Source organism: Providencia sp. PROV156 (assembly GCF_028480905.1).
GTDB classification, from domain to species: Bacteria; Pseudomonadota; Gammaproteobacteria; order Enterobacterales; family Enterobacteriaceae; genus Providencia; species Providencia hangzhouensis.
Genome location: NZ_JAMPPE010000008.1, coordinates 115,343 through 159,745 on the forward strand (window position 1 = coordinate 115,343; position 44,403 = coordinate 159,745).

Below are 44,403 nucleotides of genomic sequence, written 5' to 3' on the forward strand. Positions count from 1 at the left end.
AGCAAAAAATTATTTAGTGGATGTGAATGTTAGCGGAAACTGGGCGGTGAATAAGTTGGCAATGTTGCCTGCTGAGATTAAGCAAAAGGTGTCAGGAACCACTAACTGGAAAAGCCAAGTTGCGATCACTATTCCGAATACAGCAAAAGAACCTGTTGGCTTACAAATAGACGTTAGCGCAGGGCTAAAACAACTGAAAAGCCAGCTACCCGCTATTGATAACGCTCTATTAGCCGAACTTGGGCAAATTAATGTTCAGGCTAAAGGAACAACAGAACAATTGGTGGTTGGTGGAGATATCGGTAAGCGCATTGGTTTTAATACTCAATGGGGACTGAGTAGTAAGCCTTTAAGCTTATTAAAAGCCCATATTGCCCAATGGCGTGATGGTATTCCTGAATTACCTAAAAATGCAACTTTTGTTGTTGATTTGCCACCGATTACCGATATGAACTGGGAGAAATTAGCCGGGTTGTTAGTGTCATCCCATAGCCGCGAAGGGGGGATGAATATTGGTTTACCTGACATGCTTGAGGTCAATATCCCATCAATCTACCTCGCTGGGCAGCAATGGAATGCAGTAAATTTTTCCTATGACTTACAACGGGCTGAGCAATTAGTCAGTATCAATAGTGAAAACTTAAAAGGTTCGTTACAAATCTTTGCTTCACAGCCTTGGCAGGTCGCCATTGATTATTTGTATTACAACCCTAGTGAATCCTCTAGTACTCAAATCAATGACCTTGCTACGACACAAATCGATTTTAGCCAATGGCCGCAGTTCCAGTTTCACTGTAAAGAGTGTTGGGTCGCTGGGCAGAAATTGGGGGAAATTAGCGCTAATATCCAACCTAAAGGCACTTTATTGCAGCTGACAGATGGCACGCTAGATAACAGCGTCACGAAATTAAAGTTAGATGCTATTTGGAACAGCGAAAAAGGCAATAAAACACAAATTGCAGGTTCATTAACCGGTGAAGCTTTTGACGAAACGGCGGCGTATTTTGGTATATTGGTTCCCATTATCCAATCACCTTATACTATTGAATTTGATTTAAATTGGGCTAATTTGCCTTGGTCACCAGATATCGCCTCTTTAAATGGTAAAATGTCTGCAAAATTGGGCAAAGGAGCGATTGCACAAATGGGCGGTGGTCGTGCCGGGCAAATATTGCGTCTAGTCAGTTTTGATGCCCTGTTGCGTAAACTACGATTTGATTTTAGCGATACATTTAGTGATGACTTTGATTTTGACTCCATTAAAGGGGATGCGACCATTAAAAATGGTGTACTGGTTTCGAAAAATACCTATGTTGATGGTTTAGTTGCCGATATCGCTTTTAATGGCCAAATTGACCTTGTTAAACGCCAAATTAATGTTGAAGCCGTCATTACACCGGAAATATCTGCTACAGTAGGAGTAGCAACCGCGTTTGTGGTAAACCCATTTGCAGGCGCTGCCGTATTTGCGGCAACGAAAGTGCTCGGTCCACTATGGAGTAAAGTTTCCGTTATTCGTTACCGAGTAACAGGTAGTTTGGACGAGCCGAAAATTGATGAAGTATTACGTCAACTGAAGGAGACTCAAGAGTAATGAAAAATGGCAACGTTGCACTTTTGCAGTTATGTAGCGGAAATAATACTAAACACAATTTGGCGCAAATCGAACAACAGATCAAACAGTTACCAGAGACTGTTGAATTAGTACTGACCCCTGAAAATGCATTGTTATTTGCGGATGCGGCGACTTATCGTAAACAAGCGGAAGAGCAAGGAAAAGGTCCTTTGCAAAGTGCGATCAGCGAAATGGCCAAACGTTATCATGTTTGGATTTTAATTGGCTCAATGCCAATGATTAGCCGTGAAGATCCTGAGCGTATTACAAGTAGTAGCTTATTATTTGATTCCGAAGGAAATATTAAAGCTCGCTACGATAAAATTCATATGTTTGATGTCAATATCGAAGACGAGCAAGGCACTTATAACGAGTCTGTGATTTATCAACGCGGTGAACATATCACTGTCGTTGATACACCCGTTGGTCGTCTTGGCATGACAATTTGCTATGATTTACGTTTTCCTGGTTTATTCCAAGCATTACGTGAACAAGGCGCAGAAATTATCTCTGTACCAGCGGCATTTACTCGTTACACCGGGCAAGCACATTGGGAGCCGTTATTACGTGCCCGTGCGATAGAAAACCAATGCTATATTTTAGCGCCTGCTCAAGTCGGTGTGCACGGTACACGTCGCACATGGGGGCACAGCCTTGCGGTTGATGGGTGGGGTAAAGTGATGAAAAAGAACGTGGATGCAGTCGCGTCTACGGTACTGAATATTAAAACAGACAGCTTGAGTGTCATGCGAGAGCAAATCAAAGTGGTGAAACATAACCGCTTTAGACCGCAATTGACATCCTTGATTAAAAAAGAAACCAAAGAGTAACGAATATGAGTTTAGTTTCTGTCAGCGAACATTTGCTGGCCGCCAACCGCCTTGGGCAAGAAAATCTGTATGACATTTTAGGTTTGTTATCTGAGCGCCATCTGGATTATGCGGATCTATTCTTTCAATCGAGCTTCCATGAGTCATGGGTGCTTGAAGATAGGATCATCAAAGATGGCTCTTACAATATCGACCAAGGTGTTGGTGTGAGAGCAGTCAGTGGTGAAAAAACCGGGTTTGCATACGCAGACCAAATTTCGCTACATGCGCTGACACAAAGTGCGACCGCAGCACGCAGTATTGTGAATGAGCAAGGTTCTGGTAAATCACAAATTCTAACTAACGTTGAATATAAGAAACTGTATTCAATGGCAGACCCACTGCAAAGCTTATCGCGGGAACAAAAAATTGATTTACTGCATCGTGTTGACCAAGTTGCACGTGCAGAAGACCCACGTGTTATCGAGGTCAATGCCAGTTTAACGGGTGTTTATGAGCAAGTGTTAGTCGCCGCAACAGATGGCACTTTGGCGGCAGATGTTCGTCCGTTAGTGCGTTTGTCAGTCAGCGTGCTGGTGGAACATGACGGTAAGCGCGAACGCGGTGCAAGTGGCGGTGGTGGCCGTTATGGTTACGAATATTTCTTGGAAATTCACCAAGGGCAAGTGGTTGCTGAACAATATGCACGCGAAGCGGTGCGTATGGCGCTGGTGAATTTGTCAGCGATCGCTGCGCCTGCTGGAATGATGCCGGTTGTGCTGGGTGCCGGTTGGCCAGGGGTTCTATTGCATGAAGCGGTAGGCCATGGTTTAGAAGGTGACTTTAACCGTCGCGGCACCTCTGTTTTTTCAGGTCAAATAGGCGAACAAGTGGCATCACCACTGTGCACTGTGGTGGATGATGGCACGATAGCGGGCCGTCGAGGCTCTCTCGCCATTGATGACGAAGGGGTACCTGGGCAGTATAACGTCCTAATAGAAAATGGTATTTTACGTAATTATATTCAAGATAAACTGAATGCACGCCTGATGGGAGTTGCTCCAACAGGTAATGCACGTCGTGAATCTTATGCGCACTTACCTATGCCGCGTATGACCAATACCTACATGTTAGCAGGTGCATCAACGCCAGAAGAAATTATTGCGAGTGTGGATAAAGGCATTTATGCACCAAACTTTGGTGGTGGTCAGGTAGATATCACCTCAGGTAAATTTGTATTTTCAACATCAGAAGCTTACCTGATTGAAAAAGGTAAGATTACTTCTCCTGTGAAGGGAGCGACGTTAATTGGCTCGGGTGTTGAAGCTATGCAGCAGATTTCAATGGTTGGTAATGACTTAGCGCTAGATAAAGGCGTTGGTGTTTGTGGCAAAGAAGGCCAAAGTGTCCCTGTTGGTGTAGGCCAACCTACATTAAAACTGGACAAACTGACCGTTGGCGGTACCGCATAATCGTTCATGGCGATATAAACTAGGCTCTGCTCGCCCTTGTAACAACTTCTTGTCGATGTTGTGACTGGGGCGATTGTGTGCCTGCAAAGCACAAAACAACTGAGGTGTTATGAATAAACGTTTTTTACCCGTCGTATTGATGGCTATTTTGATTGTGATTAGCCTTTATTTTAATGGTGGAGATAAAACACCATCTGAACCATCCGTTAATCAAAGCAATCCACCTTCTCGTGAAGCGATAACGCCAAAAGAAACACCACAACCGATTGATAAGCTAACTGCACAAGATAACGTGGTTAGTTTTATGGAAAAATATCAAAAACTTCCCGCTTTCTATATGACGAAAAAACAAGCCCGTGAAGCCGGATGGGATGCGAAAAAAGGTAATCTTTGCGATGTGTTACCTGGAAGAGCGATTGGCGGCGACCGTTTTTCTAACCGTGAGAAAAGTTTACCCATTGCACAAGGACGCCAATGGTTTGAAGCAGACATTAATTATCGCTGTGGTCATCGCGGGGCGGACCGTTTGCTATACTCATCAGATGGGATGATTTTTGTGACTCATGACCATTATAAGAGCTTTACACAAGTCAACTAAAGGAAATACCGTGATGAGCAAACAGGTGAGCTTTGATTTCAGGCAGATAAACTCATTGAATGATTTTTATGACCAATTTGCTCAACAATTTTCCCTTCCTGATTGGTTTGGTCATAATCTTGATGCTTTGTGGGACATGGTTTCCGCAGGCATTGAGTTACCTGTAACCATCACGTTTTCACATATGACCGCGGAACAACGTATAAAATTCGCAGATGTTATTGATGTGATGAATGACGCACAAGACATGTGGGAAGAAGAGTTTATTTTTGCTTTAGATATAACAAAAAGCTCTAACTAATATTCCTATCACTCATGGTAAAGTCTAAATAAGATAACTGAGCTGATAGGGGTCTTTAGGATGAATAACGTTACTTGCACTGCATTTCCACTAAAAGAAAAAAAATTTCTTATTGTTCATGGTTACACGGCATCCCCTGAAAAAAATTGGTTTCCATGGTTGAAATCAGAGCTTGAAGCCTTAGGCGCTTTTGTTAACGTCCCCACCATGCCTGACTCTTTAGCCCCCAACCCTGAAAGGTGGCAGCAGCGCTTACAGCATTTACCTTTTGATATTGATGAAAATACGGTTTTGATTGGCCATAGCTTAGGTTGCGTTACTGCATTGCGGTTTCTTCAACATGCAGGGCAATCGGTGGCAGGTTATGTATTGGTATCAGGGTTTGACGAAGAACAGCCTACATTGCCTGAATTACAGCCTCACACCGTTGAACCATTGAATTATGATGAACTCATAAAAGTGGCAAATAATCGAATATCGATTATATCAACCAATGATGAAATTGTGTCGCCGGGGTCTTCGAAAGCATTGGCAGAGGCCTTAAAAACACAGGTTATTATTGAGGAATCTGCTGGGCATTTCCTTGATAGAGAAGGCTATACTGAGTTCAAAACACTACTTGATACGATCAAAACGCATTTTAGCTAGTTATGGTTGGTAAGAATACTAGGCACACTGGTTTTGAGTATTTCAATCAACTCTGGGTCCATATATGGGTAATCATCAGGAATATCCAGAACATGAAGCGGTTTGTATTCCAAAAGGCGGGGGAAATCTGCTTTTAAGCGGTTTTTATGTTTTTGCTCCATCACAAAAATTACATCTGCCCAGCGGATTAAATCCGCATTAACAGGGCGCTTCGCATTGCGGCTCGTTCCCGCTGAACGGGTGACCCAACTTTCATGGTTGCGCCAGATCTGTTCAGCGGTTGGACTACGCCATTGGTTTTTACTGCAAATGAATAAAATATTCACGAGTTGTTGTGTATCTCTTCAAGGCTAATACGGGCAAGCTGTATATTACTTACTTGCGGGTATGCCATACCTAATTGGGCTGCACGGATCATTTTTTCGCTTCGACCGTACATCTGTTTCCAGTTTTTTTCAGGTGTATAGCAGTCAACTAGTCGTGAATTTAGTTGATCACGGGATTTATTGATTCGAGCTTTGGCTCTGCGCCATGCTCTATTTCGGGTATTATCCATATCTTCCTCATTATTTATCGGGGTTCAGCAGCCGCGATAATACGGGTCAGAGTATGTCTAACAATGGCATGATAGGTTGTTTCGGCAGCGCTATCAACACGCTTCTGGCTTTTTCAGATTATTGCTTAATTTACAAAGAAAAATCCCCTAGCCGTAGCATAGGGGATAATTCATTAAGCCATTTCAGAGAGATCTTTCAAATATTGAAAGATTTGGCGATAAGCTTTTGGCGGTTTGTTGCCTTCACGCTCTTTTTTTGCATTACGGACTAATGCACGCAGTTGTTGCCTGTCTGTTTGTGGGAACAGGGCAACCACGTCTTCAATGACTTCATCACCGCCATCTAATAAACGGGTACGTAAGTCTTCCAGTTTATGTAAAATTACCACTTGCTGGTTGTGGCGGTTTTTAAGCTTGTCCAGAGCCTCAGTAATGGGCTCAACCTCACGTGAACGTAATAACTTACCAATCAATTGCAATTGGCGGCGACGGCCTTCACGTTTGATTTTTTGGGCAAGTTCAATGGCTTCAAGTAATTGAGTATCTAACGGGATGCGTTCTAATTCACTTTTACTTAAATCAACGAGCTCAGCCCCTAACTTTTTGAGGATCTCAGCATCGCGTTTAATTTCGCTTTTACTGACCCAAATGATTTCCTCGTCTTCTTCGTCTTGCGGCGCTGGGATATCATCCAGCCAGTCATCAGGCTGTTTGGCCATATCGATTTTCCTTTTTACCGAACACAGTGGTTTAATTACGCGTAATTAATATGATTTACTGTGTTGTGAGTGTTAACATTCATCTATTATATATTGTAACTGGGAAAACCCCTCTATGACTACCTAGCATTTGCTTGTTAGGGCAGAAAATCACGTTTCCCCCACATTATTGATTGGACTAAAGCATGAGTGTAACTGAACAAGTCACCGAACAACGTAAAAAACTCGAAGAAGCCGTCGCGCACGCATTAGAATTTGCTAAAACACGTTGTGATGCTGCGGAAGTCGCAGTAAACAAAAGCACTGGGATTAGTGTGAGTACCCGCCAAGGGGAAGTCGAAAATGTTGAGTTTAACAGTGATGGAGCGCTAGGGATCACCGTTTACCATCAACAACGTAAAGGCAGTGCGTCTTCAACAGATTTAAGCCCTGAAGCTATTGAACGGACTGTTCAGGCGGCAATTGATATTGCTAACTACACCTCAGAAGACCCGTGTGCAGGGCCGGCAGACAAATCTTTGCTGGCTTTTGAAGCACCAGACCTCAATTTGTTTCAAGCGAGCGAACTTTCTCCTGAAGAAGCGATCCGCTTAGCGTCGATTGCGGAAATGTCAGCATTAAATGCAGACTCCCGCATTGTGAATACGGAAGGCGGTAGCTTTAATGGGCACTACGGGGTTCGTGTATTTGGTAACTCCCATGGCATGCTGCAAAGCTATTGTTCAAGCCGCTATTCGATGTCAAGTTGTGTGATTGCTGAGCAAAATGGTGAAATGGAGCGTGATTACGCTTATACGATTGGCCGTAGCTTAGGGGCATTACAGTCGCCTGAGTGGGTTGGGCAGGAGTGTGCTCGTCGTACTTTATCTCGTTTATCGCCACGTAAATTACCGACAATGAAAGCCCCTGTTATTTTTGCAGCAGAAGTAGCAACAGGTCTATTTGGTCACTTAGTGGGTGCCATTAGTGGCAGCAGTATTTACCGTAAATCTTCTTTCTTACTCGATAGCTTAGGAAAGCAAATTTTACCAAGCTGGCTAACTATCAATGAGCAACCCCATTTAATGGGTGGGTTGGCGTCATCACCTTTTGATAGCGAAGGCGTACGCACTTGTGAGCGCAATATTGTCGAAAATGGCGTTTTGCAAACGTGGTTAATGACCAGCTATTCTGCAAGAAAATTGGGTTTACAAAGTACTGGGCATGCTGGAGGCATCCATAACTGGCGTATTGCAGGGCAAGGGCTTTCATTCGAAGCATTGCTGAAACAAATGGGAACAGGGCTAGTCGTTACTGAATTAATGGGACAAGGGGTTAGTGGTATCACTGGTGATTACTCTCGTGGGGCTTCAGGTTTTTGGGTCGAAAACGGTGAAATTCAGTATCCTGTGAGTGAGATTACCATTGCTGGTAACCTAAAAGAGATGTGGGCGAATATGGTTACTATCGCTGATGATATTGAAACTCGCAGTAATATTCAGTGTGGTTCGGTACTGATCCCAGAAATGAGTATTGCCGGGGAGTAGGTTTCTACTCTGCCCATTTAAAGGCAACAAAAAAGGCACTCAATTGAGTGCCTGAATATGTCAGAGGACTTACCTGAGTTTTTTAAATAAAACTTTTTTCGCTAAGCCTTCCTTAATTCATCCGTTATCGTTATTAACGGTGGAACTCACCAGCCGCTTCTGGCTGATAAACGATTTCCAGTACGCGAACACGTGTTTGAACGCCGTTTGGCAGTTCCCAACTGATTTCATCGTTTACATGCAAGCCCAACAAGGCTGCCCCAATCGGTGCCATAACAGACAGCTGCTCTGCACTATCTTTCAGGGACGCAGGGTAAACTAAGGTGCGTGTGCGTTCTTCGTTGCTGATTAAATCCAAAAAGCGAACGGTACTGTTCATCGTGACCACATCCGCAGGGATCTCTTGTGGGCTTAAGATATCTGCACGGTCAAGTTCATCATTGAGCGCTTCGGCAACTGGTGTGCCCGCATAAGCCGGCTGTTCCATCAGTGCATCTAAACGTTCAGCATCTAAATCATTGATAATAATTGTTGGCTTTGTCATACCACACTCCAATAGAGACATACAAAGCAAACACCCCCCACCCATAAGGTAGGGGGTGTCGCTAGAAATAAGTTTGTTTAAAATATTAGGCGCTATACGCTTTAAAGGGAAGAGATCATGATCACGATCTCTAAGCCTGCCTAGATAAAAATCTACTGATTGATATTATCAGTAGCTAGCTTGAAACTCAGCTGCTTTTCATCAGCGATATCAGCTATTCTTCATCAAACCTGTTTTCGAATAGGTTGATAATTGCGGACAAGGCCTGGTTTTCATCTGGGCCGCTAACTTCGATATCAATCTTACTGCCTTGTTCTGAGTCTAACATCAACATCGCAATAACGCTATCGGCCTCAGCCTCAATTTGATTATTATTACGCAAAATAACTCTTGAGTTAAATTGTTTAACTAAATCATAGAGTAACATAGCAGGCCTTGCATGCATTCCAAGCCGATTTTTGAGCGTTATTGTGGCTTTTACTGTCATTGCTGTTATTTGCGCTTTTCCAATGTTCTGTGGCGTGACTGCACGTTTTTACCACGGGAACGGAAATAGTCGGCAAGTTGCTCTGCGACATACACGGAACGGTGTTTACCTCCCGTACAGCCAATTGCAACAGTTAAGTAGCTACGGTTATTGGTTTCTAACATCGGCAGCCATAATTCTAAATAGCTACGAGTTTGATAGATGAAGTTATGGACTTCAGTATGCCTATCCAAGAATGCAGCGACTGGCCGGTCAAGGCCTGTCATCGGGCGCAATTTCGGGTCCCAGTGTGGGTTGGGTAAAAACCGTACATCGAATACATAATCGGCATCAATAGGAATACCATGTTTGAAACCAAAGGATTCAAACACCATTGTCAGTTCACGCTCACGCTTGCCCATCAAACGTGTTCTTAGCATTTCAGCTAATTCATGAACGGACATTTCAGAAGTATCGATGACTAAATCAGCACGAGAGCGTAAAGGCTCAAGTAACTCATTTTCTTCATCTATTGCGCTCTCAAGTGAAAGATTTTTACTTGAAAGTGGGTGCAACCGACGAGTGTCACTGTAACGGCGAATAAGCGTGTTGCGGTCAGCATCTAGAAACAACAATTGAGGAGAGAAGGTTGAAGGCAATTTATCAATCGCTTCTTCGAAAATCTCTGGATTATCGGGCATATTACGCACGTCGATACTAACCGCTGCTGAAATGTTACGATCAGCCAGTGAATTCGCTAACTCCGGTAGTAATACAACCGGTAGGTTATCTACGCAATAGAAACCCATATCTTCCAGCGCACGTAAGGCAACGGATTTCCCCGAACCGGAACGGCCGCTGACTATCATCAGCACCATGAGCTTGCTCCCTTTTGTTTCCTAATAATGAGTTTCTTGAAAAGCAGTACTTGCCAATTAATATTATTTAGAAACCATAACAATATCATTTGCATATGGCAAGATACATAATTTATCACTTACTCTGTAATTATGCTGTATAGCTCTTCATCACTTTGTGCACTGCGTAGGCGTTTACAGAGCGTTTTATCGGCTAGTTTTTTGGCGATAAGCGACAACGTATGCAGGTGCGTTTTACATTGGTCAGATGGCACAAGTAAGGCGAAAAGCAAGTCAACAGGTTGATTATCAATTGCATCAAAAGCAATGGGTTCCTCTAGATGTAAAAAGACGCCGACAGCACGGCTACTTTCACCTTCATTCAGCTTTCCATGAGGAATGGCAATACCACCACCAATACCTGTTGTGCCAACTTTTTCTCTGGTTAATAACGCTTCAAATACCGTATTTTCAGGTAATTCCAATTCAACGGCAGCCAGCTCACTAATAATTTCTAAAGCTCTTTTTTTACTCGTGCACACAATATTATTACGTGTACAGGCTGATGATAAAACAACGTTTAACTGGATTTCTATATCACTATTCATTTTATTGTTCACTTAGGACTACAAAACCAGATGGTGTATCCCACCATCTGGTTTGAAACATTATTCGGCTAATTAATAAGCCGCATCAATGCATTAATGTTGTCTCAGTTTTTCTTTATGTTTGGTTAATTGGCGCGACAGCTTGTCTACGAGTATATCTATAGCAGCGTACATATCATTTTCCTCCGCTGATGCGTGGAGATCCGCTCCATTAACTTGCACGGTTGCTTCAGCAATTTGCTGAACTTTTTCAACTTTCAAGACAACTTGGATACCATTAATGCGATCAAATAATTGCTCCAATTTTTTGAGTTTTTTCTCAACAGTCTCGCGCAATGCAGGAGTAACTTCAATATTGTGTCCAGTAATCTGAAATTCCATACAATCTTCCTTATTTTATCAATTAAACCAGTTGTTTACGCTGGTTAGAGGGCGGAATGGATAACGATTCTCGATACTTAGCAACAGTTCTGCGAGCGACTTGAATGCCTTGTTCTGCAAGCATACTCGTCAATTTACTGTCACTCAATGGTTTTGCTGGGTTTTCAGCAGCAACCAGTTTTTTCACCAATGCTCGAATTGCGGTTGAGGAGGCTTCGCCACCTGTGTCCGTATTGACATGGCTGGAGAAAAAATATTTCAACTCAAAAATGCCTCGTGGGCTATGGAGAAACTTTTGAGTTGTCACTCGTGAGATAGTTGATTCATGCATGTCCACTTGATAGGCGATATCGGCCAGTATCATCGGTTTCATGTGTTCCTCACCCAGCTCAAAGAATTCTTGTTGCTGTTCTACAATACAAGTCGCGACTTTTAATAGTGTCTCGTGGCGGCTCTCAAGGCTTTTAATCAGCCATTTTGCATCTTGTAGATGACTACGAATATATTGAGATTCATCTTCATTTGCTGAATTGTTTAGCATCGAAGCATAATGGTTATTAATACTTAGTTTAGGGATGCTATCTGTATTTAATTCAACTTGCCAGTGCCCTGCGATTTTTTTCACTAAAACATCTGGAATAACGTATTCCGACTCCCCAGTATTGATGGATTGGCCTGGTTTTGGATTCAGCGTTAAAATTAAGTCTATCGCAGTTTTTAGGGCATCTTCTTTTAAACGAGTTAATTTCCCTAACTGACGAAAGTCACGGTTAGCCAATAAATCAATATGATTACTGATAATGAGCTTTGCATCTTGTAGCCCATCTGTTTCCTTAGGGTAGAGTGACAATTGGATTAATAAACACTCTTTTAAGTCTTGTGCTGCGACACCCAATGGGTCGAAATGCTGAATACGTTTTAGGACAGCAATGACTTCTTCAATACTAATCTCTGGGTTATCAATCCCTTCATGTATATCAGAAATGGCTGTTGTCAGGTAACCGGAATCATCTATTGAATCAATAATAGCTGTAGCTATTGCTCTGTCCGTGTCAGTAAAAGGGGTCAGTTCAGCTTGCCACGTCAGGTAATCTTGTAATGTTTGCGTAGTTTCACCTTGATAAACAGGGAGTTCATCAAAATTATAATCATTACTGGTGCCTGACGGCGTTCCTGCCGTATATATTTCATCCCAATTAGTATCTAAAGGGAGCTCATCCGGCATATCATGGTTTTCGAGCGCATCTTTGGTATCAAGCTCACTGGTATCCGCATTTTCATTCAGGGAGTCAATAGATTCAGTCTCGGGATTTAATTCTTCTTGCTCAAGCAGTGGGTTTGTTTCCAAGGCGAGTTGAATTTCTTGCTGAAGCTCAAGTGTAGACAGCTGCAACAAGCGGATAGCCTGCTGCAATTGAGGGGTCATTGCAAGTTGTTGACTGACTCTAAGCTGCAAACTTTGCTTCATGAATCTGCTTTAATCTCCCTAAAAAAATGACAACACGATAATTTATAACCGGAAACCTTCACCCAAGTATACACGTTTTACTTGCTCGTTCTCTAAGATCATGGTTGGTGACCCATGAGCAATTAAGTGCCCTTGGCTGACAATATAGGCTCTTTCACACACATCTAAGGTTTCACGCACGTTATGGTCGGTGATTAGCACACCGAGGCCGTAATCCCTTAAGTGCTGAATAATTTTTTTGATATCTAAGACGGAAATAGGGTCAACACCCGCAAAAGGTTCGTCTAATAAAATAAATTTTGGGTTAGCAGCAAGTGCACGAGCAATTTCCACACGGCGGCGCTCCCCACCGGATAGCGACTGCCCCATGCTGTCGCGAAGATGAGTAATACTAAATTCTTCCATCAGTTCTTCAGCACGTTCTTTACGTTGCTGGGAACTCAAATCTTCGCGAATTTCTAACACAGCCATTAAGTTATCATGAACACTGAGGCGGCGAAAAATTGAGGCTTCTTGAGGAAGATAACCAATTCCACGGCGCGCACGTTCATGCAGCGGTAGAAGGCTGATATCTTCACCATCAATCATAATTTTGCCAGCGTCCCGCTGAACAATACCCACCACCATATAAAAGGTCGTTGTTTTACCGGCACCATTTGGCCCCAATAAGCCAACGATTTCACCTGATTTAACTTCCAAGCTGACATCTTCAACGACTTTACGTTTTTTATAGGCTTTAGCTAGATTTTCAGCGGTTAGTGTCGCCATAACAGTTATTTACTCTTACTTGCTGATGAATTTTTATTTGCCGCAGGGCCTTTTTCTTGCAATTGTGCCGGCAGTATCACGGTGGTGACGCGTTTACCTTTATCACTAAACGCTTCCATTTGTTGCGTTGGAACTAAATAGGTAATTTTGTCACCCTGAATATTGCTGTCTAACTGCTCAAGATAGGCATTACCTGTTAATGTGACGAGTTGTTTATCAACCTCATAACGGGCTTTGCTGGCATGGCCTTTAATCGGTTTACCATCATCCTGTAATTGGTAAAAGGTAACCGGGGTCCCAAAGGCCTCAATCACAATTTTATCCGAGTCACTACTTGGACGTGTTACAACCACTTTATTGGCTCTGATATCAATAGAACCTTGTTTAATAACAACATCATCAGTAAAGGTGGTGACGTTTTTTTCTAAATCAAGAGATTGTTTGACCGAATTAATCGTCATTGGCTGCTGCGTATCACTTTTTAATGCCATCGCAGGTAGGCTAAGAGCCAAAATTGCACTGGCAACAGCTCCTTGAATAAAACGTTTCTTAGTTACTTGATTCATTTTAATGCTCTTCTGGTTGTAACACATAATGAGTTTTTACATCTTCGATTAATTCAGCCGTTTTTGTACGAAGGTTTCCCTTCATTTTCATACCGGTAGAATTGAGACCATGTCCAATAATGGTCACTTTATCATCAGATGAAACGTCTTGTGTTGTCAAATTGACAACTGCACTCTCAGTTGTAATTCGTTGGATCTGCGACTCTTTGGTTAAGCTATCAACCTGAACATCGCTATATAAATAGAGAATTCTATCGTTCGTTAACCGTGCTTTGAAAGCCTTAACCGTCCAGGTTGGCTCGCCAGCTTCGTTATAAGTGGTTAGAACTGGTTTCGAAAACCACGTGATTTTTCCTTCAGTATAATTATCTATTTTCTCTGAAACGAGTTTATACGCTAAATTACCCGTTGGATTATAGACAAAAGTCACTGAATCATCAGTTTGATAATTAGGTTGCCCATCATTAATTACTTTATCCTCTGCACTGTCGGAATCATTACCCGCTAAATTCCAGCCGATAAGGCCTAATACTACTAAGGATAAAATAACAATTAACCACTTCTTCGCATTGCTCATGAATTCAATCTATTCGTTATATTGATAAACCTTTTGCTTCTTCCAGTTTGTCTTGAGAAAGCAAAATAAGGTCACAAAGTTCGCGGACTGCACCTTTTCCCCCACCAATACGAGTCACGTAATCAGCTCTCGGTAATAACAAAGGATGGGCATCAGCGACGGCGACGGATAAGCCTACTTTGGCCATAACAGGCCAGTCAATCAGGTCGTCTCCAATATAAGCTATTTCTTCAGCTGATAATTGTAGTGTATCTAACAGTTCGTAATACGCCAAAAGCTTATCGCTTTGACCTTGGTAAAGATATGTAATGCCTAATGTTTGAGCCCTATCTTCAAGAAGTTTCGCTTTTCTTCCTGTTATGATGGCGACTTCAATACCGGAAGTTAATAAGCAGCGTATCCCATAGCCGTCACGGACATTAAAAGCTTTGAGTTCCTCGCCACTATTCCCCATATAGACCAAGCCATCTGACATGACACCATCAACATCACAGATCAGTAATTTGATTTTTTCTGCTTTATTTAAAACAGTATTGGCAACAGGGCCATAGCAGGTTTCCAAAAAGGTAGACGTCATGGTATTTCCTTATGTTATACAACACCGGCTTGTAGCAGATCATGCATATGTAGCACACCGACTAATTTATTATCATTTGCGACTAATAACGAAGTCACGTGCCGAGATTGCATTAAATTTAGTGCTTCAACCGCTAACATTGTTGGTGATACCCGAATTCCACCGGGGGTCATTAAATCAGCAATCTTAGCGTTATTTAGGTCGATTCCCATATCAAAGATACGGCGTAAATCCCCATCAGTGAAAATACCTTCAATATTCATGTCATCATCACAAATGACTGTCATCCCCAGTTTTTTACGGGTGATTTCCACTAAAGCCTCACGTAAAGACGCGCTTTTAGGAATATGGGGGATTTCATCACCCGTATTCATTAAATCACGAACGAGGAGTAAAAGTTTGCGCCCAAGTGCGCCACCTGGATGCGAAAGCGCAAAATCATTCGCCGTGAACCCGCGTGCAGTTAATAAGGCAATAGCTAATGCATCTCCCATTACAAGTGTCGCTGTTGTACTCGTGGTCGGTGCTAGCCCCAAAGGACAGGCTTCTTGAGGTACTTTGATACACAAGTGGACATCTGCATATTTTCCCATATTACTTTCAGGGTTGTTAGTCATACAGATTAAAGGCACTTTAATTCTTTTTAAAACAGGAAGTAAGGCTAAGATTTCCCCTGACTCGCCAGAATTTGAAATAGCTAACACAACATCTTTATGAGTAATCATCCCAAGGTCACCGTGGCTAGCTTCCCCTGGGTGAACAAAAAATGATGGCGTTCCTGTACTTGCTAGTGTAGCGGCAATTTTACGGCCAATATGCCCCGATTTCCCCATTCCCATTACGACGACTTTGCCTTCACAGTTAAAAATAAGCTGGCAAGCGTTGTCAAAGTCAGTATTGATATATTGTTCTAGGTTTTTTAAACCTTCGTGTTCGATATGGAGAACTTCTTTACCTACTTTCTGAAAATCGAAGTTTGACATTTCTAGTTCCATGCGTAGCTTTTAAGTTAATCGGATTAGCGAAATCAAATTGTATAACGAATACTTAGTATCAGTAAGTATTTTGTCAGTTAAGCACTTTTTAATGTTAGTTTTATACTTAATGAGTATTTTAGGGTGCTTCGATGTAGAATTTAATACGTACAAGATGGTTTTATTAGCATCTTGAACCAAAAATAGATATGCAAATTCGCGTATCCTCAAGTTAGGTAATCACAACATTCTAAGAGCTATCTGCTGTTAATAGTGATAGTTTTTGCTGACTATAAATAAATTATATCGTTTTTTCTCTGTTTCCTTTTGATAAAAACAGAGTTGTAATTCTAAAAGTCATATTTTCGACGCTATAATACTATAAATTCTATTTTGTTGTGATATTTGACGATTTTCAGTTTATCTTTCGGTAACATCTGAACGGATAAAAACATTTACGCGTGGTGTATAACGAGTTATTTAACATGCAAGCACAGACAGACAACTTAATTGAAGTACGGAACATGTCCTTTACTCGAGGAAATCGGAAAATATTTGAGAATATTAATCTGACCGTTCCCCGTGGAAAAATTACGGCAATTATGGGGCCGTCAGGGATTGGTAAAACCACATTACTGCGCTTGATTGGGGGCCAATTACGGCCAAACGAAGGTGAAATTTGGTTTGATGGTGACAATATTCCAACACTGTCACGCTCAAAGCTGTATCAGTCCCGTAAAAAGATGAGCATGCTGTTTCAATCAGGGGCGCTATTTACGGATATGAACGTATTCAATAATGTGGCTTTCCCTCTACGTGAGCACACGAATCTGCCAGAATCGCTGATTCACACTACGGTAATGATGAAATTAGAGGCGGTTGGTTTACGTGGCGCCGCAAAATTAATGCCATCCGAATTGTCAGGTGGTATGGCACGGCGTGCTGCATTAGCGCGTGCTATCGCACTTGACCCAGATTTAATCATGTTTGATGAACCTTTTGTCGGTCAAGACCCGATTACTATGGGGGTTTTGGTTAAATTGATTGATGAGCTTAATCAAGCACTGGGTGTGACCTGTGTCGTGGTTTCCCATGATGTTCCAGAAGTATTGAGCATCGCAGATAATGCTTATATTGTTGCACAGCAGCACGTCATTGCTCAGGGAACAGGCGAGGAATTACGTGAAAACCAAGACCCTCGTGTGCGACAATTTCTTGATGGTATTGCGGATGGGCCTGTTCCATTCCGTTTTCCCGCCAATGATTATCTAGCTGATTTATTAGGGTAAAATAAGATGATAATAAAGGCGATAGCAGCCTTCGGACGCCGATGGATTGATATATTTTCCGCGTTTGGTCGAGCAGGTTACATGCTGTTTCGCGCCTTACTCGGCAAACCAGAGTTTCGTAAACAATGGCCATTATTGATGAAGCAATTGTACGCCATTGGTGTGCAGTCATTGCTGATCATCGCTGTCTCAGGGTTATTTATTGGGATGGTTTTAGGGTTACAAGGTTATTTGGTTCTCACTACGTTTAGTGCTGAAGCTAGCTTAGGTATGATGGTGGCACTTTCACTATTACGTGAATTAGGCCCTGTTGTGACTGCCTTGTTGTTTGCTGGACGAGCGGGTTCTGCATTAACAGCTGAAATTGGCTTAATGAAAGCGACTGAACAAATTTCTAGCCTTGAAATGATGGCAGTTGACCCGCTTAGGCGTGTGATAGCCCCACGGTTTTGGGCTGGTTTTATTAGTATGCCGTTGTTATCTCTTATTTTTGTTGCTGTCGGTATTTTAGGTGGCGCACTAGTTGGGGTTGACTGGAAGGGGATTGATGAGGGCTTTTTCTGGGCTTCAATGCAATCTTCCGTCGATTGGCGGCTAGATTTAGTCAACTGTGTGATTAAAAGCTTAGTCTTTGCTATCACAGTGACTTGGATCGCATTATTTAATGGCTATGATGCCATCCCAACTTCGGAGGGGATAAGCCAAGCTACAACAAGAACAGTTGTGCATGCGTCATTGTCTGTTTTAGGACTGGATTTCGTACTTACCGCACTGATGTTTGGGAACTAAGTCATGCAAAGTAAAAAAAGTGAAATATGGGTTGGTTGTTTTATGTTGCTGGCGATTGCCGCAATTATCTTTTTATGTTTAAAAGTCGCTGATTTAAAATCGATAGGAAGCCAATCCACCTATCAAATCTCAGCCTCTTTTGAAAATATTGGTGGCTTAAAAGAAGGCTCACCAATTAAAGTTGGTGGTGTGGTGGTTGGCCGAGTTGCCAGTATCACACTAGATAAAAAGAATTATGTTCCTGAAGTTAAAATTGATTTATTGAGCGAATACGACAATATTCCTGATTCAAGCTCGCTGTCAATTCGCACGTCAGGTTTGTTGGGTGAACAGTATATTGCAATGAATATCGGCCCAGATGATGAAGAATTAGGTATAGCAATCTTAAAAAATGGCGGGCGTCTTGAAGATACTAAGCCAGCTATGGTATTAGAAGACTTAATTGGCCAGTTTTTATATAAAAGTGGTGATAGCCAAGGTGCAGAGCCAGAGTCAACTGCACAGTAATTTGATGCTCCCTTTGAAGAATAAAGGAATGAATTATGTTTAAACGTTTAATGATGGTTGCTATGTTGGCAATTGCGCCATTTGCCATGGCAGTAGACCAAACCAACCCTTATAAATTAATGGATGAAGCGGCGGCGAAAACGTTTAACCGCTTGAAATCAGAGCAACCTAAAATTAAGCAAGACCCTGAGTACCTTAGAACAATTGTTCGTGAGGAATTATTACCTTATGTACAAGTTAAATATGCAGGGGCTTTGGTGTTAGGAACCTATTATAAAGGGGCAACTCCAGCACAGCGTGAGGCTTATTTTAAAGCGTTTGAAGATTACCTTGAGCAAGTTTATGGTCAAGCATTGGCCATGTACCATGGTCAAACGTATCAAATAGCACCAGAGCAACCGTTGGGAGATAAAAACATTGTTGCTATTCGTGTGACTATTGTTGATACCAACGGCCGCCCTCCCGTACGTTTAGATTTCCAATGGCGTAAAAATAGTAAAACTGGCTACTGGCAAGCTTACGACATGATTGCAGAAGGTGTGAGTATGATCACAACTAAGCAAAATGAATGGGGTGATATTCTACGTAAGCAAGGTGTTGATGGCTTAACAAAACAGTTAGAAATCAGTGCAAAAGCACCTATTACTTTAGAAGAGAATAAGTAATATGAGTCAGTTGTTAGCATGGGAACTCATTGAAACAACGCTATATTTCAACGGGACATTAGACCGTGATTCGCTTATGTCTTTTTGGAATAAAAAAGAGTCATCGCTAGAACATACTGAAAGTATAGATGTTTCTGGTCTTAAACATGTGGACTCAACAGGGTTGGCGATGCTCGTTCGCTTAAAAGGTGAATTCCAAGCTAAAAACCGTTCACTGAATATTACTGGTGTCAGTGATAACTTGAAGACATTGATTGAGCTATACGGGGTTCAAGAGGTTATTCTCAATTAGGTTAAATATCCTAAATTGGGTCAAGTTATGTAAAAATGAGCGCCTCTATGTGCTTTTCGGCACGAGAGGCGTTTTCTTTGGTTTAAGTGTTAAGCCTAATCCTTTAGGATAGAGGATTAAGCTCTGGCTGTTCTTATTGCGATGTTTCTGTATGCAACGCATGCAATTTGCACTATTTAGAGTAAAATTATAAATCACAAATAATTAATAAATTGAGTCATTATGGATACCAACGAAATTAAGCAAGTATTGATGGAAAAATTGTCTCTGAATGAGGCTATTGTTACTGGTGATGGTAGCCACTTTCAGGTTATTGCTGTCGGTGACATGTTTGACGGCATGAGCCGTGTTAAGCAACAGCAAGCAATTTATGCACCTTTAATGGAGTATATTGCGGATAACCGCATTCATGCTTTGTCTATTAAAGCGTACACCCCTGCGCAATGGGAGCGCGATCGTAAACTTAGTGGCCTTTGATTTCAAAGCCTAAGCGAACAGACTGTAAAATTCGACATACGAGAATACTTGAATGGATAAGTTTTTAGTTAAAGGACCAACCCGCTTAGAGGGTGAGGTCACGATATCTGGCGCAAAAAACGCGGCATTACCAATCCTGTTCGCTGCTCTATTGGCCGAAGAGCCAGTAGAAATACAGAATGTCCCTCATTTGAGGGATATTGACACAACGATTAAATTATTAAATCAACTTGGTACTAAAGTAAAACGCAATGGCTCAGTATATGTTGATGCAAGCACGGTAACGACATACTGCGCGCCTTATGACCTCGTTAAAACCATGCGTGCATCCATCTGGGCTTTAGCGCCATTGGTCGCTCGTTTTGGTCATGGTGAAGTTTCTTTACCAGGTGGTTGTGCTATCGGTGCTCGCCCTGTTGATTTACATATTTCTGGCTTAGAGCAATTAGGCGCAAAGATTGCTTTAGAAGATGGTTATGTGAAAGCAACGGTTGATGGTCGCTTAAAAGGTGCTTGCATTGTGATGGATAAAGTCAGTGTGGGGGCGACAGTCTCTATTATGACAGCGGCAACCTTAGCTGAAGGAACCACAATAATTGAAAATGCGGCACGTGAACCTGAAATTGAAGATACCGCTAACTTCCTAAATACCCTAGGTGCAAAAATTACTGGGGCAGGGACTGACCGCATTGTAATTGAAGGTGTTGAACGTTTAGGTGGTGGAGTTTATAAAGTACTGCCTGACCGTATTGAAACGGGAACATTCTTGATTGCTGCTGCGGTTTCACGCGGTAAAGTCATCTGCCGTAATGCTCGCCCAGATACACTGGATGCGGTGCTAGCTAAATTGCGTGAAGCTGGGGCTAAAATTGAAATCGGTGGTGACTGGATTAGCCTAGATATGGAAGGCAAGCGTCCAAAAGCGGTGACATTACGTACAGCACCACACCCAGGGTTCCCAACTGATATGCAAGCACAGTTTAGCTTACTTAATCTTGTTGCTGATGGGGCGGGGATGATCACTGAAACGATTTTTGAGAATCGTTTTATGCATATCCCTGAGCTGATCCGTATGGGAGCTCACGCTGAAATTGAAAGCAATACTGTGTTATGTCACGGTGTTGAAAAATTAACTAGTGCGCAGGTAATGGCAACAGATTTACGAGCATCTGCAAGTTTAGTTATTGCGGGCTGCATTGCTGAAGGGACAACGACAGTTGACCGTATTTATCATATTGACCGTGGTTATGAGCACATCGAAGATAAGCTACGTGGTTTAGGTGCTGATATTCAACGCGTACATTCAGATGATTAATGCATTGGTAGGGTGAATGGGGCTCCTCCATTCAGCGAATCAAAAAAGGTTGTTCGATATCGAGCAACCTTTTTTTACGAAGAGTATTTATCAATGATTATCCTGCCTGCTCATCAGGAATTTCTTCAATAATCACATCAATGTTTTTAATTTCGCCATCTCGTAAGATTTGCACTGCGGTTTTGCTTCCGGGGCGGATTTCTGCGACTAAATCCATGGTCTCTGCGGCTGAAATAGCAGGTTTGCCATCAACCGATAAAATAATATCCCCTTGTAGTATGCCCGCTTTAGCTGCAGGCCCATTTGGGGCAACTTGGAAAACCCGCAAGCCTTGTATTTGGTTAATATTATTGTTATTTGACCTAATTTGAGGCAGTTCTCGCGCCGTAATACCAATATAACCACGGATCACTCGGCCATCACGGATTAGCTTATCCATGATTTTAGTGGCAAGGGCGGTTGGAATGGCAAAGCTTAACCCCTCAGAACTAATGCCTTGGCCTGCTGTGAAAGAAAGTGTGTTAATGCCAACTAACTCCCCCTCGGTATTAATTAATGCCCCGCCAGAGTTACCCGAGTTGATTGAGGCATCGGTTTGCAGGAAATTTTGCCGACGGGTAGAGCTTAACCCTACGCGACCCGTTGCACTGATAATCCCCTGAGTAACGGTTTGGCCTATGTTATAAGGGTTACCAATAGCGAGTACGACATCACCAACATGAGTGACCCGTTGCGTATTAATTGGAATAACGGGTAGGTTATCAGCGTCAATTTTCAATACGGCGAGATCAGTCAATGGGTCCGAGCCAACCAGTAAGGCATCAAAAATAGCACCATCTTGTAAAGCGACTAAGATTTGGTCTGGGTTATCAACGACGTGTTTATTCGTGATAATGTAGCCATTTGGGCTCATGATCACACCCGAACCAAGGGATTTTAATTCACGCCCTGACTGGGAAAAACTACCTTTTGAGCTACTGTAAACATAGACTACTGCAGGCGCAGCACGGCGTACTGCTTTATTATAACTGACGGGCTCGCTATTTGTTTTACCATATAATAAGTCGGCTAAACCTTGAGGGCGCAACGAAGGAACCGCAACGATAATAATCAATGCAGTCAACAGGCCAAGCATGACAGATAAGGTTAGCTTCTTCACCATAGGATATAGAATATTTAGTTATTGCTTAAACATGTTCAGAGCATAACATAAAAAAACAGGTACAGCAGAGTGATACTGTACCTGTTTTGTTGATTTTCAGATGGTTTTTGATGAATTAATTTTTCATCAGTAAATATAAGGTTTCACCGTCACGTAATACTTTCATTGCTAATACAGGAGGTTTAGCATCAATAATCTTACGGAATTGTTCAATAGTCTCAACTCGAGCGTCATTAACACCAAAGATTAAATCGCCTTTTACGAGGCCAATGGCGGCAGCTGGCGATTTTGGTGCCACGCTATCAACTTGTACACCTTTAGTATTGCTAACGGTTGCATTAGAAATCGTTGCACCTAATAAGGATTCGCTCAACTTTTCAGCTTTAGTTGTTGAGCCTTCATCGTTCTCAAGAACCACTTTGACTTCCATCGGTTTGCCTGAACGGATTAAACCAATAGTGATCTCTTTACCAATTTGGCTGGTACCGATTTTGGCTCTTAACTCTGCAAAGCTATTAATGCGTTTACCATCAACGGAAACTAACACGTCACCGGATTTAATACCCGCTTTAGCTGCAGATGATTTAGGTAAAACTTCACTCACGAAGGCACCACGCTGTGCATCAATATTAAATGCTTTAGCGATATCGGAGTTCATTTCAGTACCTTTGATGCCTAAGATCCCGCGTTTTACTTCACCATGTTTAATTAACTGCTCGCTAAGGTTTTTCGCCATATTACTTGGGATCGCGAAACCGATACCGATATTACCGCCGCCAGGTGCCAAAATCGCAGTGTTAATACCGATTAATTCACCGTTTAGGTTAACGAGAGCACCACCAGAGTTACCACGGTTAATGGAAGCATCGGTTTGGATAAAGTTTTCTAGGCCTTCAAGGTTTAAGCCGCTACGACCTAATGCTGAGATAATGCCAGATGTTGCTGTTTGCCCTAAACCAAATGGGTTCCCGACAGCAACCGCAAAATCACCTACACGCAATTTGTCAGAGTCTGCAATACTAACAGCAGTTAAGTTTTTGATATCTTTTGCATTGCTTATTTTCAATAACGCGATATCGGTTTGTGGGTCTTTCCCAATTAAGTTAACGGCAATTTCACGGCCATCGTTTAATTGAATTTGTATTTTGTCGGCGCCATCAATTACATGGTTGTTGGTTAAAATATAACCTTGCTGAGCGTCAATAATGACACCAGAACCTAAGCCTTCAAATGGACGTACGCTTTGTTGCTGTTGTGGTATATTCGGGCCAAAAAAGAATTTAAGCTCTTCTGGAATTTGTTGGTTCTGTACGCGAGTACCAGACACATGAATATTCACTACAGCTGGCAATACTTTTTCAAGCATTGGAGCTAAGCTAGGCATGTTCTGGCTTTGTGCTGTTGCCGGTAAAGTGGCAGGTAATGCTGCGCTACTAACCGCAGGAATAGCCGCTAAAGATAAGCCTAAACTCATTGCTACTGCGGTAAGAAAAAAGTTTTTTCTTTTCATAATTCAGTCGATTCTCTCAAGAATAAGTTATCAACTCACTGTGAATGCAGTTTTAGAAGAAACACAATGCGTTGAGATAATATTGGTTGGTATCAGATTCAATTTTACTGATGACTATGACCACCGATTATGCGCAAAAGTTCCCATGACGGGTAGCGAATATCCACTCTTTTACATCTATTTACATGTACCTTAAGTGAAACTTTAACTTCTATACAGTAGATAAATAAATTATTAAATTATATTTGGATGGAAATCTTGTTCAGAATTATTAACTAAAAATTTAATAATGGAAGACACACGGAAAGTGATAAAATTTAGTAGGTTTTATAGGAAATCACCAGTAAGCATTGCTTACTGGTGATAAAAGATAAAAATTTACTTTTCTTTCTCTTCAATAGGACGGAAAAGACCCGAAGCACCATCTGAGTAATCTCTTGGTGGCATTTTAACAGGCGCTTGGTCGTTATCTGCTTCAGATTCGGTTAAACGATAGTTAAATGGGTTGTCTTGTGCTGGCATATCAGGCATTAATTCAGATGAACTTTGTGCCATGTGTTGGTAAAGCTGGCGGTAATCGCGCGCCATTTTATCCAATAATTCTGCGCTACGAGCAAAATGGCTAACAAGCTCTTTACGGTACTCTTCGAGTTCAGTACTTTTTTTGTCTAGCTCAGCTTGCGCTGTTTTTTGTTGGCGAAGCTTTGGGTTGCCATAGCGCACAACTAATGCACCGATGATAAAACCCACAATCAATCCGATTAATGCATACTCCCAGGTCATGCTGACTCCTTCATTACTTCAATGTTCACAGATTCAATGTTCGCAGAAATTAAATGTTGTTACCGTTACTATACCTTAAATAATTCAAGTTGCATGTAAGCGTCAAGTAAAGCGTCTTAACATATTGTAATTTGGCTAGTTAAGTGATGACAAAATCTACAAGCCCTGAGTAGGTAGGTTAAATTAGTCAACAACTTATTAAGAGTGGAATCTTAAATCGAATTTCCTTACTCTATAGCGGCTCGTTAACCGAAAGTTAAATGATAACTGAATCTGGTTATAATAAAGGCAGTGTATATCAAATAACGGTAAAAAAACCGAAAAATTTTTAAGGATTATTCAGTTAATGTCGCCGATGACCCCTACAATGCGTTATCAACAAGCGCTGGCTGATGGAAACTACCAGCCAGATGACGTACAAAAGCTCGCTGTAGAACGCTTAGATAAAATATATCAGCAGCTTGTGAATACAACTTCTTCCACTTTACAAGATAAGCCCTCAGGTTTAAAGCAACGCTTTAGCCGCCTTCTTGGTAAAGCATCGACAGCACCAATTACCCCAGTAAAAGGGCTATATATGTGGGGCGGAGTAGGGCGTGGAAAAACATGGCTGATGGATATGTTTTACGAAAGTTTACCGGGTAACCGTAAACTTCGCTTACATTTTCATCGCTTTATGAAGAAAGTACAAGAAGATTTAATGGCATTACAAGGGCAAGAGAACCCGCTGGATATTATTGCGGATGAGTTTAAAAAACAAACAGATGTGTTGTGTTTTGATGAATTTTTTGTGTCAGATATTACCGACGCTATGATCCTTGGCACTTTACTCGAAGGGCTATTTGCTCGAGGTATCACACTGGTGGCTACCTCAAATATCATCCCTGATAATCTTTATCGTAACGGTTTGCAGCGAGCTCGTTTCTTACCTGCTATTGAGCAAATTAAAAAATATTGTGATGTAATGAATGTCGATGCAGGCATTGATTACCGCTTAAGAACTTTAACTCAAGCGCATCTTTTTTTATCCCCAATTAATTCTCAAAATCGTCAGCATTTAGATGAGGTTTTCGTTAAATTGGCGGGTAAGCAAGGGGAGCAAAATCCCGTTTTAGAGGTTAATCATCGTAAGATGCAAGCCATTCATGCTGCGGAAGGGGTGCTAGCAATCGAGTTTAAAGTTCTGTGTGAAGAGCCTCGTAGCCAAAATGACTACATTTACCTATCAAATTGCTACCACACTGTGTTGCTGTACAATGTCCCCGTGATGGGAGTAACAGATGAAAATCCAGCACGTCGTTTTTTAGCGTTAATTGATGAGTTTTACGAACGAAAAGTTAAATTAGTCATTAATGCTGAAGTGCCAATGGAGTCGCTGTATCAAGGGCAACTTTTGGTTTTTGAGTACCAACGCTGCTTGTCTCGATTGCAAGAAATGCAAAGTGAAGAGTACCTGAAAATACCTCATTTAACTTAAGGTAAACGACAAAGCAGGGTTGTTAGCGAACAAGTTACCTGAATTGCATGATTTAAGTACAGTATACGATGTTTATTTGAGCAAACGTAAAAAAAATGCATTTGGGGTCGATTTTTGTTTCTGACTTCTCTATAATCTTGCGACCCCACGTTACAGCGTTGTTTTTTATTTCCCAAAAAATAACGCATTAATGCCAGTTAGGCTGCTCGAAGGGGTAGGTTTACTGGACAAAGAGTCGTGTGAACCTCAGAAAGCTTATGAACATGAGTGTTCACCAACGTGTAACTTCAATATTGGGTAAGTTTTAATGAAAACTTTTACAGCTAAACCAGAGACCGTAAAACGCGACTGGTACGTTGTTGATGCAGATGGCAAAACTTTAGGCCGTCTTGCAACTGAAATTGCTAGCCGTCTGCGCGGTAAGCATAAAGCGGAATATACTCCGCACGTGGATACTGGTGATTACATCATCGTTCTGAATGCAGAAAAAATTGCTGTTACCGGCAATAAACGCGAAGACAAAATCTACTATCGCCACACTGGCCATGTAGGTGGAATCAAGCAAGCAACTTTCGAAGAAATGATTGCTCGCAGTCCTGAGCGTGTGCTTGAAATCGCGGTTAAAGGCATGTTGCCAAAAGGACCTCTGGGTCGTGCAATGTACCGTAAACTGAAAGTTTACGCAGGTAATGAGCACAACCACGCGGCTCAACAACCGCAAGTTCTTGACATTTAATCGGGATTATAGCAATGGCTGAAAATCAATACTACGGCACTGGTCGCCGCAAAAGCTCATCTGCTCGTGTCTTTATTAAGCCGGGTAGCGGTAACATCACAATCAATCAACGTACACTGGAACAATACTTTGGTCGCGAAACTGCGCGCATGGTCGTTCGTCAGCCGTTAGAGTTGGTTGAAATGTTGGAAAAATTGGATCTGTACATCACTGTTAAAGGTGGTGGTATTTCAGGTCAGGCAGGCGCAATCCGTCACGGTATTACTCGTGCACTGATGGCTTATGATGAGACTCTTCGTTCTGATCTGCGTAAAGCTGGTTTCGTTACCCGTGATGCGCGTTCTGTTGAACGTAAAAAAGTGGGTCTGCGCAAAGCACGTCGTCGTCCACAGTTCTCCAAACGTTAATTTATTACCCTTTGGGTATAAAATTGATGAAAAAACCCGTCTTAATGGCGGGTTTTTTATTGCCTATTGTTTTACTTGCATTTTTATTTTGATGCTAGAATAGCTGTGTCTAATTATGATACTTTATAAAAGAATGAATATAATTAAAGAGAAAAATAATAATTTAATCTAAAATCAAAAATAATTATTAGTGGGACTAATATTGAGATAATTCTACTAAATACAACTCGAACTCTGGAGTTAACTTTAGGTTTTTTATTCTATTTATCTTTGTTTTTTCATTGAAAAACTCTAAATTTTTATCTTTTTGAACCTAAGAATGAAATAAATCTGTGATTTTTTCGGTGTGTTCCCCCTAAGTTGTACAAAATCTGTTAGAATATGCCCCTGTTTTTTTATTTCACATTTCTCGCCTTTACTGTGCGGGAGGGTTGTGTTGACTATCAGTATGGATAAATGAGAGTTAAACACAGGGGATTTTAAAATGGGTAATGGGTAATTAAAAATTAATTACATTTCGTCCATTTTGTATTTTGGAGGTTTTAATGGCTGTCGCTCCTAATAAACGTTCGGTAATGACATTGTTCTCTGGCCCTACTGACATTTTTAGCCATCAGGTACGGATTGTTTTGGCTGAAAAAGGGGTAAGTGTTGAAATTGAACATGTCGAACCCGGTCATCTGCCTCAAGATCTGATTGATCTCAACCCATACCAAAGCGTTCCAACATTAGTTGATCGTGACCTGACTCTGTATGACCCACACATTATCATGGAATACCTTGATGAGCGTTTTCCTCATCCGCCATTAATGCCTGTTTATCCAGTTGCACGTGGGACTAGCCGTCAATTGATGCACCGCATTCAAAATGATTGGTATTCATTAATGAGCAAAATAGAGAATGGTAGTGCGCAAGAGGCAGCAAATGCTCGTCGCCAACTCTCTGAAGAATTGATTGCGGTTTCTCCTGTTTTTGCTGAAATGGAATTCTTCATGAGTGAAGAGTTTAGTCTCGTAGATTGCTATTTAGCTCCATTGTTATGGCGTTTACCTGTACTCGGTATTGAATTGAACCCATCTAGCAGCAAATATCTGCAATTATATATGCAACGTGTGTTTGCACGTGACGCATTCTTAGCATCGTTGACTGAATCTGAGCGCGAAATGCGTTTGTCTACAAGAGGCTAAAAGAATGATGGAAATGACAGCAATGTCACCACGTCGCCCTTATTTGTTACGTGCCCACTATGAGTGGTTGCTTGATAACGATATGACTCCGCATTTGGTGGTTGATGTCACCGTTCCAGCGGTTAACGTTCCGATGGAATTTGCTCGAGATGGGCAAATTGTATTGAATGTTGCGCCAAGAGCTGTTGGTAATTTTGAAATAACCAACGAAGAAGTGCGTTTTAATGCTCGCTTTGGTGGGATACCTCGCCAAGTTTATGTCCCAATGGCCGCAATTATGGCGGTATATGCACGTGAAAATGGGGCTGGAATGATGTTTGAGCCTGAAGCTGCTTATGATGCAGAGTTATCAGCAGGTTTTGAACAGGTCGAAGAGCTTGAAGACAACATTTCTTTAGTTCATGAAACTGAATCTGTGGATGAAAATTCGCATGAGCCATCAGGGGATGAACCACCACGACCACCAAAAGGTCGGCCTTCGTTAAGGGTTGTCAAATAATCCATTAGCCGGGTTAGCAGTTAATGAATGAACAGAGGGGAATAAACCCTCTGTTTTTTATATAAATGAATCATTAAACCCCTAAAAATAATAAAATCCCTTCAGCAGCATTGCGCCCATCAGCAATAGCAGTCACAACAAGATCTGAGCCTCTTATTGTATCCCCGCCGGCAAACACTTTTTCATGGGAGGTTTGATAAGGAAAGGGACTGTTACGGTTTGCTATAATATGACCATATTTATCGCGCTGGATTAACGGTTTATCTAACCAAATTTGGTTATGAGGAATAAATCCATAAGCCACAATTATGGCATCGGCTTCGATAAAAAAAGCTGAATCTTTAATTAGTTCTACTTGATAACGACCATTTTCTAATTCGCCATTTTGCGTACGAGCGGCATAAACTCCCATAAGTTTCTGCTGCTCATTAATCACAAATTCTGTGACTTGCATATTAAAATGGAACTGGGCTCCTTCATCTAATGCATTAGCGACTTCTTTTCGTGAGGCTGGCATACTTTGTTCATCTCTACGATAGAAACAGCTAACCTGCTTCGCTCCTTGACGAATAGCGGTACGTACGCAATCCATTGCAGTATCTCCACCACCTAATACGATGACTCTTTTTGCGTGTAAATTAATATAGGGTTCGCCATTAGGGTTGGAAAGTTGCATTAAATGGCGTGTATTTGCGATTAGATAGGGAAGTGCTTCAAAAACGCCCTGAATCGCTTTTTTAGGTAAGTTACCTCGAATTGCTTGGTAAGTACCAGTACCAATAAAAATAGCGTCATAATTGGAAAGAAGCTCGTTTAGAGAGACATCTGTCCCTACTTCAGTATTCAATTGAAACTGAATACCCATTTCTGTAAATATTTCCCGTCTTTGGACCATTAGCTTCTTTTCTAGCTTAAATGACGGAATACCAAAGGTTAGTAGGCCCCCTATTTCAGGGTGTTTATCAAAAACGACGACATTTACACCATTTCGAATAAGCACATCTGCGCAAGAAAGACCCGCAGGGCCTGCACCAATAATGGCGACACGTTTGTTTACAGAGCTAATATGGGAAAGGTTTGGCCGCCACCCCATCGCAAAAGCAGTATCATTAATATACCGCTCAATATGACCAATAGTCACAGAACCTGTTGTATCATGAAGTACACATGCTAATTCGCAGAGTTTTTCTTGTGGGCAAACGCGCCCACAGATTTCAGGTAAACTATTGGTATGGTGAGATAATTCAGCAGCTTCGATAATTTTATCTTCAGCAGCAAGCTTGAGCCACTTCGATATTGGGTTATGTAGTGGGCACTTCCATTCACAAAAAGGGCTACCGCAAGAGAGACAGCGGCTGGCTTGCTGTTGTGCATCGACGGCATTATTGGATTCATAGACTTCAGTAAACTCTATTTTACGGATTTCCAGCGCTTTTTTAGGGGGCTCGCAACGTTGGGGACCGAAAATATTTGAACTCATGGCATTCCTTACTGAATTTTGTCTGATTTTACTTGAGATAGCTTGGGCTTTTACTTTGATTTTAGCGGCCTTCCACAAGAAACAGTAGCGTTATTGTTTTGATTTTTATGTGATTTTGATTAAAAAACACCCAAAATAAATTTTTACTTTATCTAACACAAAGAAAATACCTGATTGTTTTTTATCATTAATAGTAAAAAATGGCTATTGAATGAGCAGGATCGACATTTCGAGTGAATAATCATCCGAAACTGCCTTGTTTGATATATGATTCAAAGAGAATTTAACTAAGGGGTGGTTATGAAAGTACTTCGCGGCCTTGCGCAATACTATGTCGATTTAATGATGAAGCTCGGGCTGGTGCGATTTTCTCTGTTACTCGCATCTGCACTCGTTGTTCTCGCCATGATAATGCAAATGGCAGTGACAATTGTTTTAAGAGGGCATGTTGATAGCCTCGATATGGTGGGGTCAATTTTCTTTGGGTTAATTATTACCCCATTAGCTGTTTACTTTTTATCGGTGGTGGTTGAGCAGCTTGAAGAGTCTCGGCAGCGTTTATCGCGAATGGTTGATAAACTTGAAGTTATGCGAAAACGTGATGCTGATTTAAACACTCAGTTACAGGGAAATATTGAACAGCTTAACCTTGAAATTCTAGAGCGAGAAAAAGCAGAGCGTGCTCATTTAGAACTTCTGGAACAATTAAAACAAGAAATGAAGTACCGTGAGCAGACGCAAATTGAACTTGAGCAGCAATCTGTTTTACTTCGTTCATTCCTCGATGCCTCACCTGATTTAGTTTATTACCGCAACGAAAATAATGAGTTTTCGGGGTGTAACCGGGCAATGGAACTATTGACTGGAAAAAGTGAAAAACACTTAGTTGGGTTAACTCCATTAGATATTTATGATGTTGAAATTGCCTCTAAGGTTATGGAAACCGATGAAAAAGTATTTCGTCATAATGTTTCTCTCACTTATGAACAATGGTTGGTATATCCAGATGGTCGTAAAGCCTGTTTTGAACTTCGTAAAGTGCCTTTTTATGATCGCGTTGGTAAACGCCATGGTCTGATGGGCTTTGGGCGCGATATAACGGAGCGTAAACGCTATCAGGAGGCGTTAGAGAGCGCGAGTAGGGAGAAAACCACCTTTATTTCTACAATCAGCCACGAGCTTCGTACCCCCCTTAACGGCATTGTTGGTTTGAGCCGAATTTTATTAGATACAGATTTAACTTCGGAACAATCTAGCTATTTAAAAACTATTCATGTAAGTGCCGTTACGTTAGGTAATATATTCAATGATATTATTGAGATGGATAAAATTGAACGCCGTAAAGTTCAGTTAGATAACCAGCCCATCACATTATCTGAATTTGTGAATGATTTAGAGAATTTAAGTGGATTATTGGTACAGCCAAAAGGGCTTAAATTTGTCATGGATGTTGCCCCTGCATTACCGAAAACGGTGTTAACTGATGGGACCCGTTTGCGGCAAATATTGTGGAATTTAATTGGTAACGCAGTTAAGTTCACGCAAAAAGGTGAAGTGAAGCTTAGTATTTGGCAAGAAGCTGAAAATAAATTGTTTTTCAGGGTTCAGGATAGTGGCATAGGTATACCTAAGGGCGAATTAGATAAAATCTTTGCAATGTATTACCAAGTAACAGATTCTGCTGGAGGTAAACCTGCAACTGGAACGGGTATTGGGCTTTCTGTCTCTCGACGCTTAGCACAAAATATGGGAGGCGATATACAAGTTGAAAGTGAAATAGGCCAAGGCTCCACTTTTACTTTATCTATCACAGCGCCTGTTGTTGAAAGTCATGTTATTGAACAGCAAGATAGTGAAGACGATTACCCATTGCCTGCATTACATATTTTACTCGTAGAAGATATTGAACTGAATGTTGTTGTTGCTTGTTCTGTATTAGAAAATTTAGGAAATACGGTTGATGTAGCAATGAATGGGAAAGATGCTCTCGAGATGTTTGCCCCTGGAGAATATGATTTAGTTTTATTGGATATCCAATTACCTGATATGACAGGCCTAGATATCTCTCGGCAACTCAAACAGCAGTATGATAAGCAAGACTTACCACCATTGATTGCTTTAACGGCAAATGTTCTTAAAGATAAAAAAGAATACTTTGATGCAGGTATGGATGGGGTATTGAGTAAACCATTATCAGTTCCAGCATTGACCCAAATTATTGAGCAATTTTGGGGGGAACAATCTACTCAACCTGAAGAAATATCGGGTGAGCATGAGACTTCGAGTGTTGATGAATCTAGGCTCGATTGCGATATGCTAGAACAGTATATTGAGTTAGTTGGCCCTAAGCTTATTTATGATGGCCTAGATGTCTTTGAAAAAATGCTGCCGGGTTACTTAGCTATTCTTGATTCAAATATGGTGGCTAAAGACCAAAAAGGGATTGTTGAGGAAGCTCATAAAATCAAAGGCGCAGCAGGTTCTGTTGGCTTAAAGAACTTACAGAAAATTGCACAACAGATTCAATCTCCTGATTTACCTGCATGGTGGGACAATGTGCAAGAATGGGTCGATGAATTAAAACAGGATTGGAAAGCAGATATAGAAACTTTGAGAAACTGGGTTGATGAGCGTACAAAAAAATAACCCCAACCGAAGTTGGGGTGCGCGAATACTGCGCCAACACCAGGGAAATCGTTGATTTGCATATGCTTTTTGTTTTTTGCAAATCATAAAATTAGGTATATCACTGTAAAGGGCAACATCAAGATACCAAAATTTAGCGAATCTGTTACAAGATTCATTAAAATCTGTGATGAAGATTGATGTTTATGCACCTTAGCGCCTGAGAGATAATTTACTACAAATGGAGGAAGATATGAAATCAATTGCGGTTATTTTAAGTGGCTGCGGTGTTTTTGACGGAAGCGAGATTCATGAGTCAGTGCTAACTATGCTAGCTTTGAGTCAATATAATGCTGAAGTTCATTTTTTTGCGCCTGATGAGTTGCAACCTACTGTTATAAATCATATAAATGGAGAATTAAAAACAGAAAAACGTAACCAAATGGAAGAGTCTTCACGTATTACACGTGGTAAAATATCACCTTTATCGTCAGCTGATGCTTCAAAGCTAGATGCCCTCATTATTCCTGGTGGTTTTGGGGCGGCAAAAAATTTATGTGATTTCGCAGTTAAAGGAAGCGAGTGTGAAATTAATAAAGAACTATTAAGTTTAGTACGCCAAATGCACCAACAGAAAAAGCCGCTAGGGCTGATGTGTATTGCTCCAGTGATGCTTCCTAAAATGTTAAATACATCAGTAGAACTAACTATTGGAGATGATAGTGAAACGATTGCTCAAATAGAAATTATGGGGGGGAAACATATTAAATGTGCTGTTGATGATATTGTAATTGATGAAGTTAACCGAGTTGTTACAACACCTGCTTATATGCTAGCTCAATCAATTTCTGAAGCAAATACGGGTATTAATAAGCTTGTTAAGAAAGTATTGGAAATGGCGTGATTATTTGAATGCGAACTATTGTTTCTAGATTATGGCACTGGTTAAAGAAGATCACATTTTCATTACTTGTGGTGTGGATTTGTTCAGTCATTTTATTTAAATACATACCAGTGCCTTTTTCTGCAGTGATGATTGAACGGCAAGTTAGCGCATGGGTAAACTTAAATTTTTCTTATGTGTCTCATTCTGAATGGGTAGATGAAAATCACATTTCTCCGTATATCTATTTAGCAGTAATTGCAGCGGAAGATCAAAATTTTCCTCATCATTGGGGGTTCGACCTTGATGCAATTGAGCGAGCTTACAAACATAATTTGAGTAATAAACAAACAATTAGAGGGGCTTCAACTATCTCACAGCAGACAGTAAAAAATGTGTGGTTATGGGATGGAAGAAGTTGGTTAAGAAAAGGCTTAGAGACAGTAATGACCCCTATTATGGAGATTTTATGGTCAAAGAAAAGAATACTGACCGTTTATCTTAATATAGTAGAGTTTGGTGATGGTGTTTTTGGGGTCGAAGAGGCTGCAAATAAATTCTTTAATAAGCCTGCTAGCAAGCTTTCAATGAGCGAGGCTGCACTATTAGCTGCGGTTTTGCCTAATCCTCATAGATATAGTGTAAAAAACCCATCTTCTTATGTGCTCAAAAGGCAAGCTTGGATCTTGAACCAAATGCACTTATTGGGAGGTAAGAATTATCTGAAAATAAACCAGTTGATGAATGAATAAGAAAAAAGCCATGGTTTTTAACCCACGGCTTTTGTTTTTATAACAATATATTATTGTTTATGATTAATTAAGATAAGTGAAAGCAGTCGTTACTCGACGAACACCATCTGTTTCACTAGCGATTTTAGCCGCTGCATCTCCTTCTTGCCTTGTTAATACACCTAGCAAGAAAACCTCACCGTTTTCAGTAATGACTTTCACACTACCAGATTTAACGCTATCACTCGCGAGGATTTTAGATTTAACTTTGGTTGTTAACCAAGTATCTTTTGAGGCTGTACCTAAATCAACAGGCTCACCACTACGGACTTCATTATAAACTGCGATGGTGCCATCAACGTTAGAGGCTATTTGTTTTGCTCGTTCAGCCCAAGCCATATCAGGGCTTTGGCCTGTTAGCAGAACATTTCCTTTATAAGCGGTTGCAATGATACGAGCCTTGCCCGTAATTTCTTTATCTTTGTTCAGTTGCCCACTAACTCGAGCTTCTAAGGTGCCATCGTCAACTTGTTGACCAACTGTACGAGGGTCAGTTGCGCTTTTTGTTGCAACAGCAGCGGAACCGACTACAGCAGCACCAATACAACCTTGTAATAGAATAGTACTAATGACTATGGCAAAAACCGGAATTAATCGCATTTTATCTCCTTAATCGTCCTGATGTGGGAAAAGAGTATTATCTATGAGGTCACATAGACAATTTACAGTAAGAAGGTGGACTTCTTGAATTCGAACACTTCGTTGGGATGGAATACGAATTTCAACATCTTGGGGGCCAAGTAAACCTGCGAGTTCCCCTCCGTCATAACCTGTTAGGGCGACAATTGTCATGTCTCTAGTCACGGCTGCTTCAACTGCCTTAATGATATCGCTACTATTACCATGGGTTGAAATTGCCATCAAAACATCACCATGTTGCCCTAATGCTCTAACTTGTTTCGCATAAATTTCAGAAGGCTGCTTACTACCCGAAATCGCAGTTAACACTGCATTATCTGTATTAAGTGCTAAAGCGGGTAAGCTAGGGCGTTCGGTTTCAAAGCGATGGATCATACTTGCAGCAAAACGTTGTGCAGTAGCGGCAGAAGCACCATTACCACAACATAAAATTTTGTTGCCATTGAGTAGAGATTGAACCATCATCATCGCGGCTCTTGAAATGGCATCAGGCAGCGCTTCAGCAGCTGCTATTTGAGTTTGTATACTTTCAGTGAAGCAAACTTTTATTCGGTCTAGCACGAGTTTTTCCTTTGTCGCCTCGATATAATTCAAATTATTTTTGTATATTGCCATTATATTTGAATTATAGCTTTGTTGACTGCATGATCAGCGTATAAAACTGATTATATCATTTGTTAATAAATATCATTTTCGTTGAATGCATTTTGTATCCAGTCAAATTGGTTTCCCGTGATGGCGCAGATATCAAAACGGCATGCACTGGTTTCAAAACTTTCTTGCCTTTGTGAGAGCCAATATTTGGCAGCAGCTAATAGTTTTCGACGTTTGTGCCAGTTTACTGATAAAAGTGCATCTCCGTAATCACAATTCTTGCGAAACCGAACTTCAACAAATACCCAACTTGTATTATCTCGCATTATGAGGTCGATTTCTCCGCCTCGGTTCCTTGCATTACGTTCAACAAATGTTAATCCCTGCTGTTTCAGGTATGCGAGCACTTGATTTTCATAGTACCGGCCTGTTAACCATTGTATGGCTTTTGGCATAATTCTCATGACGTCCTTGTCTGAAAAAAAATGAAGTATTCAGTGATGTTATTGTGAGGAAACCACTTTGCCTTGTTTAAATTGCAACCAAGGTAATTCTCGGAACACTACACAGTTTGGTGTAGTACTCAAGGTTCCTGATGCACCATTGATACGAAATTGTCCCGATTGCTGTAGTTTGTCGTAATTGTTGGCTAAAGACCATGCGTCAATACCCATGGCATATAAGCGGAATAAAGAGTAATCATTGTTCAGCTTTTGTTGGGCTTGTTTACGTAAGTTATTGTTTGCACCTGCGAGTAAAGGGATTTCGCTAAATTTAACGCCATCCATTTCAAAGCGGTAGTCTGCGCCAGATCCAGCTTGGTTACTGCGAGAGCTTGCATAAAGCGAAGGGCGAGAACGAGAACTAATTGCCATTTCAATCATTGGCTTGATTAAGGTCAGCTCATCACGAGTGGCAACAATATAAACGCCGTCAATCGCACCAGTTGAATCGACATATTGTGAGTCTATCGATTGTATTCCGGTATTCACAGGCGTTCCTGTCATACGGATACCTGCGCCGCGATTAATCGACTCTTTTAAAGAAGGGACAGACCCAAAGGTTTGCATTAAAACGGTCCCGCCGCCTTTTTCTTGCCACCCTTGTGCAAAGGCTTTGGCTATCCTATCACCGAAAGCATTAGCGGGAACTAGTACCAATGGCATTTGCTTACCTTCAGCTTTCATGTAAGCGGCAGCATTTTGTGCCTCATCTTCTGGCGATAATGAAAAATAGCAAAGATTAGGTCGAGGCTGTAATTGGTTCGCATCAAGCTCATTGAGAGCGAGCACACTAACAGGCGCTCCCATTTGGGTAATAACTTGAACGTCACTTTTTAATAATGGCCCAACAATAAGATTGAAACCTTCATTTTTCGCTTGTTCAATAAGCTCAGGCATTTGCTTGTTTGTGGTATCAAACACTTTGACGCTTTGGGTATTCACAGGGGCGGCATCAATACGCAAAGTTGATGTCACCACGTCGCTATCGCTAGAAGTGGGAGCATTACCTGTTGTTGCTGCAACTTGTTCATAAATTTGGTCAAGCACATCATTTCCACTACTTGGTGGCGGTGTTATGGCTGTTTGAGTAGCGGGCCCTTGAGGCAGGCCTTTTTGTGCATCCATAAAGCCTTGCATAATCGCTTGACCGAATACTTGTCCTTGCCCACTCATGGGTAAAAACAATGCAATCTTAGGGTTTTTGCCCACTTGAGGTATCATGGCTTGTTGCAAAAGAGTCGGCGTTGCCGTCACTCCAGGGTTATTCGAGTAACGCATTTTCCAATCGTTATAGCCTGCAAGTAAAGCATCTGTGTCGTCTCGGTTGTTTTGATAAATATCTAAAAGATCGACCCAGCCTTGAAGAATATTTTCATCTGCCCCAATTCCATGAATTTGTTCTGGCGTTAACTGTGTTAACATCTGCCATAACCCATCAATATTAGCTTGGCGTTCAGCGGCTGTTTTTAATAAAGGTTCTTGGCTAATGTAGGCCCTTATCGCCTCCATTGAAGGCTTACCTTGTGCAGCATCAATGATTGCTTGGTAACGGCTAGCATCATCAGATGTGCTTTGCTCAGGCGTTTTTTGGGTTGACGGAAAGTATTCCGAGACAATTTGGCACCCTGACAGTGCAAATGTGGACAGCATTGCTGTGCAGATTAACCCTTTTTTCAAATGCAAAAAAATTGAAGGACGCATACTGTATCCAATGGTGTATTTTTCAATTGCTTAATTTTAAACCGGCTATTCGGATGAAACAATGAACCAACCTAATCAAGCTGTGGTTATGGCATCCACGCTGTATATTGTCCCTACCCCAATTGGTAATATGGGGGATATAACGCAACGCGCGTTGGATGTTCTTAAACATGTTGACCTTATTGCAGCAGAGGACACTCGGCATTCAGGCATTCTATTACAGAATTTTGCGATAAATGCGCGGTTGTTTGCTCTGCATGATCATAATGAACAGCAAAAGGCAGATCAATTAATTAGTCGACTTCAACAAGGTGATAGTATCGCATTAGTCTCCGATGCGGGTACACCTTTAATTAATGATCCAGGTTATCATCTAGTTAATCGTTGCCGCGAAGCGGGTATTCGTGTTGTACCTTTACCGGGTGCCTGTGCTGCTATTACCGCGTTATCAGCGGCGGGTTTACCCTCAGACCGTTTTTGTTATGAAGGTTTTTTACCTGCTAAAACAAAAGGGCGTAAAGATGTTTTACAATCACTCGAACAAGAAACTCGCACGCTGATTTTCTATGAATCAACCCACCGTTTGTTAGACAGTTTAGCAGATATGGTGGAAGTCTGGGGGCCAGATCGCCATGTTGTTTTAGCGCGAGAAATCACGAAAACGTGGGAGTCCATTGAAGGCCGCCCAGTGGGGGAATTACTCGCTTGGGTAAAAGAAGATGAAAACCGTCACCGTGGCGAAATGGTGTTGATTGTCGAAGGGTATAAAAAGCCAGCGGATGACTCTGCAGTTTCCCCTGAAGTGGTGAGAACATTAAATTTATTACAAAAAGAATTACCCCCTAAAAAAGCGGCTGCAATCACGGCTGAAATTTATGGTCTCAAGAAAAATATGCTGTATAAGTTGATGCTTGATAATCAAAGTGATGAATGATTTTTGGGCAAATACCACGATTTGATTGATATAAGTGGTAAATTGCACACGCTAGAGTCTGTACAAGCAACAACAAAGTGCCTATAATTCGCCGCGGAGTTGGCCAGACAACCGCTGCTTTATCGTAGTCCCTTCGGGAGACGGGTAGAGGGGAGGAAAGTCCGGGCTCCATAGGGCAGGGTGCCAGATAACGTCTGGGAGGCGTGAGCCTACGACTAGTGCAACAGAGAGCAAACCGCCGATGGCCTGTTTACAGGATCAGGTAAGGGTGAAAGGGTGCGGTAAGAGCGCACCGCGCGACTGGCAACAGTTCGTGGCACGGTAAACTCCACCCGGAGCAAGACCAAATAGGGGTTCTTATGGTGCGGCCCGCATTGAACTCGGGTAGGTTGCTGGAGCCAGTGCGTAAGTGCTGGCCTAGATGAATGGTTGTCCAAGACAGAACCCGGCTTATCGGCCAACTCCCATTTTTTCGTCATACTTCAAGCTGTGCCTGTGTTGGCGTCACTCGTCAGCCCTAGTCACATACTTTTGTATGCTCCTAGGGATTTCCTCATTTTGCCGCCTTGGCACACCTCGAATTATTTAGAAAAAATTTCAGTTTATAATGCTTCGAGCTGTACCTGTGTTGGCTGCATTCAGCCACACGGGTCACATACTTTTGTATGCTCCCCGCGCTGTCTTCATTTTGCCGCCTCGGTATAACACGAACTATTTAGAAAAAATCATAATCTTTTGATTTAATATAAAAATACTTCTCTTCTTTCTTTTCTGGCTTGTCTTCATCATTTGATACATCAAGTCATTAACGTCACAACCCTCTGATGCAAATCAATACGCTATGTGAATATGTAATTACAATAGTGGTATTTATAATGCATGTTAAAGAGATGTGCGTAGATGGTAAAGAAATCACGTGTAAGGTACCAACGTCGCCCAGGTACAGCTGGGGGAAAACTCCCTTGGAATGATTGGCGAAATGCATCAACATGGCGTAAATTTGTACAGTTCACGCTATTGGCAATCAATATTTATATTGGAGTTACCTTCTATTACTGGGTACGATATTACGAAACTGGAGGGGCGACAATTCACCTTCCTCGCCCTGGTGGAATTGAAGGTTGGCTGCCGATTGCGGGGTTAATGAATTTAAAATATACCTTGGAAACGGGGAGTTTTCCGCCAATTCATGCGGCCTCAATGTTTTTATTAGTCTCTTTTATTGTGATTAGCTTACTGTTCAAAAAAGCATTTTGTTCATGGATGTGCCCGATTGGCACAATATCAGAGTACACTGGTAAGTTAGGGAAAAAAGTCTTTCGTTATCAAAACCAAATTAGCTTACCTAAATGGCTCGATATCCCTTTAAGGGGCCTAAAATATTTGTTATTAGGTTTCTTTCTTTATATTGCATTTTCCATGTCTGCGCAGATGATCCAATATTTTATGATGTCGCCTTATGGGATCATTATTGACGTAAAAATGTTGGATTTTTTTCGTTATATTAGCTTGTTTGCGCTTATTACTGTGGTCATTTTAGTGATAGCAAGCTTGTTTATTCGTAATGCTTGGTGCCGTTATTTGTGTCCTTATGGCGCTTTGTTAGGCATTTTTTCGTTATTTTCGCCATTTAAAATTCGGCGAAATGTGGAAAGTTGTATTGATTGCGGAAAATGTGCCAAGAACTGCCCATCACGGATACCTGTCGATAAGTTAATTACTGTAAGAACGGTGGAATGTACGGGATGTATGACTTGCGTTGAATCTTGCCCTGTTGCATCAACGTTGGATTTTTCATTGCAAGTGCCAACAAAAAAACATCAATTTCGCTTATCGGGTTGGATGATGGCAATTCTAACCTTAGCAGTTTTATTTATTATTATTGGTATTGCTATGTATTTTGGCGTTTGGGATAGCCCAGTACCTGATAATTATTGGTTTCATATTATACCAAATGCAAGAATGATAGGTCATTGATGTGTAATAAAAAGCCCCGCTGCATACAATGATGAGCGGGGCAACTTGTTGTTTTGTCATGATGACAGATTTTGTACTGCTTATTTATACTTATTTACTCGCTTATATTTATTTTCTGACTTACTGCTTACTACCACATCAATTAACCGCTTGCTTAACCATCTGCAATAATTGACGTACATCTTCTGGGCGAGTGTTGCCCGTTTCTTTATCAATGATGGAACTATAAATATGAGGAATGATTTTTTTCACGCCTGCATCAAGGGCAATTTGCAAAATTTCAGCAAAGTTATCTAAATCAATGCCGCCTGTAGGCTCTAAAGAAAAATCAAAGTCAGCGCAAGCTTTGGCAATGGCTTTATATTCTTCAATATATGTTAATCCTTTCATATTAAAGAATTTAACTGAGTCAGCACCCATGTCTTTAAGCATCATAATGGCAGTTTCAACCGGAACAATGCCATCTGGCGCTTGAGAGCTTAGTGGGCCTGTAGAAATTTTCACCATACCTACCGTGCCTGTGGGTGATATGAGCGCATTCACGAAGGTTTCGTTTTGGCCTAATAGTGCACGGCTAATTGGTGCACCAGTGAATACTTGGTTAACGTGTTGTGGTTGAACTTCTTTTGCGATTAACGACACCATGGTTGACTGATTTGGGTCGCCAGCGCCGAGACCAACTGATAATGCATTATCGGTTTCTTGTGCATAAATGCGCATATCTGCAATGGCACTTTCTAAGTCAGGGTAATTTTTAGATAAAACACCAACAACAACAAAGGTTTCTGCTGCGGCATAGATATCTTTTGCATTCTGGTGGCTGCCTGCCAGTACGTTTAAACAGACACGGTCACGATAAAAATTCGGTGACAATTTCATCTTAAATTCCTTCTACTAACAAACGAATATTCTTAGAAATAACATCAAGTTGTTCAGTGCTAACACTACGAATGTCAGCCTCTACTTTTCCTTCGTTGGCTTTGTACTCACGGAAGTAAATCGCGGTATCGCCCTGCTTTAGCTCAGCCATGATTTGGTAAGTGGTTTTGCCTATCATTTTTTCATCAAAGCTAATCTCGGTACGGGCAATATCACGTCCTGCACCATCCCAGACGATTCGAGCAGAGATACCTTTAATGGCATTTAAATCACTGATGAATTGACTCATTCGATTAACCATCTCTGCGCCTGTTTCTTTGGTCGCAGTCAGGTACTGTTCGATAGCGAGTGTGAGCCCCAAAATACCTTCTTTACCCACTTTCATCGCACGGCCAATACCTTGGCTTTGGCGTTTTACCCACTCAATATATTGTTTTTTACCGATAACCAGACCGCTTGTTGGGCCTTCGATTGCTTTTGCTCCGCTGTAAATCACAATATCGCCACCGGCTTGGTAGTAAGCGGTAAGTTCTTCTTCTGCTGCGGCATCAACGATCAGGGGGAGCTGGTGGTCATGAGCCACTTTGGCGGCTTGTTCCACGGTTAACATGCTTTTTTGCACGGTATGGTGTGATTTGATGTACAAAATAGCGGCTGTATTGGGGGTGATTTTTGCTGCTAACTGGGCGGCACTGCACTCATTAGCAAAACCCGCTTCGACTACTTTACCGCCACCTAAGCTTACCATTGTGTCCACAGGGGCACCAAAATTAACGTTATGGCCTTTAGGTAAAATAATTTCACGAGGAACAACTTTGTCGGATGAATGCAAATTGAGCAGTAAATCATCATCATCTTGTACAATCACCGCTGCAACAGCTTGTGCAATACCAGCAGAGGCACAAGATACAACTACCGCAGCTTCAACATTTAATAGATTAGCAATATATTCGCCAGTTTTATTAACTAAGTCTTTAATTTCAAAATAATTATTTAATCCATAAGCAACACGTTCAACAACTTCTGGAGTTGGCGTTGAAACACCCAGAATTGTCATGCGGCCAGAGGCATTAATAACGTGTTTTAACTGATATTTATCATAAATCGATTGCATGTTCTGATTCACCTTGTGCATGAATAATGTGTTTTCCACCGACGATAGCAGCCAATGGTACGAAGCGGTGAGTGCCTATACGGTGTTCGCCTTCTGCATCCGTGAGCTCTGTTTGCTCTTCTTTAAGGTCAAAAAGGGTTATGTCGGCGTCAAAGCCCGGCCTTAAATAGCCTTTTGCGGGTAACGATAAGAAGTTGGCGGCTTTTTCGGTAACGCAGCGAAGCACTTGTTCCGCACTAAAGCCCATACACAGAAATTTGGTCATCACAAAAGCGAGGCTATAAACAGGGCCATTAACGCGGTTGCGGTGGTAAATATCGGAACTGATGATGTCAGGGTAAGTGCCAATGCGCATCGCTTGCTCTGCAACTTTAAAGCTAAAGCTTTCACCGCCATGTCCAACATCTAATATGACACCCCGTGCGAGTGCGCGAGCAATTGATGGTTTTAGGTAGCCATCTTCGCCTAAAATCTTATTGGGTTTGCCATTAAAGCAGTGAGTGATGATATCGCCGCGCGTCAGTAAATCAGCGACTTCATCAATATCCGGCGGGTTGTTGCCAATATGCACCATGAGTGGAAGATGGTGTTTTTTCTGCATTTCTTTAGCTTTAACCAGTGGGGTAATGCCATTTTCACCAACCACGCTTTTACTCATACGGGCTTTCATACCAACAACAAAGCCGGAGTGGCGCTCGATAGCGTCTTGAAAGCAGGCTTCATTGATGTTGTTCATATCCGACAATTCATTTTGCGCAATGATGCCAATACGTGAAATATTTAACAGAGAAAAGACATTCGTTTTTGATTTCTGGGTGAGCTGATAAAATTTATCAATATCATCAGCACCGACACTACCTGCATCAACCAGTGAGGTAACTCCGCCAGCGGCTCCTGCTAAATCAGGGTCATCGAAGTAAATAGGTGACTCAACAAAGCAATGAGCATGAGAGTCAATCCACCCAGCACTGACATAAGTTTTTCCTTGTAGGTCAATGACTTTGTCGGCTTGCTGATTATTCGCTAATTCAGGGCCTGCCGCTTCGATTTTTCCATCTTTAATAAGAATGTCGATAATCGAGCCATCGATACGCTTACCTTGTTTGATGATTAAAGTGTACATAGTTGTCCTCTCTATACTCGATACTCGTCATACTT

The 44,403-nt window shown here is 41.5% G+C and carries 49 protein-coding genes and 1 other RNA gene (1 of these 50 running past the window's edge); 25 read left to right on the top strand and 25 right to left on the bottom strand.

Going from position 1 to position 44,403, the window contains the following annotated elements:
• The 6 genes from yhdP to PSF31_RS08190 form a co-directional block, all read left to right on the top strand.
• Positions 1-1,594: the end of an AsmA2 domain-containing protein YhdP gene (yhdP, locus tag PSF31_RS08165; protein WP_164560890.1), read on the top strand. The gene continues 2,198 nt to the left of window position 1, outside the view; the window shows 1,594 of its 3,792 coding nt (coding positions 2,199-3,792); its start codon lies off the left edge, out of view; the stop codon is at positions 1,592-1,594.
• Complete coding sequence (gene nit1, locus PSF31_RS08170; RefSeq protein WP_004258360.1) at positions 1,594-2,445, top strand: deaminated glutathione amidase; 852 nt, start codon at positions 1,594-1,596, stop codon at positions 2,443-2,445. Before yhdP ends, nit1 begins: the two co-directional genes overlap by 1 nt.
• A 5-nt stretch (positions 2,446-2,450) precedes the next feature.
• Positions 2,451-3,896: a metalloprotease TldD gene (gene tldD / locus PSF31_RS08175; protein ID WP_096864404.1), complete on the top strand. Its 1,446-nt coding sequence runs from the start codon at positions 2,451-2,453 to the stop codon at positions 3,894-3,896.
• Between the two features lie 109 nt (positions 3,897-4,005).
• Positions 4,006-4,494: a ribonuclease domain-containing protein gene (locus PSF31_RS08180; RefSeq protein WP_004258351.1), complete on the top strand. Its 489-nt coding sequence runs from the start codon at positions 4,006-4,008 to the stop codon at positions 4,492-4,494.
• A gap of 13 nt (positions 4,495-4,507) precedes the next feature.
• Positions 4,508-4,795, top strand: a complete 288-nt coding sequence (locus PSF31_RS08185; protein ID WP_096864405.1) for a barstar family protein — start codon at positions 4,508-4,510, stop codon at positions 4,793-4,795.
• A 60-nt stretch (positions 4,796-4,855) separates the two neighbouring features.
• Entirely contained in the window at positions 4,856-5,443 is a 588-nt protein-coding gene (locus tag PSF31_RS08190; RefSeq protein WP_004258339.1) for an RBBP9/YdeN family alpha/beta hydrolase, read from the top strand.
• Here the strand turns inward: PSF31_RS08190 and PSF31_RS08195 are convergent.
• The 3 genes from PSF31_RS08195 to yjgA all read right to left on the bottom strand — a co-directional run bounded on the left by PSF31_RS08195 (position 5,440) and on the right by yjgA (position 6,718).
• On the bottom strand, positions 5,440-5,769 hold the full coding sequence (locus PSF31_RS08195; protein ID WP_004258336.1) for a low molecular weight protein tyrosine phosphatase family protein: 330 nt from the start codon (positions 5,767-5,769) through the stop codon (positions 5,440-5,442). The genes PSF31_RS08190 and PSF31_RS08195 overlap by 4 nt on opposite strands.
• Positions 5,766-5,999, bottom strand: a complete 234-nt coding sequence (locus PSF31_RS08200) for a hypothetical protein (protein WP_094961512.1) — start codon at positions 5,997-5,999, stop codon at positions 5,766-5,768. Before PSF31_RS08200 ends, PSF31_RS08195 begins: the two co-directional genes overlap by 4 nt.
• Positions 6,000-6,172: 173 nt before the next feature.
• Entirely contained in the window at positions 6,173-6,718 is a 546-nt protein-coding gene (gene yjgA, locus PSF31_RS08205) for a ribosome biogenesis factor YjgA (protein WP_004258329.1), read from the bottom strand.
• A 185-nt stretch (positions 6,719-6,903) separates the two neighbouring features.
• Between yjgA and pmbA the strand changes: the two genes are divergently transcribed.
• On the top strand, positions 6,904-8,244 hold the full coding sequence (gene pmbA / locus PSF31_RS08210; RefSeq protein WP_164560892.1) for a metalloprotease PmbA: 1,341 nt from the start codon (positions 6,904-6,906) through the stop codon (positions 8,242-8,244).
• Between the two features lie 133 nt (positions 8,245-8,377).
• Here the strand turns inward: pmbA and rnk are convergent, their stop codons facing one another.
• The 11 genes from rnk to kdsD all read right to left on the bottom strand — a co-directional run bounded on the left by rnk (position 8,378) and on the right by kdsD (position 16,039).
• The gene (rnk, locus tag PSF31_RS08215) at positions 8,378-8,788 is read right to left on the bottom strand and encodes a nucleoside diphosphate kinase regulator (RefSeq protein ID WP_004908251.1); all 411 of its coding nucleotides are present in this window, start codon (positions 8,786-8,788) and stop codon (positions 8,378-8,380) included.
• 214 nt (positions 8,789-9,002) lie between these two features.
• Positions 9,003-9,275 (bottom strand): PTS phosphocarrier protein NPr, encoded by a 273-nt coding sequence (npr, locus tag PSF31_RS08220; protein WP_004258320.1) that lies wholly within the window; start codon positions 9,273-9,275, stop codon positions 9,003-9,005.
• Positions 9,276-9,280: 5 nt separating this feature from the next.
• Positions 9,281-10,132 carry an RNase adapter RapZ gene (gene rapZ, locus PSF31_RS08225; protein WP_004258318.1) on the bottom strand — a complete coding sequence of 284 codons (852 nt, stop codon included), beginning with the start codon at positions 10,130-10,132 and terminating at the stop codon, positions 9,281-9,283.
• Positions 10,133-10,251: 119 nt separating this feature from the next.
• On the bottom strand, positions 10,252-10,719 hold the full coding sequence (gene ptsN, locus PSF31_RS08230) for a PTS IIA-like nitrogen regulatory protein PtsN (protein ID WP_004258311.1): 468 nt from the start codon (positions 10,717-10,719) through the stop codon (positions 10,252-10,254).
• 93 nt (positions 10,720-10,812) lie between these two features.
• A complete protein-coding gene (hpf, locus tag PSF31_RS08235; protein WP_004258306.1) occupies positions 10,813-11,100 on the bottom strand; it encodes a ribosome hibernation promoting factor in 288 nt (95 codons plus the stop codon).
• Between the two features lie 22 nt (positions 11,101-11,122).
• Positions 11,123-12,568, bottom strand: a complete 1,446-nt coding sequence (gene rpoN, locus PSF31_RS08240; protein WP_272683189.1) for an RNA polymerase factor sigma-54 — start codon at positions 12,566-12,568, stop codon at positions 11,123-11,125.
• A gap of 42 nt (positions 12,569-12,610) precedes the next feature.
• Positions 12,611-13,336 (bottom strand): LPS export ABC transporter ATP-binding protein, encoded by a 726-nt coding sequence (gene lptB / locus PSF31_RS08245; RefSeq protein ID WP_004258303.1) that lies wholly within the window; start codon positions 13,334-13,336, stop codon positions 12,611-12,613.
• 5 nt (positions 13,337-13,341) lie between these two features.
• The gene (lptA, locus tag PSF31_RS08250) at positions 13,342-13,902 is read right to left on the bottom strand and encodes a lipopolysaccharide ABC transporter substrate-binding protein LptA (RefSeq protein WP_004908264.1); all 561 of its coding nucleotides are present in this window, start codon (positions 13,900-13,902) and stop codon (positions 13,342-13,344) included.
• Position 13,903: 1 nt separating this feature from the next.
• Positions 13,904-14,479: an LPS export ABC transporter periplasmic protein LptC gene (gene lptC / locus PSF31_RS08255; protein WP_004258294.1), complete on the bottom strand. Its 576-nt coding sequence runs from the start codon at positions 14,477-14,479 to the stop codon at positions 13,904-13,906.
• Positions 14,480-14,495: 16 nt separating this feature from the next.
• Entirely contained in the window at positions 14,496-15,056 is a 561-nt protein-coding gene (gene kdsC / locus PSF31_RS08260) for a 3-deoxy-manno-octulosonate-8-phosphatase KdsC (protein WP_164560893.1), read from the bottom strand.
• A gap of 14 nt (positions 15,057-15,070) precedes the next feature.
• On the bottom strand, positions 15,071-16,039 hold the full coding sequence (gene kdsD / locus PSF31_RS08265; RefSeq protein WP_036958027.1) for an arabinose-5-phosphate isomerase KdsD: 969 nt from the start codon (positions 16,037-16,039) through the stop codon (positions 15,071-15,073).
• Between the two features lie 476 nt (positions 16,040-16,515).
• Here kdsD and mlaF point away from each other — a divergent pair, with 476 nt between their 5' ends.
• From mlaF to murA, 7 genes are all read left to right on the top strand, one after another.
• Positions 16,516-17,319, top strand: coding sequence for a phospholipid ABC transporter ATP-binding protein MlaF (gene mlaF / locus PSF31_RS08270; protein ID WP_004258281.1), 804 nt, complete (start codon positions 16,516-16,518; stop codon positions 17,317-17,319).
• A 6-nt stretch (positions 17,320-17,325) separates the two neighbouring features.
• Positions 17,326-18,108: a lipid asymmetry maintenance ABC transporter permease subunit MlaE gene (mlaE, locus tag PSF31_RS08275; protein WP_004258277.1), complete on the top strand. Its 783-nt coding sequence runs from the start codon at positions 17,326-17,328 to the stop codon at positions 18,106-18,108.
• A 3-nt stretch (positions 18,109-18,111) separates the two neighbouring features.
• The gene (gene mlaD / locus PSF31_RS08280; protein ID WP_004258272.1) at positions 18,112-18,615 is read left to right on the top strand and encodes an outer membrane lipid asymmetry maintenance protein MlaD; all 504 of its coding nucleotides are present in this window, start codon (positions 18,112-18,114) and stop codon (positions 18,613-18,615) included.
• Between the two features lie 35 nt (positions 18,616-18,650).
• Positions 18,651-19,280 (top strand): phospholipid-binding protein MlaC, encoded by a 630-nt coding sequence (gene mlaC, locus PSF31_RS08285; RefSeq protein ID WP_004258271.1) that lies wholly within the window; start codon positions 18,651-18,653, stop codon positions 19,278-19,280.
• 1 nt (position 19,281) lies between these two features.
• A complete protein-coding gene (mlaB, locus tag PSF31_RS08290) occupies positions 19,282-19,572 on the top strand; it encodes a lipid asymmetry maintenance protein MlaB (RefSeq protein ID WP_004258270.1) in 291 nt (96 codons plus the stop codon).
• 222 nt (positions 19,573-19,794) lie between these two features.
• Complete coding sequence (ibaG, locus tag PSF31_RS08295; protein ID WP_004258269.1) at positions 19,795-20,049, top strand: BolA family iron metabolism protein IbaG; 255 nt, start codon at positions 19,795-19,797, stop codon at positions 20,047-20,049.
• A gap of 52 nt (positions 20,050-20,101) precedes the next feature.
• Positions 20,102-21,364: a UDP-N-acetylglucosamine 1-carboxyvinyltransferase gene (gene murA, locus PSF31_RS08300; protein ID WP_096864408.1), complete on the top strand. Its 1,263-nt coding sequence runs from the start codon at positions 20,102-20,104 to the stop codon at positions 21,362-21,364.
• A gap of 97 nt (positions 21,365-21,461) precedes the next feature.
• On the opposite strand, the gene degS is transcribed toward murA, so the two are convergent.
• The 3 genes from degS to zapG all read right to left on the bottom strand — a co-directional run bounded on the left by degS (position 21,462) and on the right by zapG (position 24,819).
• Entirely contained in the window at positions 21,462-22,526 is a 1,065-nt protein-coding gene (degS, locus tag PSF31_RS08305; protein WP_004258255.1) for an outer membrane-stress sensor serine endopeptidase DegS, read from the bottom strand.
• Positions 22,527-22,641: 115 nt separating this feature from the next.
• Positions 22,642-24,036 carry a Do family serine endopeptidase gene (locus PSF31_RS08310; RefSeq protein WP_036958026.1) on the bottom strand — a complete coding sequence of 465 codons (1,395 nt, stop codon included), beginning with the start codon at positions 24,034-24,036 and terminating at the stop codon, positions 22,642-22,644.
• Between the two features lie 378 nt (positions 24,037-24,414).
• Complete coding sequence (gene zapG, locus PSF31_RS08315; protein WP_004908297.1) at positions 24,415-24,819, bottom strand: Z-ring associated protein ZapG; 405 nt, start codon at positions 24,817-24,819, stop codon at positions 24,415-24,417.
• Between the two features lie 346 nt (positions 24,820-25,165).
• Here zapG and zapE point away from each other — a divergent pair, with 346 nt between their 5' ends.
• The 5 genes from zapE to sspB all read left to right on the top strand — a co-directional run bounded on the left by zapE (position 25,166) and on the right by sspB (position 29,125).
• Positions 25,166-26,296 carry a cell division protein ZapE gene (gene zapE / locus PSF31_RS08320; protein WP_096864409.1) on the top strand — a complete coding sequence of 377 codons (1,131 nt, stop codon included), beginning with the start codon at positions 25,166-25,168 and terminating at the stop codon, positions 26,294-26,296.
• Positions 26,297-26,603: 307 nt separating this feature from the next.
• Entirely contained in the window at positions 26,604-27,032 is a 429-nt protein-coding gene (gene rplM, locus PSF31_RS08325; protein WP_004258237.1) for a 50S ribosomal protein L13, read from the top strand.
• 14 nt (positions 27,033-27,046) lie between these two features.
• Positions 27,047-27,439 (top strand): 30S ribosomal protein S9, encoded by a 393-nt coding sequence (rpsI, locus tag PSF31_RS08330; protein WP_004258235.1) that lies wholly within the window; start codon positions 27,047-27,049, stop codon positions 27,437-27,439.
• Between the two features lie 545 nt (positions 27,440-27,984).
• Entirely contained in the window at positions 27,985-28,626 is a 642-nt protein-coding gene (gene sspA / locus PSF31_RS08335; RefSeq protein WP_004258227.1) for a stringent starvation protein SspA, read from the top strand.
• A gap of 7 nt (positions 28,627-28,633) precedes the next feature.
• Positions 28,634-29,125: a ClpXP protease specificity-enhancing factor gene (gene sspB, locus PSF31_RS08340; protein WP_172412237.1), complete on the top strand. Its 492-nt coding sequence runs from the start codon at positions 28,634-28,636 to the stop codon at positions 29,123-29,125.
• A 73-nt stretch (positions 29,126-29,198) separates the two neighbouring features.
• Here the strand turns inward: sspB and PSF31_RS08345 are convergent, their stop codons facing one another.
• Positions 29,199-30,605, bottom strand: coding sequence for an FAD-dependent oxidoreductase (locus PSF31_RS08345; protein ID WP_164560894.1), 1,407 nt, complete (start codon positions 30,603-30,605; stop codon positions 29,199-29,201).
• Positions 30,606-30,905: 300 nt separating this feature from the next.
• On the opposite strand from PSF31_RS08345, the gene arcB reads away from it, so the two are divergent.
• From arcB to mtgA, 3 genes are all read left to right on the top strand, one after another.
• Positions 30,906-33,251 carry an aerobic respiration two-component sensor histidine kinase ArcB gene (gene arcB / locus PSF31_RS08350; protein ID WP_004258220.1) on the top strand — a complete coding sequence of 782 codons (2,346 nt, stop codon included), beginning with the start codon at positions 30,906-30,908 and terminating at the stop codon, positions 33,249-33,251.
• A 232-nt stretch (positions 33,252-33,483) separates the two neighbouring features.
• Positions 33,484-34,134: an isoprenoid biosynthesis glyoxalase ElbB gene (gene elbB / locus PSF31_RS08355; protein WP_096864412.1), complete on the top strand. Its 651-nt coding sequence runs from the start codon at positions 33,484-33,486 to the stop codon at positions 34,132-34,134.
• Between the two features lie 8 nt (positions 34,135-34,142).
• Positions 34,143-34,865 (top strand): monofunctional biosynthetic peptidoglycan transglycosylase, encoded by a 723-nt coding sequence (gene mtgA / locus PSF31_RS08360; RefSeq protein WP_096864413.1) that lies wholly within the window; start codon positions 34,143-34,145, stop codon positions 34,863-34,865.
• A 63-nt stretch (positions 34,866-34,928) separates the two neighbouring features.
• Here the strand turns inward: mtgA and dolP are convergent, their stop codons facing one another.
• From dolP to PSF31_RS08380, 4 genes are all read right to left on the bottom strand, one after another.
• Positions 34,929-35,504, bottom strand: a complete 576-nt coding sequence (gene dolP / locus PSF31_RS08365; RefSeq protein WP_004258215.1) for a division/outer membrane stress-associated lipid-binding lipoprotein — start codon at positions 35,502-35,504, stop codon at positions 34,929-34,931.
• Positions 35,505-35,513: 9 nt separating this feature from the next.
• Positions 35,514-36,104, bottom strand: a complete 591-nt coding sequence (gene diaA, locus PSF31_RS08370) for a DnaA initiator-associating protein DiaA (protein WP_004908326.1) — start codon at positions 36,102-36,104, stop codon at positions 35,514-35,516.
• A 116-nt stretch (positions 36,105-36,220) separates the two neighbouring features.
• The gene (locus PSF31_RS08375) at positions 36,221-36,601 is read right to left on the bottom strand and encodes a YraN family protein (protein ID WP_096864414.1); all 381 of its coding nucleotides are present in this window, start codon (positions 36,599-36,601) and stop codon (positions 36,221-36,223) included.
• Between the two features lie 39 nt (positions 36,602-36,640).
• Positions 36,641-38,341 carry a penicillin-binding protein activator gene (locus PSF31_RS08380; RefSeq protein ID WP_110591218.1) on the bottom strand — a complete coding sequence of 567 codons (1,701 nt, stop codon included), beginning with the start codon at positions 38,339-38,341 and terminating at the stop codon, positions 36,641-36,643.
• A 61-nt stretch (positions 38,342-38,402) separates the two neighbouring features.
• Here PSF31_RS08380 and rsmI point away from each other — a divergent pair, with 61 nt between their 5' ends.
• The 3 genes from rsmI to PSF31_RS08395 all read left to right on the top strand — a co-directional run bounded on the left by rsmI (position 38,403) and on the right by PSF31_RS08395 (position 41,252).
• Positions 38,403-39,275 carry a 16S rRNA (cytidine(1402)-2'-O)-methyltransferase gene (gene rsmI, locus PSF31_RS08385; protein WP_004258206.1) on the top strand — a complete coding sequence of 291 codons (873 nt, stop codon included), beginning with the start codon at positions 38,403-38,405 and terminating at the stop codon, positions 39,273-39,275.
• Positions 39,276-39,370: 95 nt separating this feature from the next.
• Positions 39,371-39,744: RNase P RNA component class A (gene rnpB / locus PSF31_RS08390), an RNA gene on the top strand.
• A 431-nt stretch (positions 39,745-40,175) separates the two neighbouring features.
• Complete coding sequence (locus PSF31_RS08395; protein WP_096864416.1) at positions 40,176-41,252, top strand: 4Fe-4S binding protein; 1,077 nt, start codon at positions 40,176-40,178, stop codon at positions 41,250-41,252.
• 138 nt (positions 41,253-41,390) lie between these two features.
• On the opposite strand, the gene dagF is transcribed toward PSF31_RS08395, so the two are convergent.
• The 3 genes from dagF to PSF31_RS08410 are packed head-to-tail and all read right to left on the bottom strand — an operon-like array spanning position 41,391 to position 44,368.
• Positions 41,391-42,131 (bottom strand): 2-dehydro-3-deoxy-phosphogluconate aldolase, encoded by a 741-nt coding sequence (gene dagF, locus PSF31_RS08400; protein ID WP_004258199.1) that lies wholly within the window; start codon positions 42,129-42,131, stop codon positions 41,391-41,393.
• 1 nt (position 42,132) lies between these two features.
• A complete protein-coding gene (locus tag PSF31_RS08405) occupies positions 42,133-43,245 on the bottom strand; it encodes a DgaE family pyridoxal phosphate-dependent ammonia lyase (RefSeq protein WP_004258195.1) in 1,113 nt (370 codons plus the stop codon).
• Complete coding sequence (locus PSF31_RS08410; RefSeq protein ID WP_094961526.1) at positions 43,229-44,368, bottom strand: amidohydrolase/deacetylase family metallohydrolase; 1,140 nt, start codon at positions 44,366-44,368, stop codon at positions 43,229-43,231. The genes PSF31_RS08405 and PSF31_RS08410 overlap by 17 nt, the downstream gene beginning before the upstream one ends.
• Between the last annotated feature and the right edge of the window lie 35 nt (positions 44,369-44,403).

Excerpts from the sequence above, each read along its gene's own strand:
- nit1 (WP_004258360.1), top strand. The coding sequence starts at position 1,594 with ATGAAAAATGGCAACGTTGCACTTTTGCAGTTATGTAGCGGAAATAAT.
- tldD (WP_096864404.1), top strand. The coding sequence starts at position 2,451 with ATGAGTTTAGTTTCTGTCAGCGAACATTTGCTGGCCGCCAACCGCCTT.
- PSF31_RS08180 (WP_004258351.1), top strand. The coding sequence starts at position 4,006 with ATGAATAAACGTTTTTTACCCGTCGTATTGATGGCTATTTTGATTGTG.
- PSF31_RS08185 (WP_096864405.1), top strand. The coding sequence starts at position 4,508 with ATGAGCAAACAGGTGAGCTTTGATTTCAGGCAGATAAACTCATTGAAT.
- PSF31_RS08190 (WP_004258339.1), top strand. The coding sequence starts at position 4,856 with ATGAATAACGTTACTTGCACTGCATTTCCACTAAAAGAAAAAAAATTT.
- PSF31_RS08200 (WP_094961512.1), bottom strand. The coding sequence starts at position 5,999 with ATGGATAATACCCGAAATAGAGCATGGCGCAGAGCCAAAGCTCGAATC.
- yjgA (WP_004258329.1), bottom strand. The coding sequence starts at position 6,718 with ATGGCCAAACAGCCTGATGACTGGCTGGATGATATCCCAGCGCCGCAA.
- pmbA (WP_164560892.1), top strand. The coding sequence starts at position 6,904 with ATGAGTGTAACTGAACAAGTCACCGAACAACGTAAAAAACTCGAAGAA.
- rnk (WP_004908251.1), bottom strand. The coding sequence starts at position 8,788 with ATGACAAAGCCAACAATTATTATCAATGATTTAGATGCTGAACGTTTA.
- npr (WP_004258320.1), bottom strand. The coding sequence starts at position 9,275 with ATGACAGTAAAAGCCACAATAACGCTCAAAAATCGGCTTGGAATGCAT.
- rapZ (WP_004258318.1), bottom strand. The coding sequence starts at position 10,132 with ATGGTGCTGATGATAGTCAGCGGCCGTTCCGGTTCGGGGAAATCCGTT.
- ptsN (WP_004258311.1), bottom strand. The coding sequence starts at position 10,719 with ATGAATAGTGATATAGAAATCCAGTTAAACGTTGTTTTATCATCAGCC.
- hpf (WP_004258306.1), bottom strand. The coding sequence starts at position 11,100 with ATGGAATTTCAGATTACTGGACACAATATTGAAGTTACTCCTGCATTG.
- rpoN (WP_272683189.1), bottom strand. The coding sequence starts at position 12,568 with ATGAAGCAAAGTTTGCAGCTTAGAGTCAGTCAACAACTTGCAATGACC.
- lptB (WP_004258303.1), bottom strand. The coding sequence starts at position 13,336 with ATGGCGACACTAACCGCTGAAAATCTAGCTAAAGCCTATAAAAAACGT.
- lptA (WP_004908264.1), bottom strand. The coding sequence starts at position 13,902 with ATGAATCAAGTAACTAAGAAACGTTTTATTCAAGGAGCTGTTGCCAGT.
- lptC (WP_004258294.1), bottom strand. The coding sequence starts at position 14,479 with ATGAGCAATGCGAAGAAGTGGTTAATTGTTATTTTATCCTTAGTAGTA.
- kdsC (WP_164560893.1), bottom strand. The coding sequence starts at position 15,056 with ATGACGTCTACCTTTTTGGAAACCTGCTATGGCCCTGTTGCCAATACT.
- kdsD (WP_036958027.1), bottom strand. The coding sequence starts at position 16,039 with ATGTCAAACTTCGATTTTCAGAAAGTAGGTAAAGAAGTTCTCCATATC.
- mlaF (WP_004258281.1), top strand. The coding sequence starts at position 16,516 with ATGCAAGCACAGACAGACAACTTAATTGAAGTACGGAACATGTCCTTT.
- mlaE (WP_004258277.1), top strand. The coding sequence starts at position 17,326 with ATGATAATAAAGGCGATAGCAGCCTTCGGACGCCGATGGATTGATATA.
- mlaD (WP_004258272.1), top strand. The coding sequence starts at position 18,112 with ATGCAAAGTAAAAAAAGTGAAATATGGGTTGGTTGTTTTATGTTGCTG.
- mlaC (WP_004258271.1), top strand. The coding sequence starts at position 18,651 with ATGTTTAAACGTTTAATGATGGTTGCTATGTTGGCAATTGCGCCATTT.
- mlaB (WP_004258270.1), top strand. The coding sequence starts at position 19,282 with ATGAGTCAGTTGTTAGCATGGGAACTCATTGAAACAACGCTATATTTC.
- ibaG (WP_004258269.1), top strand. The coding sequence starts at position 19,795 with ATGGATACCAACGAAATTAAGCAAGTATTGATGGAAAAATTGTCTCTG.
- murA (WP_096864408.1), top strand. The coding sequence starts at position 20,102 with ATGGATAAGTTTTTAGTTAAAGGACCAACCCGCTTAGAGGGTGAGGTC.
- degS (WP_004258255.1), bottom strand. The coding sequence starts at position 22,526 with ATGGTGAAGAAGCTAACCTTATCTGTCATGCTTGGCCTGTTGACTGCA.
- PSF31_RS08310 (WP_036958026.1), bottom strand. The coding sequence starts at position 24,036 with ATGAAAAGAAAAAACTTTTTTCTTACCGCAGTAGCAATGAGTTTAGGC.
- zapG (WP_004908297.1), bottom strand. The coding sequence starts at position 24,819 with ATGACCTGGGAGTATGCATTAATCGGATTGATTGTGGGTTTTATCATC.
- zapE (WP_096864409.1), top strand. The coding sequence starts at position 25,166 with ATGTCGCCGATGACCCCTACAATGCGTTATCAACAAGCGCTGGCTGAT.
- rplM (WP_004258237.1), top strand. The coding sequence starts at position 26,604 with ATGAAAACTTTTACAGCTAAACCAGAGACCGTAAAACGCGACTGGTAC.
- rpsI (WP_004258235.1), top strand. The coding sequence starts at position 27,047 with ATGGCTGAAAATCAATACTACGGCACTGGTCGCCGCAAAAGCTCATCT.
- sspA (WP_004258227.1), top strand. The coding sequence starts at position 27,985 with ATGGCTGTCGCTCCTAATAAACGTTCGGTAATGACATTGTTCTCTGGC.
- sspB (WP_172412237.1), top strand. The coding sequence starts at position 28,634 with ATGGAAATGACAGCAATGTCACCACGTCGCCCTTATTTGTTACGTGCC.
- PSF31_RS08345 (WP_164560894.1), bottom strand. The coding sequence starts at position 30,605 with ATGAGTTCAAATATTTTCGGTCCCCAACGTTGCGAGCCCCCTAAAAAA.
- arcB (WP_004258220.1), top strand. The coding sequence starts at position 30,906 with ATGAAAGTACTTCGCGGCCTTGCGCAATACTATGTCGATTTAATGATG.
- elbB (WP_096864412.1), top strand. The coding sequence starts at position 33,484 with ATGAAATCAATTGCGGTTATTTTAAGTGGCTGCGGTGTTTTTGACGGA.
- mtgA (WP_096864413.1), top strand. The coding sequence starts at position 34,143 with ATGCGAACTATTGTTTCTAGATTATGGCACTGGTTAAAGAAGATCACA.
- dolP (WP_004258215.1), bottom strand. The coding sequence starts at position 35,504 with ATGCGATTAATTCCGGTTTTTGCCATAGTCATTAGTACTATTCTATTA.
- PSF31_RS08375 (WP_096864414.1), bottom strand. The coding sequence starts at position 36,601 with ATGAGAATTATGCCAAAAGCCATACAATGGTTAACAGGCCGGTACTAT.
- PSF31_RS08380 (WP_110591218.1), bottom strand. The coding sequence starts at position 38,341 with ATGCGTCCTTCAATTTTTTTGCATTTGAAAAAAGGGTTAATCTGCACA.
- rsmI (WP_004258206.1), top strand. The coding sequence starts at position 38,403 with ATGAACCAACCTAATCAAGCTGTGGTTATGGCATCCACGCTGTATATT.
- PSF31_RS08395 (WP_096864416.1), top strand. The coding sequence starts at position 40,176 with ATGGTAAAGAAATCACGTGTAAGGTACCAACGTCGCCCAGGTACAGCT.
- dagF (WP_004258199.1), bottom strand. The coding sequence starts at position 42,131 with ATGAAATTGTCACCGAATTTTTATCGTGACCGTGTCTGTTTAAACGTA.
- PSF31_RS08405 (WP_004258195.1), bottom strand. The coding sequence starts at position 43,245 with ATGCAATCGATTTATGATAAATATCAGTTAAAACACGTTATTAATGCC.
- PSF31_RS08410 (WP_094961526.1), bottom strand. The coding sequence starts at position 44,368 with ATGTACACTTTAATCATCAAACAAGGTAAGCGTATCGATGGCTCGATT.